Consider the following 57,671-nt stretch of genomic DNA (forward strand, 5'->3'; position numbering starts at 1 on the left):
AATGTAACTTCGTCCGTAAACACCGTTCCCATAGCACCCATCCCAGGTGCTTCATCCATAAGCCGTCCTCGAATTGACACAAGCTTTACAGCTTCTTCCAAGCTCATGATGCCTGCTATGACAGCAGCCGGATACTCTCCGATACTATGGCCCATTACTATATCCGGAACTACACCAAGGCTCTCCCACATTTTACAAAGGGCATATTCAATAGCAAAAATCAGTGGCTGGGCATACATCGTCTTCTCAACCATATCGCTATTGGCATTTTCTCTATAAAGCAAATCAATGATCGATTTTAAGATATAAGGCCTCCAAAGCTTATCACATAAGTACATCGATTCTCGAAATACTTCATTGGTAGCAAAGAGCGTTTTCCCCATATTAACATATTGAGATCCTTGTCCAGTGAACATAAATACCAGTTTTTTGCTTTTTTGTAAAAAAGTTTTTCGTCCAGCATTGCATTCAATACCTTCCGACTCTGTGCCTGCAAAAAATGATTTCAGACGGTAAAGCAACTCTTCTTTGGATTCTCCAATTGCAACCAATCGATAATTAAAATCCGTTCTGCCTCTGTTCGCACTATAGAGTATGTCCGCTAAATCATCCTCTTCATGTGCATCAATACACTGAATAAATTTAAGAACATAGTTACGTAATGCCTTCTCACTCTTTGCTGAGATTTTCAAGATATAGGGAAACCCTTCTCTTTTTCCCAGCCGAGATGTTTCCTGCATGCGCTGCTCTTTATATTCTTCTACAATAATGTGGGCATTAGAACCGCCAAATCCAAAACCACTGATCGCAGCTCTTCTGACGCCATCTTCCTTTTTCCATTCAATATGTTTGTCAACCACGCGAAGCGGAATATGATCCCAGTCTATCAGCGGATTTGGTGTCTGAAAATACAGATTGGCTGGCACCAAAGCATATTTCATGGAAAGCAAGACTTTAATTAAGGAAGCAATTCCAGAGGCCGGTTCTAAGTGGCCGATATTGGATTTTACTGAACCAATTCTCAACGGATTATCCATCGTCCTACCCTTACCATAGGTTTCCGCAACAGCACTAACTTCTATAGGATCTCCTAGTTTTGTCCCTGTCCCATGCATTTCCATATAATCCACATCGCTTGGCTGTAAATGGGCTCTCTTTAAGGTTCTTCGAATTAAATTAGCCTGGGAATTTCCGTTGGGAGCCGTCAAGCCATTACTATGCCCGTCCTGATTAATTCCAGTACCGCAAATTACCCCGTAAATGACATCCTTGTCCATAATGGCTTTGGAAAGCTTTTTCAAAAGTACGACGCCTCCGCCTTCTCCTCTTCCATAGCCATTAGCGCTCGCGTCAAATGCCTTGCTGTGTCCATCCGGCGATGTCGCGCGTAATTTTGTAAAACCTATACTATTAGCTGGGGACAACAATAAATTGACCCCAGCCACCACAGCCAATTCAGTTTCGTCCATCTGTATCGCATTACACGCAAGATGCAACGCCGTTAAAGCGGATGAACATGCCGTATCAACCGCAAAACTAGGCCCTTCAAAACCAAAAGTATATGATAACCTACCACATGCGACGCTAAAACTTGTCCCCGTAAGTGAGTAGGCATCGATTTGCGTCAGATCCCCAGAACTGAGGTGGGCTTGCGTATACTCATTGGAAGAAATACCAAGATATACGCCTGTATCACTACCATTGAATTTTGTAATATCCAAACACGCATTTTCAAACGCTTCCCAAGTAAGTTCCAGCAACAAACGCTGTTGTGGATCTGTAGCCGCCGCTTCTCTAGGTGATATATTAAAAAACTTCGCATCAAATTCATCAATCGGCAACTTCAAAAATCCCGACTTCCGACAATACATCTTACCAGGCACCGTTTCATCCCCAGCATAATATCGATCTACGTCCCATCGTGTTTCAGGAATTTCTATAACGCCGTCTACACCATTCACTAACATTTCCCAGAATTGATCGATATCGTTCGCCCCACCTGGGAAACGGCAACTCATCCCAATAATTGCAATTTTATTATCACCCTGAGCTTTTGAATTCTCTGAATTCTCTTTTTGCTTCTCTCTCTGTTCGGGCATTTTCGTTGAAAGTGAAGAAGCAATCAAACTGGCCAGTTGATCTGGTGTTGGATGATTAAAGATATCAGACACTTGAATATCCACAGAAAACACCTCACTCAGCGAACGAAGTAGAAGTGGTATATTAACGGAAATAATCCCATATTCTTGAAAGGTAAGGTTAAAATCACTTACCTGGATTCCAAACAGATTATACAATGTCTCTACAATAGTGTCCAGAATTCTATCTTTTTTCCACATCTCTGACTTTTGTTGTTTTTGCATCAAATAACTTGCGATCTGATTGGCCATAATAGTATACTCCCCTTTATTATACAAATACGTAAGTTCTATTCTCCTAATTTTTCCACTTCCCGTTTTTGGTAGCTCCAAAATCGGAATAACATCATCCAAAATTACGCCTACCCTCTCAAAGGCCAATTGCTTGGCCTTTTGTATCAAAGTAATAAACGCCTCAACATTGACTGCTTTGTGCATATCCAAATCAGTCGCCACAAAAGCGATGATTCCCTCCGCTTTCTTTCCTATTTGAAATCCATTTGTAACAACAACCTGCTTCCATAAATCTGTATCCATCGCCTGTCTTAGTATATTTTCAACCTGAATACAGGAATATTTTTTCCCATTGCTAATTACCAGTTCTTTTTCTCGTCCAACAACAACCAACTTTCCATGGATCATAAAACCAATGTCTCCAGTAAACCACCACCGATCTTTGATCAATACATTACGTGTTTCTTTCGAATCTTTATAATATTCTCTTGCAACGGATGGTCCTTGCAAAGCAATATAACCAAATGTCTTTTCTGGTAGCAGATTTCCCTCATCATCTAAAATAACGATTTCTACCGAACAAATCGGCGTGCCCATCTCTAAAAAAGTGACTTCATTTGAAAGTTTCGATACTTCGCAATCGACGACCGCCCCTATTTCAATCTCTGAGTTCGATATCCGATAACAATAAACAGACGACTGATATTCGCCAGAAGCTACCATAACGGTCGCTTCTGCCAAACCATAGGCTGGTAAAAAAGCCGACTTTGACAGATGCTGTTTCTGAAGCAACTCCAAAAATTGCTCAACAAGATCCGAACCAACTTGCTCTCCCCCTAATAACATGGATTTAACACAGGACAAATCCCACTGAATCGGTACATTGGCCTTTAAATAAAAATTGATAAAATGTTTGAGCGCAAATGGGATTGTACCAATGCGTGTAATCCTGTACTCTTGCACCATGTTCATCCACAACAAAGGGTTTTGCATATAAGCCGACGTAGGAATCAAGTATTGATCAATACCCACAACGATCGACATCAAATGGTATACCACCAAACCATAACAATGTGTTAATGGTTGCCACGATAATATTGTATCTCGCTGATCTAGTTCATAATGTTTAACCATGGCATGGATGTTAGCCATCAGATTGGAATTTGTAATGGCCGCTCCCCGTGGAATACCGGTTGAACCGGAGGAAAATTGTACATATACAAGATCGTCCCCTTTGGGAATAACGACATCTGTTATCGAAAAATCCGGTGCATTTACATAATCAATCTGAGAAAGATTCACTCCTCGGTCATTTTCTTCTATAGAAAAAAAATTTTCTATAGAAGCTCCGTACAATAGATACGGATGGTCCAATTTTTCAAGGATTTGTTCCACCATCTTATTTCTATATTCATTGTTTTCAGCACTAACAGGGATCGCTATAAATCCATGGATCGCACAAGCCCAAAACCCATACATATATCGCTCAGTATCAGAACAACAAAGTAGGACTTCGGAACCTCTCCGGGCACCTCGTGCTAATAATTGCTTTCCTGTCAACAATGCTCTATTCCAAAGCATTTTGTAAGAAATATATATTCTTGCATCGGATTTAAGAATCGTAACCCCTTTACTACTTTGACTCAAGTCCACCAACGATGATACTATGCTGTCTTTTATATTAAATTGTCGAACAGACAATTCTCTCCACCCCTTTCAGAAAATTTGTTCGCTTAAAAAACCCGCCTACTGTCCTCCACAGAATCGAACGTTAGACTACAATACTTCTCTCCCTTTTTACAAGCAAGAGTTGTTTTTCCATTTCCGCTATAACATCTTCCAGATCTTCGATAATTTGATAATCGGCATAATCAAATATAGTAGCTTTTTTATCTGTATTCACTGCAATAATCAAATCTGCATTTTTGATGCCAACAATATGCTGACTTGCGCCTGAAACGCCAAATCCTAAATATATTTTAGGAGCAATGCTGTTTCCAGACTGACCAATTTGGCGTTCTTTTTCTATCAAACCCATTTCAACAGCCGCCCGCGTTCCAATGATGCCAGCACCACAACGCATCGCAAGCTGAGAAATACGGTCACATGTCTCCTTTTTTTTAACTCCTCGGCCAACACAAAAAGCAATCGAAACTTTTTCCAAATCCATTCCTATCTTTTGCGGAATTTGAACACACTCCAAAATTTCCAAAAACGAATGATCCAAATCATCGTTACTTAGTAGGGTTGGAAAAGTCTCAATTTTCCCTGTTGTTCCATATTCCCACGTTTTTTTGACAAATACATCTTTTTTAATTGTTCCCATCCGAATATTACAGTTAATATATCGAATTTTTGCCAACATCGTTTGATTCATCGCGGTGCGATAAAAAGAGAAATCATCTTCCAATGTCACATCAATACAATCTGCCGTCAAACCAACGTCCAATCGTACGGAAAGCTTTGCCGCGACTGCTTTTCCCCAATCTGTTGCCGGAAATAAAACTACAGCCGGTTCATGTTGTCGAATAACCGATGCCAAAATATCACAAACCCCTCCCATGGAAGGTGACCGATTACACTCGAAGAGAAAAACATAATGCGCACCATAATACAGTAAAGTCTCAAGACGCTCCTGTCGATACGTCCCTACACACAGAGCCGCTACTTTGCTTCGGTAATGTTCCGCGAGGGATCTCGCTTTCGATAGAATCTGCAAAATATGTTCACTAACAAACTCATTGGTGTCGGCTACCACCAATATCTTTTTATCACTCATACACTTACTCCATACCTCTCTTTAGAAGGATTTCCTCCTCGCAACACGTGAAATAGAAATGTTGCCTTACTCTCCACTGAGCCTACTAATTCTACATTTTTCTTTTTAATTAATTCATTTTTTACCTCCAATACTTTCGTTTTGGACCCAGACAGACCACATTGTTGGACATCCACATACAAATCTGCGGCATTCCATATTGAAATTTCCTTTTTCCGCGCACGCTTCATAGCCAACAGGCTGATCTGCGGTTGAGTCAATCTGAAATCACAAAAGGCTACAGCAACTGGCAACTTCAACCGCATCTTGACTATTTCTCTCTTTGTATTTTGCTTGACTATTATTGTGTCATCATCTAAATCTACTATGTCTTCAATTTGTGTCACACACCTATAATTCATACGTTCACTTAAACCATATACGACTTGTCCGGTCTCTCCATCCAATGCCTTCTCACCAAATGCAATTATGTCAGTATATCCAATTTTTTTCAAGGCTCCCCACAAAACATAACTTGTGGCCACCGTATCTGACCCACTAAAAGCAATATCATTTAACAATATCGCCTGGTCCACACCTAAAGCTATTGTTTTGATCAAAATAGATTTTGACCCCTGTGAACCCATACATAAACTAATAACTTCACATTCACAATCGCGTTTCAGCTGGATACAACGCTCTAAAGTATACAAATCATATGGGTTCATCACGAATTGATCTTGGCGTTCCTCGTTTGGATAAACAAACTCGCTTCGAACTGGTTTAATACAAACAACAATTCGCATAATATTACATGTGATGAAAAACAGAACATCATTTACATCACATGATCTCCTTCCCTCATAAATTTGTCGAGACAGCAAAGAACTGCAAATTATTAAACGGAGTTACGATTTCTGCCGCTCAAAAGGAATGTAAAGCGCAAACCCACCAAAGATTGAATCTATGATTTTGTCCACAAAACTCACACTTTTTCTGTCTAAGTCTAATTATCCATATCGGATATCTACCATCTCAAAAATTGTATTCTTCTGCATCTCATTGGTGCCAGAATAGATACTACAAGCAATTGCATCCCTAAATTCTCTTTCGATATCATATTCCTGCGTATATCCATAAGCGCCAAAAATCTGCAACGCATCCCTACATGTTTGGATATATGCTTCACTTACAAATAATTTGAATATTGAAGTCTCTAAATATGCAGAGCGATTCTGATCTTTCAGCCATCCTATTTTATACAACATAAGTTTGACCAATTCAATACTGGTTTCCATTTGTGCAATTTTGTGTGATACAGCTTGGAATTCTTTAATTGATTTTCCGAATTGTTTCCTTTTCTTCACTTGTTCTAAACAAAGTTCCATAATGCGTTGCATCGCACCAACGTGCGGAACAAATTCATAATAGCGTTCCCATTCAATAGCTTGCGTTAAGATTTTGGAGCCACTATGGCACGTACCTATAATATTTGCCTCAGGAACTCTTACATTCTCAAAAAGAATTTCACTAGTCGGACAAGCATTCAAACCCATTTTTTTTATATCTTCTCCAACCTTAACACCTTCGAAGTCTTTTTCAATTACAAATGCCGTCATCTTTTTCACAGGTTCCCATTGTGTAACAGCAAAAACAACAAAGATGTCAGCAATTGGTCCATTTGAAATAAACATTTTTGTACCATTAACAATATAATCTTCGCCGTCTTTTTCCGCTCGCGTTACCATACTCAAAGCATCAGAACCAGATTCTGCCTCCGTTATGGCAATAGCTCCAATCTTTCTTCCACTCACCATCGAAGATAGGTATTTATCTCTTAATTGCTCCGAACCATATAAATAAATAATATTTTGCGAAACCCAAATATGATTATTCACAGCAAAAACAAATCCATTGTTCTTACATGCGTATCCCAACGCTTCCAAAGCAATCCCTGCTGTCAAATAACTTTCTTCCAAACCTCCATATTTTTCCGATACCGTAATTCCTAAAAAGCCAAAATTGGACAATTCCTCCCACATCTCTAAACTAAATTTCTCTAAGGATTCATTTTTATTAAGAGTCATACGCGCGAAATCAATAATTCCCTGTCGATATTCTTTCTGTTCTTTCGTCAAAGTAAAATCCATAAATATCCACCCTATTACTCGTTCTACAACGCAAGATACACTCACTTTGCACTCCTAAATATGACTACATAGGTATTTTATGAAAAAATTTCACTATACTTAATCACTGTACCTTATTCCGCCAAGAGACAATTCTGCAATGCCCTCACCTGTACATAGGTCGGTATCTGTCGTTCTTGTGACAAATCCGCTTCCATTGTAATAAAGGCTGCATTTCTCTCTTTTTCTTTAAACCCATTAAATTTGTAAGTAATATACATAACTCGATTTTGTTCGGTGGGTACAAACCGCGCATGTAAGGCAACCATTGATTTTCTAGCTCGATTAATGATGAGATTGAGAAGAACGTTCCCAACTCCTTTTGCCATCACTCTACAAGACATCAAAAGCAACTTCAGATCCCAAACCCTCTCAGTTCTTTCAATCAGCGCCAATCCAATTTTTCCATATTCACCGAATTTGTCATCCAATTGCGCCACCAAGAGTTCATGACTATCAGATGTCATAAAACTCTTTAGCTCATTATAAGAATACACATAACCCGTCGAATTCAGCTGATGCGTCCTAACAGTTAACTCTTCCATACGCTCTAAATCAGACTCCATTGCAAGGCCAATTATCAACACCATATTCAATGTAGCCAAAAAATCTTCTTTGGTTCCACAAAAATCTTTTTCGATCATATCACGCTGAATATCGTTTTGGTACATTTTACGTCTATTTTGGGAGTCACAAGTGATAAATTTCGGATTCATCCGATCCATATCTAAGATCTTTGAAGCCTGGTCGACATGTATACATAAAATCTGCGGATGGGTAAACGCAACCTCCTGCAATTCAAATTCCTGATCATCCACAAATGCTAATGTATCAATTCCAATGTTGATCTTCTGAGCAATTATTGTCATTGCCTCAGATTTAGCATCCCAATTGAGTTGCGGATAAATGAAATACTCCCATATTCCAAATTGCACTAATTTTTCTTTTGCTCGTTCATAAGTATTCTTACTGCTAATAGACTGAAGAATGCCTCGACTATCCAGAGTTTTAATAATATGGACTATATTCGCATCCACCACCTGCACATCTTCCTCGCTAAGGATTCCTTCCCATATTGTATTATCTAGATCCCATACCACACATTTAATTTTGTTTTCATTGTTCATAAATTAACCTCATTCTTATAATTTCGACTGTACTAATTGAATAATTGAATCTACACTCTTGAAGTTTTCAAGATCCAATTCATCATTCGCAATTCCAATCCCCCATGAATTTTCAACAAAACTAACTAACTGCATAGCAAACAGAGAACTCAAAAGCCCTTTTTCAAAAATATTATCACCATCCTGCAAGTCAGATATATCCATAAACTTGCTAAAAAAAACCCTTATCCTTTGCTTATCATCCATTTGCAATCCTCTTTTCAAAATAGCTATTTATAATCTATTTGATACACTATTCAATATTCATAAAATCCCACTCCACTTTTTTGCCCCAACTTCCCTGCATAAACCATCTTCTTCAGCAAAGGGCAAGCTCTAAATTTCGAGTCTTCATATTGATCATACAAGACTTTTAACGAATCCAATACCGTATCGATTCCGATTAGATCTGCTGTTTGCAACGGGCCCATCTTATGACCATAAGCCTGCTTAAAAATTGTATCAATTTGTACTGGTGTCGCAACACCTTCATAAACCAGAAAGGCAGCCTCATTCATAAAAAGATGAGATAAACGATTTGAAACAAAGCCTGGACTATCATTGACGACTTCAATAGAAATTCCCACATTTTGCAGAAATACATTGATTTTTTCTATTGTCTCTTCTGAAGTAAACTCGCTACGAATCACCTCAGAAAAATGAATCATCGGAACTGGATTCATGAAATGAACCCCAACAACTCTATCTGCTCGTTTCGTAAAGGACGCAATATAGGTAATAGGGATACAAGATGTATTCACCATATAAACGCACTCATCTATGCATACACTTTCCAGTTCTTGGTATACTTTTCGTTTTACTTCAACATCTTCTGATACATTTTCAATAACATAATCCACACTAACCAATACACCACAATCCGTAGAAGTTGTGAGTCTAGCCATCATCTCCTGAACGTTGCTTTTGGCCTTAAACATATTATGGATCAAAAGATTTCTCTGAATGCTTTTTATCGCGTCCTTTAAAATATCTTCTCGAATATCAACAAGAAATACAGAATAATCATGTTCCATCATCCGTTGGGCAACCCCTCTGCCCATGACCCCTGCACCCACAACCCCGATACACTTTCCCAAATTGGCTTCCTCCTTCTATGAGATATTTTACAGGAAATAAATTTCCTATTTCACTCATCTAAACCGTTGATATAAATCCTCTCGGCGATCCTGTTTAAAAGGGAACTTTAATCGATAATCTTCAACATTATCATAAAGATCAAATAACATTGCACCATCCTGATGCTGTTGTGCAGTCACCGTCTCTCCATTCGGATTAATCACAGCGCTGTCTCCTGAATAGCATACATGCCCTTGTTCTCCAATACAATTCACGCCCAATATATAACATTGATTTTCAATTGCTCGAGCTCTCAGCAAACAATTCCAATGGGCGATTCTTACCTTCGGCCAATTGGCAGCGACAATAATAAAAGAAGCTTTTTTTGACATTATCTGAAAAAGCTCTGGAAATCGCAGGTCATAACAAATTGCAGTAGAAAAAACGTAGTTTTGTAATTGGAAAAAACACAGCTTCTCTCCAGCAACAAAACTTTGATCCTCTTTTGCAAACGAAAACGGATGAATTTTAACATAATCGGATAAAATGACTCCGGACGCATGTAAAACTGTATAATGATTTTCAGCCAGATCTCTATTTCTTTTAACCCAACCAAAACCAATCGCAAGTTCTTTAGAGTCCATCCACGACAAGACACGTTCGTATAGATTATGTTCCGATGTTTTCTCCGTATTCATAGAAAAACCAGTAAAACTCATCTCTGGAAACAAAATAAGATCAGCAGCGTTATATATCGCTTTCTTTATCACTTCTTGCGCCTTTTGGTAGTTGCTCTGTTTATTTTCAAAAATAATATCTGTTTGACAAATTGCTATTCTCATTTCACCAAGCTCCAATAATAACAATGACAAATTATATTCCTTATTCCTCAAATTTCTGTTGCTTCTGAAGGCCTTGGCAAGCAAAGCATTTATCGGTTCAAATATTTGATCGGGAGCTTGATCCATAGAAACGATCGTAGTGCTTCTCAATAAAATTAGGTCTGAACCTTCTTTTTTGCCTGTGGGGACTGTGACCAGACATAACCGCATCCGAATGTCCGTGTTGGTCATCCCTGACACTTCCGCATATGTCAGACCCTGTCTAGCAGCAACGCTTCTGTATATCCCCTACTGTCGATTTGCCACAGTTCACACTGGTAGCAATCTCTCGTTGCGAGAGCCCTTGCTCCCACAATCTCATGAATTCCAGAATACTCACAATTTCTATGCATCTCATTTTCATCTCCCTCGTACAACAAGCTCAGCTATTATACAGTAGATTTGTTTTTCTTGATGCCGACCGCGCTACCCGGATGCTGTGCGATTACCCACTTTCAATTTCGCCGCAATATCGGTGACCAAAGCAGTTGTGGTATGAATTTACGCACCACGCTCCGTGTACAGGCACCTCAATTTCAACATATTGGGGGTGTGGTGCACAAATATACAAAAATCACAGCTCATTAAGAATTACGGCCACTTCTAAATGTCTCTTCCCTTGTTGCCATTGCCCATCCGCATGTACGCGTGTGGACCCCCCTTAAGTGGGCACTGCTTTTGGCTGTCCATAGGCAACTTGCTCCGGCTCTTGATGGACATTTAGCCTCGGCGCTCGGCACGGCAGGTGAGCGCCGAGCGCGACGAACGGTTACAATATATATCAGATCTTCCCATAAGTCAACAGTAATTATCTGTAGATTTTTTGAAATTTATCCCTACTTCTTCGCCATGTTTTTCCTATTTGTTTCCATTTTCGATCTGAATCTGTCAAAAATAAATCATTTCGACACTTTTTGTTCACTCAGTTGCATGCAAAAGCATGCAAAAAAATATTCAACTATTTAGTGAACCTATATCCGCAGTCACCTAAAAACCACGTTGACCACCCATTCAAGCTTATAGCTGTCACAAGGCAAAGCGCTCCCCGCGAATATGGGGAACGCTTTGCCTTGTGATGGGCGCGGCCCGGGGCGTCTTCACGCCGGAATTCGGCCAACACGGTCTCCCGCGCTACTCTCTGTACCGCAGGCCAAATCACTTAAAATACGTGGGGTATTTTTGCCGGATCAGCTCTTCGTCGATTTTATACCGCGACAGATGCTTCTCCACATGGAACTTCGCGGCCGCCTTGTCCTTCTCTTTGACGGCCACGAGAATGGATTGGTGGTCCGACACGATCTTGATGTCTTTGATCGTGTTGAGGCTCATCTTGCGCACGCGGTCAAAGTGCACGGCCATGGACTCCAGAAAATAATACGTCTGCGCCTTGTTGGCGATCAGGAAGATCCGCTTGTGGAACATATCGTCCAGTTCCAGCAATTTGTCGGCGCTGTTGTTGGCGAGACAAAAATTCTGCCTCGCCAGATTCTCTTCCAGCGCGAGGACGTCGTCCTCGCTGGCCGCGTCACAGGCGAGCTCCACCACGGCGACCTCCAAAACCAAGCGCATGAAACGGGCCTCTTCGACGAGATTGTAGTCGATTTTCGAGATCATACTTCCCTTCTGCGGATACACCTCGACAATCTTCGTCTTGCTGAGTTCGATCAGCGCCTCGCGCACCGGCGTCCGCGAGAAACCGATCTTGGCCGCGAGATCGGCTTCGCTGACCATCGTCCCCGGCTCCAGTTCCAGCATGATGATGGCTTTTTTCAAGATGCGGTAAGCGCGGTCCCGGGCCGACTCCCTCATCGGAAACTCCGTGTACATCTCCAGAGGAATCGACCTCCTTTCACACAAAATGGCTGTCCGCCTAATTATACCATATGTCGCGCCTGTCTGCCAGTATTTTAGTGTATTAGGGCACTACGATGAGAGGCGCCCATTTCTTGCTCGGCAAACGGGGCGCCGCTCTCCTTTCGGGGACGACAAATTTTCTAGAGATTCAGAGATCGGGCCGTTACCGCTGGACCCGAGCGCCGGCGCCCTTCATCAGGGCCTCCACCTCGCTCTTACGGGCCATAGAGGTGTCCCCGGGGGTGGTCATGGCGAGCGCGCCGTGGGCCGCGCCATAGCCCACGGCAGCGGCGGCAGAACCGGTGGTCATCAGGCCGTAGATAAGGCCCGAGGCAAAGCTGTCGCCCCCGCCCACCCGGTCCAGAATCTCCAGGGCGGGATAGTCGTCCGCCTTGTGCACCACGCCGTCTGACCAGGCGATGGCGGACCAGTCGTTGACCGTGGCGGTCTTGACCTCTCGCAGGGTGGTGGCGATGACCTTGAAGTTGGGGTAGGCCCTGGCAGCCTGGTCGATCATGGCCTTGTAGCCGTCGATAGAGAGTTTCTTCAGGTCGCCGCCCTCGATTTCAAAGCCGAGGCAGGCGGTAAAGTCCTCTTCGTTGCCAATCATCACATCGATGTACTGGGCGATTTCTTTGTTGACTTCCTGCGCCTTGGCCTTGCCGCCGATCTCCCGCCAGAGAGAGGGACGATAGTTGAGGTCATAGCTGACGGCGGTTCCGTACTTCTTGGCCGCCTTGACCGCCTCGACGACCACTTGGGCGGTGGTCTCGGACAGCGCGGCATAGATGCCGCCGGTGTGGAGCCAGCGGGCGCCCAGTGCGCCGAAGATGCGGTCCCAGTCGACGTCGCCGGGTTTCATCTGGCTGGCGGCGGTATAGGCGCGGTCCGAGATGCCCAGCGCGCCCCGCACGCCATAGCCGCGCTCGGTGAAGTTGATACCGTTGCGCGCCTTGCGGCCGATGCCGTCAAAGGGAACCCACCGGATAAACTCCGTGCCCACGCCGCCCTGCTGAATGAAGTCCTCGATGAGGTAGCCGACGTCATTCTCCGCCAGGGCTGTGACGACGGCGGTGTCCATGCCGAAACACTTCTTCAGGCCGCGGGCGACGTTATACTCGCCGCCGCCCTCCCAGGCGGTGAAACGGCGGGCGGTGCGGATACGCCCCTCACCGGGGTCCAGGCGCAGCATGACTTCGCCCAGAGAGATGAGGTCGTATTTGCAATCTTTCTTGTCTCTCAAATTCAAGTCCATAACTCTCTCCTTAACCGCGGGGCTGCCCGCTCTGTAACTCTCACAAACCGCCGCCCTCCGCCCAAGGGCGAAGGGCGGCAGCACAACACATGTGTAGGGTTTGCTTTAGCCGCCGTTTACGACGTTCTGGACCTCGGCGGAGTCCACATTGGCGTTGTCGACGACCATAACGCCGGTGTCGACGACCTTCTCTGTCACGGTGCCGCCGTTGGCGATCTCCAGGGCTTTCTTGATGCCGTCGTAGCCCATGTAATATTGGCGCTGCAAAACGGTGGCGACGTTGTAATCGGCGTTGCGGACAATGGCCTCCATCTCGGCGGAGAAGTCAAAGCCGACCATGGTGATGTCCGTGCGGCCCGACTCCTCAAGCGCCTTAACGAAGCCGACGGTGGAGCCGTTGTTGGGGGCAAAGAAACCGATCAGGTTGGGATACGAGGTGATGAAGTCCTGGCCGAAGGTGAGGGCCTTCTGGGCGTCGCCGTCGTTGACCTTGATCTCGTCCCACAGGACCTTCCAGGCGGCGGGGGCGTTGGCATCCCAGTACTCCTTGAAACCATCGTCGCGGTCGATGATGGCCTGAGAACCGGTGGAGCCGACGGTGACGGCGATGACGCCTTCTTTGTCCTCGGGCGTGCCAATGGCTCTCAGTTTCGTGAGCATTGCCTCGGCGGCCAGCCTGCCGGCGGCGATGTTGTCAGTGAGATAGGCGGCGCTGTAGTCCTCGGTGTCAACGGAGGAATCGATGAGGATGATGGGGATACCGGCCTTGAACTGCTCGGAGACGGGCGCGGCCATGGCCTTGCGGTCCAGAGGCGCGATGACGATGCCGTCAGCTTTGGCGGAGACGGCGTCCTGCAGCAGGGCGACCTGTTTCTCAACCTCGGACTCGGCGGCGGTGCCGATGATGACCACATTACAGCCCAGATCCTCGCCGGCCTTGCGGGCGCCGGCCTCAACTATGGACCAATACTGGTTACCCAGCACCTTCACCAGAATATAGATGGTCTTCTTCTCAGCGGCGGGCGGCGTGTTGGGCGCGGGCGGATCGTTTGCGGCGGACGAATCGCCTGTGGTGGAAGTGCCGGAACCGGCGGGAGACGTGCTGGGGACGTCGCCTGTGGCGCAAGCGACCAGAGCACACATCATGGCAAGGGCGAGGACAAGCGCGGTCAGTTTTTTCATTTTGATTTTCCCCCTATATAATTTTATAGTTTCCGGTGGGTACCGGTCAACTAACCAGCCTTGGCTTGGGACGTGAAGAAACGCGTATAGAGTACCCGCAGAGGGGAAGGCGTCACAGAGCCGCTCCTGCGGTGGCGGCGCATCTGCTGGGCGACGGCGATGACCAGAATCATGCCAATGATGACCTGCTGCCAGTAAGAGTTGACGCCTATCAGATTCAGGCCATTGCGGATCACGCCCATCATAAGGGCGCCGATGATGGTATTGAGGATGTTGCCCTCGCCGCCGGTGATGGCGATGCCGCCCAGAACGGCGGCCGCAATGGCTTCCATCTCGTAGCCGTTGCCGGCCATAGGCTGGGCGGAGGACATACGGGAGGCCACCAAGATGCCGCAGATGGCGGCGGAAAAACCGGACATGCAGTAAGCGAACATACGGGTGCCCACAGCGTTGATGCCGGAGAGCTTGGCCGCCTCGAGGTTGGAGCCGCAGGCGTAAATCTGACGGCCGATACGGGTCTTGGCCAGCACAACACCCAGAATCAGCGCGTAGACCAGCATGATGATGACGCTGTACGGAAGGCCGCCGGGGAAGCGTCCGCCGCCGAGCTGATAGAACCACCACTGCGTGCCGCCCACAGCACCGACAGCCTCGCCCGGGATATCCACGGTATAGACCGGGGCGCCGTCGACCAGACCGTTTGCAAGGCCGCGGTACACCCACTGGGTGCCGAGGGTGGCGACGAAGGGGATGACGCCTAAAATCTCGATAAAGTAGCCGTTCATGATGCCGGTGAGGACACCCATGATCAGGCACAGGACAATGCACAGCCACATGGGCCACCCGCGCACCAGCAGGGACACCACGATGATGCCGGACAGCGCCATGGACGCGCCGGCTGACAAGTCGTTGCCTCCGCAGACCAGACAGAAGGTCAGGCCGCAGCCGATGATGGCGTAGGTGACGATCTGCTGCAGCAGATTCTGAATGTTGTTGGTCGAAAGAAACACACCGGGCCTTAAGAAAGCGAACAGGACAAACAGGGCGATCAGCAGAAACATGGACGATATGGCACGTTTGGTCGCTACGCCAAGGTTCCCATAGAACCCGGAGAATGCATTGTTGCTTTCCTTCTTCTCTATTTTTCGCATCTAACTCACGCTCCTCGAAGAAATCACGGGGGCCTCCTTGGCCTCCAATTTATTGTAACCGGCGGCGAGGTACAAAAGCTCCTCCTGAGACGTCTTTTGGGTCTCCAGCTCGCCGTTGATGCTCCCCTCGTGGATCACAAGCACGCGGTCGCTCATGCCTAAAATCTCAGGCAACTCCGAAGAGATCATGACGATGGCGACGCCCTGATCGCTGAGCCGGTTAAAGAGCTGATAGATCTCGAACTTGGCGCCCACGTCGATGCCGCGGGTGGGTTCGTCGACGATCAAAATTTTAGCGTTGTTGCACAGCCATTTGGAGAGGACGATCTTTTGCTGGTTGCCGCCGGACAGGTTGTGGGTCAACTGGCGGATGGAAGGGGTCTTGGTGCGCAGCATCTCCCGATATTTCTCGGCGTTTCGCGCCCCCTCTTTGTCGTTGACGAAACCGAATTTGGTAAGCTGCCGCAGGTGGGCCATGTTTGTGTTGTATTCCACATCCAGGCCCAGCGCCAAACCGTCATACTTCCGGTCCTCGGTGACATAGGCGAGACCGTGGTCAATGGCCTGAATGACAGAGCCGATTTTTACTGGCTTGCCATCGATCTCGACCTCCATGGTCTGTACCTTGTCGGCGCCGAAGACACAGCGCATGATCTCGGTGCGACCCGCGCCGACCAACCCCGAGATGCCCAGGATCTCGCCCTTGCGCACATAGAAACGATCCACGTTCAGAGGCAGGCGATTGAAGGCCTTGAGATTTCTGACCTCCAGCGCCACATCGCCGAGCTTGCGCTTATACTTGGGGTACTTGTCCTCCAGAGAGCGTCCCACGATCATGTTCACAAGCTGCTCCATGGTAATCTCCGCAAGATTGCTGGTGCCGATGTACTGGCCGTCACGGATGACGCTGGCCCGCTCACAGATCTGATTGAGCTCCTCCATGCGGTGGGAGATGTAGACCATGCCGACTCCCTTCTTCTGGAGATTGCGGATGATGCCGAAGAGCTGCTGGATCTCCCGCTCGGTCAAAGTGGCGGAGGGCTCGTCGAGAACCAAAATGCGGGCATTGTAGGAGATAGCCTTGGCGATCTCCACCATCTGCTGCTGGGCCACCGAGAGCTTACTCACCATCGTGTAGGTGTTGATATGAATGCCCAGATCCTCCAGAATCTTCTTCGCATTTTTGTGCATCTGCCGGTCGTCGATCAGGGGACCCCTTTTGGCGGGGCGTCCGATGAAGATGTTATCGGCCACCGTCATGTGACGGCAGAGGGTCATTTCTTGGAAAATAATGCTAATCCCGAGCTCGTGGGCTTTCGCGACTGAGTCGATGTTGACCTTTTCTCCCTCGATGTATATCTCACCCGCGTCGGCACGGTAGACGCCGGTCATGATCTTCATCAGCGTGGACTTTCCGGCGCCATTTTCCCCCACCAGCCCGTGAACCTCCCCCTTATTTACGGAAAAGGACACATTGTCCAACGCCTTGACGCCGGGGAAGGACTTGCAGATGCCCTCCATGCGAAAGAGCTCCTCGGCCATTGCCCTCACCTCTCTCAAAACCACACCGTGTGTTTTCGTGTACGTTAACGGTACAATCACATTGATTATAAGGCCTCTTCATTCTTTAGTCAATATATTGTCCATAAAATTTTTGTCAGTTTTTATTTTTTATTAACTATTTATAAAAATAATCCTGAAATTCTGGCGTGCAAAAACGTTAATGCACACGAAACTTTTCTGTACATTCTCTGTACATTCGAAATACTTTCTGCTATAGTACAAGAGAGCCCCGCTCAGAATCGGTGTATCAAAACTGTCAGGAGTTTGATGTTATGGCGCGTGTTACCTTGAAAATGATAGCCGAAAAAGCAAATACCTCCATCGGCACCGTGGACCGGGCGCTGAACAACAGGGGCGGCGTAAGCGAGGAGAGCAAGGCTCGGGTGCTCCAAGTCGCCGAGACGCTGGGGTACCGTCCCAACAAGTTGGCCAGCGCCCTGGGCCGGAAAAAAACCATCCGCATCGGCGTGGCCTACCCCGAGGAACCGATGGACTTCTACAGGGACATTGACCGGGGCTTTGATAAGGCCCGGGAGGAACTGCAGGATTACGGCGTCGCCGTAGAAAAGATCCGATACAGAACCCAGGACCCGAAGATCGCCCGCGCCCGCCTTGCCCAGATCAACCCCGCCGATTACGACGGGCTGGCCATCAACGCAATCGGCAGCGTCAATGTGTCTGAGATTGACCGCCTCGCGGCGGCCGGCACCCCGGTCGTCACCTTTAATACCGACGCCCCCGACAGTCAGCGTCTGTTCTACGTGGGCAACAATTCCCACCGGTCCGGTTTGATGGGGGGTGAGTTGCTCAGCACGCTCCTCCATGGCAAAGGGAACGTCACGGTACTTGGCAATTTTAGCCAGGCCACCCCTTTTATTGAGCGATTCGGCGGCTTTTGCGAATATGCCCAGTTGGAGGCCCCGGGCATACACATTTACCCCTGCTCCGAGTGCCTCAGCGACCCAGACTTGGCCGCCAAGAGCCTGACAGATTTGATAGCCCGGGTGAGTGACATCAACGGCGTGTTTTGTACCGGCTACTCCTGCACCATCGGAGCGGTCCAGGCCATCAAGGCCCTGAACCGCCGCGATATTCAGGTGGTGGGGTATGACCTGACCGAACGGACCGCCGCCGCTCTCCGGAATGGCTGGTGCAGCGCGCTGCTCTATCAGGACCCTTACCGCCAAAGTCTTCAGGCCGCCCGGCTGCTGGTGCGGCACGTCCTGGAGGGGTGGACGCCCCTCCGACCCCGGCTCCACGTGGATACGCGCATCATCATCAAGACCAATCTTGACAGCTACATGGACCCTCAGCGCGAGTGGCTGCAGTCGAATTTGGAACAATAATGAAGGCAGGTAGAACTATGAAAGCGTTTATGAACGAGGATTTTCTTTTGACGACAGAGACGGCCCGCGTGCTTTACCACGACTACGCCGCTAAAATGCCCATCATCGACTATCACTGTCATGTCCCCCCTCAGGAGATCTACGAGGACCGGGTATACGACAACATCGCCCAGGTCTGGCTGGGTGGTAATTTTTATGGCGACCACTACAAGTGGCGCATTCTGCGCGCCTGCGGCGAGCCGGAGCGTTTCATCACCGGCGACGGCAGCGACTACGAGAAATTTCTGGCTTTTGCCCGCTGCATGCCGAAGATCCCCGGCAATCCGGTCTACCATTGGGCCCACCTGGAGCTAGGGCGGTACTTCGACTGCAACACGCCCCTAAACGAGGACAGTGCTCCTGAGATCTGGGCCCTCTGCAATGAAAAGCTGCGCGGCGGACTCTCGGTCCGTGAGATCCTCCGCCGCTCCCGCGTGGCGGGCCTCGCAACCACCGACGATCCCTTAGACACGCTGGAATGGCACAAGAAACTGGCCGCAGATCCCACTTTTCCCGTCGCCGTCAAGCCCGCTTGGCGGCCTGACAGACTGATAAACATCCACAAGGCGGGTTTTGCCGAGTACATCGCCAAACTGGACGGCGTGAGCGATATGGACTCCCTCCGCGCTGCCGTCCGCGCCCGGATGGATCACTTCGACGCCCATGGCTGCTCCGCCTCCGACCACGGCCTCGAGTTTTTGGCGTGCGAGCCTGCCACCGAGGCCGCGCTGAACACCATCCTCGCCAAGGGTTTAAAGGGCGAGGCAGTCACCCTTCGAGAGGCCGCCGCCTTCCAGTATGCCTGTATGCTCTTCTTGGGCGAGGAGTACGGCAAGCGCGGCTGGGTTATGGAGATCCACTATGGCGCCGCACGCAACATCAACACGGCCCAATTCGGAGTGATGGGCGCCGACACGGGGTACGACGCCATTGCCCCTGTCATTTCAGTGGCAGGTCTGCCCGTTCTGCTGGACGAGTTGAACAGCAGAGGCCGCCTGCCCAAGACCGTGCTCTTCTCCCTCTCCCCCAACGACGACGCTATGCTTTCCACCATCGCCGGCGGTTTCCAGTCCGAGGGGGTGCGGGGCAAGGTTCAGCAGGGCTCGGCCTGGTGGTTTAACGACACGAAACAGAGCATGGTAAACCAGATAACCACCATGGCCTCCCTGGCCCCTCTGGATAACTTCCTGGGTATGGTCACCGACTCCCGCAGTTTTCTAGCCTACCCCCGGCACGAATATTTTCGCCGCATCCTCTGCGAGCTGCTGGGCAAATGGGCGGAGGACGGCGAGTACCCAGGCGACCTGGAGCGGCTGGGCAAACTGGTGCAGAACGTCTCTTACAACAATACCAAAGAATACTTCGGTTATTAGCCCCGCGGCACTCAGAACTCAGCACTCAGCACTTAAAAAATCACGAAGCGTGCGCCGCACGGCCCCCGGGCCGGTCAGCATGCGCAGGAAATTCGTCTCCACCCTGTCGCCAAGCCCTACCTGAAAGAGGTCGACGCCAAACAGGACAGGGTTTGACAGGAGGGGACGCAGCTGTCCCCGGTAGGTCTCAGGCCGGCCCGCGACGACGTCCGCCAGGGCCGGCCGAAGCACGTCCAGCAGCGGATCGCCGCTGAGCGTCATCGGGCGCAGCCCATCGTCCACGCCGAGCAGATACCGACACCAACCCGCGAGCACCAGCGGAATGCCAATTAATGTGTCCGCACGCATATCCTCCCGCGCGGCATACGCCTTGAGGGTCTCCCCGAACCGGATGGGGATCTTTTGGCTGGTGTCTGTGGCAATCCGTTGCGGCGTGTCGGGGATAAAGGGGTTCGGCAGCCGCTCTCTGAGCGTCTCCTCTAAAAATGCGCGGGGCTGGATGATCTTTGGATCGGCCACCACGGGCAGCCCCTCGTCATATCCGATCCGCTCCACGAGCTTTCGCAGGTCCTCGTCCGCCATCTCGGCCGCGATGCTCTCATACCCCAGCAGGCACCCAAAAACGGCGAGCGCCGTGTGCAGTGGATTTAAGCAGGCCGTGACCTTCATACGTTCCGCGGCGCCGACGGTCTCTCGGTCCGTAAAATAGACGCCGGCCTTCTCGAGGCAGGGGCGACCGTTTGGAAAATCGTCCTCGACCACCAGGTACTGCGGAATTTCGGCGTTCACATAGGGGGCGATGAACGTGCCCCTGTCCGTGACCACCGGCGCTAAATCGATGCCGCGCGCCGCCAGCCTCTCACGCACCGCCTCCGACGGCCGCGGCGTGATCTTGTCGATCATCGTCCACGGGAAGGACACCCGGCACTTGTCCGACAGATAGTCCACAAACCCCGGCCCCACAAGGCCCCGCCCCCGCCAGATCTCGGCCACGGTCAGGACAGCGGCGCGCAGTTTGTCCCCATTGCCGCTGCAGTTGTCCAGGCTGACCAATGCCACGGGCTGTGCGCCGGCGCGGTAACGCGCGTAGAGCAGCGCGGCCGCGAGGCTCACTGTGTGCCGGGCCCGACCGGGCCCGTTTTGTAAATCGGCCGCGACGGCGGGCAGGTACGCCCCGCCCATGTCGGTGAGGGCATACCCCTTCTCGGTGATCGTGAAGCTGACAAGTTGCAGACCGGGGGCGGTGAATACCTTTGTCAGTGCTTCCCACTGGGCCGTGTCGTCCGCGTCGGCTCGGTAGGCGTCGGCGACGCTGGCCACGAGGCGCTCCTGCGTAGACCCGTCGGCCCGCATGCCGACGGACAGCGCCAGGTTGTCGTAGGGCCGATAGATCTTTTCGATGATGTCGTAGTCAAAGGCCTCCGCCACGACGAGGCCGCACCGGGCCAGCCCCTCGTCCAGCAGCCGCTGCTGCAGCGCGGCGATGAAGCCACGAAACAGATTGCCTGCGCCGATGTGGACCCACACCGGAGCCCGGCGCGTCTCCGCCCGCATCCGGGCGTAGGAAAATCTTGGCAACGCCACCCCGGCGGACACCCACGCACCCTTTTCCAGGTCCTCGATACACAAACGCGGCATACCGCACCCTCCTCCCCGCACCGACGCGATACGGCGGCCTCCCGCGCCGGTGCGTCTGGACTGTCTGTAATTTCCATTTTTGTCTGATTCCTTCATGGATCCGATTGAACCATGGGTGCGATGGAGTCAGCGGGCGGGTTCTCCGACAGTCGCCAACGAGATGGTCCGGCGCATCCGCCGGCGGCCGCTCATCTTGTCGATCGCCTCCCAGAGCCCCAGCAAGTAGTTGGCGCCCAGCGCCCTGTCGTACAGACCGTAGCCGGGCCGGGCCATCTCGCCCCAGATCATGCGCCCATGGTCAGGCCGGATGTACCCGTCGAACCCGCAGTCGTGCAGCGCCTCTACGATGGCGAACATATCGAGATCCCCGCAGGCGCTCAGATGGGCGCTCTCGTCGAAGTCCCGGTCGCTCAAGTGTTTGAGATTGCGCAGATGTGCGAAGTGGATGTGCGGGGCGAATTCGCGGACAATGGCGGGGATGTCGTTGTCCGCCCCGGCGCCCAGGCTGCCCGTACACAGCGTGAGGCCGCTGTACGGGCTCTCGTACAGCGAGAGAAAGGTGCGGATGTTGTCCGCCCCATTCACCAGCTTGGGCAGCCCAAACAGGGACCATGGCGGGTCGTCGGGGTGGATCGCCATCTTCACGTCGTATCGCTCGGCGGCGGGGATCACAGCTTCTAAAAAATACTTGATATGCGCCCAGTAGTCCGCCGCCGTGAGATGCCGGTAGAACTCGATGTCGGCGGCCATGGTCGCGAACCGTTCCGGCTCCCAGCCGGGCAGTGAAAATCCCCGGGATTTCCCCACCATGGCGTCGGCCATGTGCTTTGGGTCCATGGCCACTGCCTTTTCGTGGCGGTAGGCCATAACGCTGCTGCCGTCGGGAAGCTGGTGGGCGAGGTCGCTGCGTACCCAATCCATCACGGGCATAAAGTTGTAGCACAGGCACCGAACGCCCACAGCGGACAGATGCTTGATTGTTTCGATGTAATTTTGAATGTACCTATCCCGCGAGGGCAGTCCTTTTTTGATGTCCTCGTGGATGTTGACACTCTCAATCACTTCCATCTCAAGCCCGGCGTCATTGATCTCCCGCCGCAGCGTCCGCAGTTCATCCAGCCCCCACACCGCACCCACCGGGACGTGGGGCAGACAGGCGGCCACGCCGGATATGCCCGGCGTTTGCTTGATCTGCTCCAAGGTCACACTGTCGTCCCCGTGGGGAAACCACCGCAAGATCATCTTCAAGTCAGTTGTCCTCCAATGTGATATTTTCTATTTTTCTGCTGGGGCATCTCCTCCGTCCGTGCCTTATGGCGGACGTCCGCCGCCAGCCGCTCCCCCGGCCCCCGCAGACGGGGGCCGGGTACGGCTGAGAGGTTGAGATGAAGGAGATATCCCGGACAATGCCGGATCAGTCTGTTGTCTCTGTCATGCTTGTGATACTTTCTCCCAGTATTTGGATGTTATCGTTTAGAGCTAGCGTGGGTTGCACCTGCAACCCACAACCCAAATTCTTGTTTTTTGTTGCCGCTTCGCGGCAACAAGGTACTAATAAACGGCAGGGGCGCAAAGCGGAATATAGCTGTCATCTTCCCAAATGAACGCCCTCACCAAACCGTCGCCGAACGGCACCGCGATACGCGCCTGTTCCATACCGTCGACCTCTGCCGACACTTGATTCTTGAGAACTTCTTTCAGCACGCCATCGTTGTCATACACCGCGAGAATGCACAACGCGTCCAGTCTCTCCTCGGAGTGGTTGACGAGCGTGAAATCAGCGGAAATTGTATCTTCTTCCCGGTTTATTTCTACCGCCGTGGCAGGAATGATTTCGCCAACCGAACTCACCTTAAAGTAGTCATAGGAAACGTTCATCGGTCCGTATGCGGACACGTTAGCGCTCTGGTGCATCGCAACCACGCCGACTTTGACGGGCGCCGAGACAGTCGGGCTAAAGGTGATGGGATTCGCCGCGACCTGCGTGCTTGACGCAAGCCTAGACGGTTTCCAATCCTTCCCGTTGTTGGAGAAGTAGCCCAGATAGGTATTGCCCTTCTTTTCGATCCTCAGCCAGATCTGATCCCGATCGACGCCGGCCGCCCTCTCACTCACATCCTTGTAATAGTTTAGGTGGCTGGTTTGGGTGCCGCCTTGCTCTCTCAGGAACTCGACCGCGTGGGTTCCTTGCTGAAGGTTACCAGTCGTTGCGCGCATCTTCCAGGCCAGCATGAGATAGTTCTGGTCGTCCAGATAAACGATGATGCCGCCCTGCTCGTTGTTTACCATGGGCCTTCTGGAGAAGTTGACTTTGGATTCAATGACCCAGTCCCCAGCGGGCGCCTCCTGCAAAATGATGTTTTTGGCGGTGTTGGCGGTTCCGCGCAGATCGCCCGCCTCTGAGGTAATCGTCAGGGAGCCCGGGTTGGAAGTCAGATCCCATGCGGCGGCATTCTCACGCACCACGGACCATTTTTCGTTCAGAGAACTGCCATGGAAATCTTCCGTGCTGTTGCCGGAGGTCCCAAGAGCGACCGTGTAGGTGTTGACAGGGGCTCCATTGTTGGTTACGCTGATGGTCGCCGTGCTGGGAACCGTGTTGTTCTGCTCAATCGTGACCGTCGCCGCGGAATCGTTTGCCGCCGCCGCAAGCACCGGCGCGGCGCTGGCGGTGTAAACATAGTACTGATTTTTGCTTGCTTTAAAGGATTCCAGAGCCTTTCCGTCGATGGTAATGCCCGCCAAAGTGGTGTCGTACTGGAACTTGAAGGTATAGTTTTGAACGAGCTTGCCAAAGTAATCTGTTTTTGTCACTTTCACGACAGCGGTGTCGTTCATGTCAGCCGGCTGCTTGATGATCGTGTATTCGGCGTCCTCCGCATAGGGAATGACACGGTCGATGGCCGGCACTGTGGTACCGTAAGGGACATAAATGGTATACGGCCTTGTTCCCACGCCGGATTTCGGGAAGTTGAAGCCGCTAATGGCGGTGGCGGGCACTGGGTCGGTGCCATTGCCGGATGTTTTGGAGGTGGTGCCGTAATTCAGATCAAACCCGCCCTGTATATGGCCGGCGACTTCGACTTTGATGGAAAGCGGAGCGGTGTCGGTCGGCAAATCGCGTCCGTTTACGATACACCAGTATTCAGCCGCCTTGTCTCTCCATACAGCCATGTCATATTCCTGACCTACCAGCTTTTGCATGGTATGCGCCCAGCGGTAGTGGTCAATCTTGCTTTCCAGAGCCGCCCACGTTTCCCTGAGATTGGTCGCGTACTGCACGGCCATCTGGGGCTTGTATATCAGTTCTTCCCAGAGCGTCTTGCCGTTTTTCATGATATGATCCCAAGGCACATGGTGGAACGTAAGCAGGTACTCCTCCGGACAGGTTTCAATATTCGAAAATATCTCTGTCAGCGGAGAGTAGAACTGGTTTACCAGCGGGTAGAGCTTCTCCTCGTAGCTCCCCGGCTCCGGCACGGGCAGGAGATCCGCAATGCGCCCTTCCACCGTCCTGCGGAAACCGATGCCGTCTTTCATTGCCTTGTTGTAATAAGAAGGCGTCCAGTCGTCCTGGCTGGCGGAAAAATCCCAATGACCCGGCGAATAGTGCTCGACGCTGGAGGCGCCGTTTTGCCCCTGCTGGTGCATCAGACCGAGTGTGCTCTGGCTGGCGGCCACCGCTTCGCGGGAACCCATCATCATATCCACGACGGTTTCCACGATGTCGTTATCGTTGGACCATGTCATCCTTGTCCACTCTTCGGCGATGTCCTCGGAGTTGAGCGTCCAGTTCCAGGCCTGGCGTCCGAAGGTGTAGGTGTTGGCCTGCAGGAAGTTGTGGCCGGTGATGGTCTCATGGTCGCCCATGTTGTTGACGCCCACCATGGCGCTGTCGGAATGCCCCTGCGCGGAGCCGTCGAGGACGGCGCCAACCGGTGTGTACGAGTCCGGGCCGTTGGCGTATGTATTGGCTTTCAGCACTTCTTCGTACATCGGCCCCAAGAAGGTCATATACGTGGTGTGGCCAAGATATTCCATGGTGATCTGGAATTCGACAGCCTGGTTGGTATTGGGCATGCGACCGAACATCGGGTGGAAGATCTCACGCGCCTGGAAGTCCAGCGGCCCGTTCTTCGTCTGGACAAAGACATGATCCGGATACAGGTTTTTGTCGTCGGCTTCCGCGAACTCCATGTAAGCGCGGTTCAGACGGTCGTTGTCCACCTCGGCGTTGTACACGAAGGAGCGCCAGAACACCGTAATGCCCTTGCCTTCCAGCGCGCCGGTGTTCAAATATTTCGCCATATTGTTGGCGCCGAAATCGTGTGTGTCGCCATAGTCCTGCGGGCCGGCCTGGCCCTCCGAGTTGGCCTTTACCGTGTACCCCGCGAAGTCAGGGATACGCTTTAAGATCTGCAGGGTTTTTGTATACCACCACTGCGCGTAAGCGTCACTGTGAATCGTCGTCACGTTGGCGGCGCCGATGCTGATGGTGTCGTCGGCCCAGACTCTTTTGCCTGGGTTGCCGCCGTTGGCGGCGGTTACCTGGGTGCCGTTCTGATTGGGAAGGGCGAGCGTGGGCGCGCCGTAGTTGGTCGAAAGGCAGAGCTTGATGCCGTAGGGCCGCAACAGATCAGCCAACGCGGCCTCCTGGCGGATCACGTACTCCGAGATATACGCGGAATTGGAATTGACGTTGTTTAGGTTGAACTCGTTGATGCCGACCGAAGCCAGCGCACGGGCCGCCACAACATATCTGTCCAGGATCATGGGCAGAAGAACCGCCCCGCTGGCAGCGTTGCTGTGGGCGTTGTTGCCGGTGAGACTGGAGCCCGGAATCGAAAGATCCCAGTTGAAGAGGAATCCGCTCTCGCCGTTCAGGCCGTTTTTACCAGTACCGGTCTCGTTGCTGCCGGCATACAGGCGTTCCTTGTCCCAGCTGTTGATGCGGCGATGGTTGATCTTGGGGAAATCGGAGATGTTCAGGTTGACGATAGGCGCCTGGGTCTGCATCAGCCGCAGGAAAGCGTAGGTCCCGTAAAGCGCGCCTACCTCGGTGTTGCCGGCAATGATCGTGGCGGCCTTATCATCCACCGTGACGGAACGGACGATGTAACCCTCATCGCCAACCTCCGCGAGCGCGCTGCCAAGATCCAGACCGGCAATGATGCTGGACGTGGCCGGCGTGCCAACGACAAGAGCGCCGTCGGCCAGTTCGGCTGCTGCCGGAACCGCTCCGCCCAGCATGCCTTTGAACGCGAGATCCAACTCAATACGGGCCGCGCCAAGGGTGGTTTGGGGGATGAGTTGAACGGAACCTTCCGGCTGCCGGAGTCCTTTGAATCCGTATGATTCTTCAAACACATCGGTATCGGAGAAGTGGAACAGCTCTGCGGCGTTGTCCTCCGGCACGACAATGCTTTTGACGGTGTTCTTGTAGGACTGCAGCAGAGCGGGATCCTCTATCGGCACGTATCTCAGCCACATGTCGGAACCATTGTAGTCATCGGCTGAGCCGGTAAGCGTATCCGCCGACATCGGAATCGCCGCAAACGAGTTCACGGGAATGATAAGTATCAGCGCTACAACGAGTGATAGAAATCTCTTTCCGTTCATATTTATATGGTACCTCCCTTACGCAATACGATTCTCTTTCTCATACGGGTACCTCTCCCTTCGGCTATCCCCTCCCTTGAGATCCGCCAAAAAACAGTCTTGCCGTCCGGCTTGTCTGTTTCCCACCGAACCCTTGCCCGGATTTGTGCGCTGCGCGTTCTGAAACATCCTGCACGCCGCTGTCCCCGTCTTCACCGGTCCGCTTCCGGCACACCGGCAAAGGGTTGATGCCCTGCACAGACAAGAACCACTGGAACGACGACCTCGGCACCGACAAGCCGACAAATTGGGTAAATTACACAATTAAACCTGCCTCGTCCTCATAATAACACAAGAATACTAGTATGTCAATATCTTTTTATCTATGTGAATCCAAAAATATAGCAATATATTCGTTCAAAATATACAAAGCAACGGGCTTCCCGCAAGATATGGCTATACGAGAAGCCCGTCATATATTTACCGCCAAACGCGGCTACGGCGCACGGGTAACGACAATGTCGTCGATGCAAACGGTGGCGTTCTGGTTATTGGCTTTGCCCACGGCAATACCCCAAATCGCGCCGCCGGCCGTCGCAATCGGATAGCGGTAGGGTATATTGTCCGCGATATGCCTGCCGTCTATCCACAGCGAGTACGTCTGTGCCGAAACGTCCATTAGCGCCTTGACGCTTACCCATCTGCCCGCCGCCCAGTCGCTGACGACCTCATGATTCGTATTGGACGTGCCTCCGGTGCGGTAGTTGATAGTCGTACCTCTTTGCTTGATGACCGTAAAAGCCGCGTCAGAAGCCGCACCGCCCGCGCCGCTGCCGCCGACGATGGAGATGCTGGCGTCATTGGCGACGGGATCGGGCAGCCACTTAAATTCAATCTGAAGCGAGCCGCTTGCTACAGGATTGAACTGGAATACGGCCTTCGTGTCCGCGCTCGGGCTATACAGGGCGAAGCAGTTGTCGCCCGGCGCCCGCTCCACGATGTTCACCGTGGCGTTCGACGGATTAAGCAGCTTGGTCATTTCCGGCAGGGCCGGATATGGCAAGGACGTGCCCAAACTGCCCGCCGCCAAGCCATTAAAATCAACGTCCAACAGACTGACGGGGCCGGGCTGCGCCGCCGTGACCGTCACTTCGAAGGACTGCTCCCTCGTCCTGCTTTGATCGTCCGTGGCCGTGACGGTCAGCGTCGCGGAGCCGGGCGCTGTACCTGTGACGACCAGCTTTCTGGACGAGCCCGTTCCCACAATCCGTGCCGCCGCGGTGGCCGGGTCGGAGGACTGCACGTCCAGCGCTATGTCGGACGGGGCGTAAACAAGAGCAATTTCCGTCTCATAATCGGCGCCCGCCTCGACGTACTGGTTCGCTATCGGGCCCAAGCTGAACGAGTCGATAGGCGTTATGATAACGTCGTCATAATAGATGTCGTTGTCGGCCCCGGACTGGCGCGTTCCGATGATAACATGGTTGATCTTTTTACCCTGGCTTGACGTCGTAAAGGGTATGTCCGTGCCGTACTGCACGCCGTTGATGACGACATCGTACCTCCTCGTGTCAGCGTCCACAATAAGTTCGATCTCGTGCCACGCCCTGGCGGCGAGGACGGGGCCTATCTTTGTCTGGTTCGAACTGCTGCCGCCGACAGACCGGTACATGAACTGGCCTTCGTGAATGTAAGTTTCGATCATATAATAATCCGGTACGGTCGCGTCCGAAAGCGGCGGGCCGTCGTGCAGCACCATGCGCTGGTATTGCAGCCTCGTACCCGTCGTATTCTCATAAACCTTCCATTTTACGGAATATTTGCCCGTAAGCAGCGGCGAAAACTTGCGACTGGCCAACGCGTAGGCGCCGGTTTCTTTGTCCACCAGATGTACGGCCAGATTGTCCGCATGGCCGCCGCGCCCCATCGTTTCCACCGCTATCGTACGGTCGTCCGGCGCGGACAATATCCAGCCCTCCGGTTCCTCGTCGGGCTTCTGCTCTTCAAAGTCGTCGTAGAGGAACTCGCTTAGTATCCTGCGCTCCTTGGCGAATATGACGAACATGTTGCCCGGCTCGGAAGGATCCTCTTTGTTGCTGCTTATGTTGACGCTCTCTTCCCTGTCCATCTCGACGCGGTATATCGAATAGCTGTAGCCGCCGATCATGAGCTTGTCGCCTGTGGGTACGAAACCCTTGCGCTCGCTCACCAGATGGTCGGAAAGCAGCCAGCCCGGTTTTGTCACCAGCCTGTCGTCGTGCGCGACATACACGTTCATGTCGCGCCCCGCACTAAATCGCACCATGTCCTCGGCCTGGCCGTCCGCGTCGTCGTTCGGCGCGAATATATAGTCGCTGTTGATGAGGTACATGGGCAGCTTGCCGAATGTGAGAGCCTTGCGGGCTTCCTCGTCGCCGCCGCCCTTTTTATTCCAATCGTTGTACGCATATTCGTTTTGCGCGCCCGGGTTGACGACGGATGCCTCGAACTCCGCGTTGGGGCTGCCGTTTTTGCCCGTATACGCAAGCTCTTTGATAAGCGCGGACTTGATTTTGAGCGTATCGTTGACCGGAGGCGCGGGCGTACCGTCGAAATCGCCGTAGCCCGGGTAGCTCGCGTCGCTCAGGTCATAGCCGAATATTTCCGGCATATCCCCGCTCAAGCCGCCGCCGTTGCTCACAGGGACAGACGCAAGTGTCGCGGACGCAGGGGTTATGCCGGCGCCGCCCAAGGCGAGCGGCTTACCCGGCTGCGCGGCGCCTATGCCTATGACCGACGCGCCCAGGGTCAACTCGCCGGATTTTTCGGTCGTGCGTACGGCCACGCGGTTGATACCGGCCTCGATATACAGCTCGGTCTTCATGATCGTGTCTTCGATGCCGCTGTTATAGCCGCCTTGCCATATGCCTGTCCCGGCCTCCGCAAACTGGCTTATGTCAAACTGGATTTTCGCGTCCAGCGTCAGGCAGCGCCTGCCCTGCGCGTCAACGGCCTCAATGTCGAAGAGCGCCACATCGCCGCCGGCTTTCAGCCCGCCGGGGCCTTCGATGGCAGTTATCTTCAACGCGGCGGCCGGGCCATGCGTCTGTTTGGACTGCTCGCAAACCTTAACGCCGTTTTTGTCGTAGCCGACGGCCTTTATCTCCCCGGCTTCCCAGCCGACGTTTGGGAACGCGAAAAGGTATAAGTAGCTGGGCGACGCGTTGACGCCGACCAGCGTGTCGTTTACATACAGTTCCACCTTGGCGGCCGTGGACACGACGTTGATCGTCTTGGACACCCCGGCCTTATAGTTCCAGTGGCCGATGATGTGCAGCGAGGGCTCGCCGCCCCACATGACCCGAGACGCGTAATAAGACTCCTTTTCAAGTCTCACACCATCCACCTTGCCCGTCGTGCGGCTCATGTCGCTGACTGTACGCCCGTGGCTTGTGGAATCGGAGAAGATCCAGTCCGCACCGCCGGAGTGCCACGGCTGCATCATAGGCTGCCATTTCTGGACGGCATAAGCGGCCAGTCTTTCGGACGTCCAGTCCTTATAGTCGGCCAAGCCAACGCTGTGATAGTCCTCATACCCTGCGGTATACAGATCCCAGACTCTGCGCGGGGCCTCTGAGCGGTCATACTCGCTTTCGACTATGGGGTACCCGCTGCCGCGCCCGGATGTGTTGCCGTCCGTAGACTCGCACACCGTCATATACGGCAGCATAAACGACGCGCTCTCGCGGGCGGTGCGCTCCCGATTGCCGCTTGGGTCCCACTTCATGATGAGGTCATACATCGTCTGAATGTTGACGTTTGTCTGGCCCGTAATATAATCGGACGTGTTGGGCACCTGCTGGTTGGCGTATTCCCACAGCAGTATGCAGGGGTTGTTGCGATAATATATAAGCATATCTTGGAAGGCTTCGAGGCGCACCCTCATGCTCCGGTCGTAATACTGGTAGCCGGAGCCAAGCGTGCCCTCACTCTCCACACCCGGCTGAACGGTTATCATGCCGTATTGGTTGGAGACGTCTATCTGGGAGGGAGAACCGGCCACGTGACCCCAGCGGATATAGTTGCCGCCCGCGTCCTTCATCTGCTTGATGGTAAATTCCTGAAGCCAGTCCGGCAGGGCGGACGCGAGACCGGCCCACTCGTTTGTGGATTTCTGACCCCAACCGTGCAGCTTGACGTTATGGCCGTTGATCTGGAAACCATAGTCATAGCTGAATTCCCACGTGCGCACGCCGAGCGGCGTCGCCGTGGAGTCCACAACCTGGCCACCCATCTTGATATTTGTGACGACGCTATACAAATACGGATAATCCGGCGACCACAGTTTCGGATTCGTCAGCGTGAATGTAAGCACGGCCCTGCCACCCGCGATGTTGTCCGCGGATATGCCGGCGTCGGACGTTTTTTTGCCCGCCGGCAACGTCACACTCGTGGACTTCACCTCCACGACGTCGCCGTCCATGTCATAAATGACGGCCTCGTACTCAAATGTCTTGTCCTCGCCATACTCGTTGGCAATTTCCGCCTCGGCGGACACGCCGACAGACGAGAGATTCGGGGCCTCATTTTCCGTGTACACATACGTGCCTTGTGTCGCCAGGAAGCTGTAGAGCGGCAGCGTGATGTGCAGCGGGTCGGTCACGTACAGGTATAGGTTGCGGTATAGGCCGCCGTATGTGGGGTGCCAGTGCGAGTCGTGCCACGGCAGTACAAATTGGTCTTTGTCGGAAGAATTCCACTCGCCGAACGCTGTTGTGCGGTATGGGAACGTGTTGTCCACCAAAACGGCTATCACATTGTCGCCGCCGAAGTTGATATGCGGCGTAAGGTCGTAGCCGAAGGGGATAAAACCGTTCTCGCTTTTGCCCTCCAACTTCTCGCCGTTAAGCCACACCTCGGCGGACTGTCTGGCGGCCTCGAACTCAATGAACACTTTCTTTCCGGCCTCTATGGCGGGTATCGAGAAATGCTTGCGATACCACATTTTACCAGTATACATCCAGCGCTGGCCCTCGTGAGTGCCGTCCGGCAAGACGGCGCCGTCCGTGTCCAGTATCTTATCGCTGTAGCTGGGCAGTGTGGACCCCCGGGCGCGCGTGTATTTTGAGAACGCGTCCGCGTCGTTAGGGCTGTGGGGCAGGTTCACGCCACTCCACGCCGAGTCGTCAAAGCCGGGGGCCTCGGGGTTTTGCGCGGCGAAGAGGTATGTATGGTCGTTGGGGCCTTCCGGCTCCGCCTTCGCGAACTTCCAGCCCATGTTGAAATTGTGTTTTTGCCGACTCTCAGGCAATGCCGGCTCCGGCGGCTCTATGGCCGCGAAATCTGTGTCGGCCGCTGCCAGCGGCACACAATCCGCGTCCCAGGCAAAAGCTTTATATGTATAGCCTTTCTCCTCAGGGTAGCTCTCTGTTGCGGCCGCAAATTCGGCGGAGGCAAATCCGCCCGCCTTAGCCGCAAAATCTTTCGTTTCGGCGAAGGCAAGTGTGCCGTCGGCTGAGTAGGCGACCAAAACAAAGTTCCCCAAAAGGTCGCCTTCCGTATTGTTTTTCAGCGCCGCGCAAAATTTCCCCTCGCTTATCAGCGCGTCGAACACACAGCCCGGGGCGTCGGTTTCTGAAACGCCCGCCGCCAAAGCCGGCGCCAGCCCTGCAAACAAAGGGACAAGCATGGCGGCCATAAGCGCCACGGACAAGAATTTGCCGAAGAACTGTACTTTTTTCATATCCAAAAAATCCTCCTCACTATTTGCCGCCGGAACCACAAGCTCGACATCGAAAAATTGGGTAAAATACACAATTAAATCCAACTTATCCTCATAATAACATGAGAATACTAGTATGTCAATATCTTTTTATCTATGCGAATCCAATAACACAGAAATTTATTTATGCAATATATACACTTTTCGTTTTGAGGGGCACCGCACGCTTCTCACCGCATCCCTTTTTGTTCTCCACTCTCCGCCCGCACGGCGCCACAAAACAAGGCCCTCCGGCCACTACATCTTGTATATGCCTACAAGATACAGTGGCCGGAGGGTCTTCGAGCCAATCCGTCCGACGCCGCGCCGCGCCGCCCACAATTCCAAAAAGTCTTGCATTCTCTGGTTTTTCGCCGTATTCTTAGTAGTAACACACAGACAGGGAGGTCATGTGATGGAACATCAGAAAATTTTCGGTTACGCACGCGTTTCCAGCCGGGAACAAAACAGCGCCCGGCAGTTTGAGGCACTGAGGAACGCCGGCGTTATCCCCGGCCAGGTCTACTCGGACCAGGCCAGCGGCAAGGACTTTGAACGTACGGAGTACCAGGCGCTCAAGGCACGGCTCTGCGCGGGCGACATCCTTGTCGTTAAGAGCATCGACCGGCTTGGGCGCAACTACCACGAGATCATTGAGGAATGGAAGGCGCTCACAAAGGACTTGGGAGTGCACATTCGGGTGCTGGATCTGCCCTTGCTGGACACCACCAAGAGCGGCAAGGACCTGACCGGGACTTTCATCGCGGACATTGTGCTGCAGATTCTCTCCTATGTGGCGGAACAGGAGCGCGTCAACATTCGCCAGCGGCAGGCGGAGGGCATCGCGCTGGCCCGGGCGCAGGGCAAACACCTGGGCCGCCCTTACATCCCCAAACCCCCCAACTTCGACAAGGTCTACGAACACTGGCGGGCGGGGCATATCCCCGCGGCCAAGGCGCTCAAACAAACCGGGCTGAAGCGGAGTACCTTCGACCGCTTTGTCCGAGAGAAAAAAGCGGAAGCCGCCGCCCGGACCACATCCATAGTACCCGCCGCCGCACCGCCCGCGGCCCCTACGTGTCAAAACAGCCTGTGACGCATTACACTTGAAAATAGGCCAGTACTCCTTCGGCGAGGGCATGGGCCAGACGGCTTTGCGCCTTGTCATCGGCCATCCACTCGGCCTCGGCGGGGTTACAGAGGAAACCTGTTTCCACGATGAACGAGGGCGTCCAGGCGGGGCGCGCCACGTAGAGATTGGACTGGTGACTGCCCCGGCCGCCGCGCCCCAGGGCGGCCGGCACGAACTCGTAGAGCGTCTCGGCCGCGTCCCGCCCCACTCGGTTGCGGTACCAGGTGGAGAGTCCGGATATCTCCGACGCGTCCACGTTGCTGTCGAGGCTGTTGCCGTGGATAGACAGGAACAGATCGGGCCGGAGCGCGCGGCTCTGGGCGACGCGCGCGGCCAAGGACACCGTCGTATCCTCCGTGCGCGTCATAACGACGGTGGCGCCCAGCTGTTCGAGCTCCCAGCGCACCTTCGAGGCCGTATACAAATTGATTGTCTTCTCCGGAAGGCGATCCCCGAAGGGGCCCAGCGCACCGCTCTCTCCGCCGCCGTGGCCCGGATCGATCAGGACGACAAGACCGGCCAGCGGCTTCGCCCCGCCGCCGGCGCGCGGGTGACGCTTGATGTGGAGGATCAGCGTACCGTCTTTCGCGGCTGTCACATAGTAGCCGTCCAGTCGTTCACCCGCCCGGAGCGCACCTTTGTACACCGCATTGGCGCCGTTGCGCGCCGCCGTGAACGAGCCAAACGGCGTGTCCGCCGGGAGACTCACCGACGGCGGCGTCTCGGCGCCGTACACGGTGAATGTGAGCGTCTGGCCGTCGTATTCAACCTGGGTAGCGCTGCAGACGCTGCCGCTCAACGCGAGGGTGTCCCACCCCTGGCCCCGCGCGTAGACGGCGCCGGTCAACCGATTCACCAGCGCCTGCCGCTCCTCGGTGCGGGTGACGTCGTCGCCCGAGACCCAGCCGCCCATGGCCAGCCGCACCCAAGCGCCGCCGCCCGTGACGGCGGTGATATTGTCCCGCTGACCTTGACTGAGTTCTCCCTGCGGTCCGCCGGAGGTGGAGGCTTTGGCATAAACATAGGCGGTTTCCGACACAACCTGCGCGCAATAGGGCGCGCCCTCGGGCAAACACTTGACGACGCGCGCCGTCTGGGTACTCGTCCGCCCGTCGAGCATCATCTGATAGACGGGCGCACCCACCGTGACGACCTGCCCCGTGACATCGGTGTCCGGCAATGTGTAGTCGTATGCATAGGTAGTGGCGTAGTACCCGCCGCCCGCCGGCTGCTTTTTCACCGCCGGCTCCATCGGGAAGCTCTTGCCGCCCAGCGTCACCGTGACGCTCGCGCCGATGGGAGCCTTGCAGCGGAGTTTTATCGTCTCGCCCGGCCTGCCGTACTCCTCTCCGTCGGACGGGGCGCCGGATCCGGCCGCGATCTCGGCCTTGTCCATCCGCTCCGGCGAAGAGGAAGAGGACGGAGACGTCCGCGTGATCGTGACAGAGACGCTCCGGCTCCCCTGTTTAAACGTGAACTTGTTGGCCCCCTTCTCAAGCGGGAGCAGAACACCAAAAGCTCCGCCCGGGCCGCACCCGGCCACCGTTTGGCCGTTGACGGACAGTGCCTGCGCGGGGTCGGAGACGCCTAAGACGTAGTAACTATCGTCGGAGGTAGAGACGTTTTTCGAGGGACGACCCAGCGCCAGCGTCTTAAAATCCGCCGTCGGCATGACGAAAGGGGCGCCGGGCCCAGCCGAAACGGTGGCGGACGGCGCGACACTCTCTTGCCCTGCGCCTCGGTAGACGCCCTTCACCGCCCGGTAGAGCGCGCCTTTTTCGGCAAAAAAACCGTAACGAAAGTGCACGTCGCCCGCCACTTCGGGCGTGGCGGCGTTCATCGTGAGCTGTCTAACAATCTCATCCGCGCCGTACCACGGATCCGAGGGACTTTCCCCCGTGCCGGTGCGGTAATCGGCGTGGCCGACGTACAGGTCGACGCCGGTGTTCCGCACCACATCCCGCCACCAGTCAAGCAAGATCTGGTAGTCGGCCACGTCGTATCCTATGTGCCAATAGAGCTGCGGACAGATGTAATCAAGCCAACCGGACTTCACCCACCGCCGCGTATCGGCAAAGTGGGCCGAATAGGACTCCTGCCCCCGCGTATCGCTGCCGTCCTGCTGGGAGGCGCGGTTGGCCCAGATGCCGAACGGGCTGACACCGAACCGGCAGTTCGGCCGCAGGTCCTTGACCGTCCGCTGCGTGTCTTGGATCAGCCGATTTATGTTGTCGCGCCGCCAGTCGTCCTTTTGGGCAAAGCCCGCGCCGTGGGCGGCGTAGGCGGCGTCGTCCGGAAAGTCCGCGCCCGGATAAAAATAGTCATCGTAGTGGACGCCGTCGATCTCGTAGCGGCGGACGAGCTCCGCCACCCCGCTCACGATCAGCCGGCGTACATCGGGCAGGCCCGGGTTGTAATACAGTTTGCCGTCCCGGTAGGCCACCACCCAGTCCGGATGACGGCGGGCCGGGTTGTCCGCGGAGAGCGACGTCAGGTCGTGCCCGCCCGCGCCGCCCGCCGTGACGCGGAAGGGGTTAACCCACGCGTGCAGGGCCAGGCCGCGCCTGTGAGCCTCCTCCACCCAGAAGGCGAGCGGGTCAAAGTCCCCGGTCGGCGCCTGCCCCTGTGTCCCGGTCAAATTGGCCGACCATGGGAAGACCTCCGAGCGGTACAACGCGTCGCCGGTCGGGCGCACCTGCAAAATCACGGCATTGAAACCGACGTCCACGGCACCGTCCAAAATGCGGAGCGCCTCCTGTTTCAGCGCGTCCACCGCAAGGCCGGCCCGAGACGGGTAGTCCAAGTTCAGTACCGACGCCACCCAGACCGCGCGAAACGGGGCCGTCTCAGACGACGCCGGCGACGGCGGCGGTGGGGCCGACCCCACCGGCGGAGTCGTTTCGCTCTGCCCGCCAGCGGCGGGCAGACCGGGTTCGCCCGGCGTCTCGGCGGCGGGCTGGACCGAACCGGACGGGCTCTCGCCCTCCGGCCGTCCGGATGCCTCAGACCGCTCCGGCGGCTCTGGCGGCGCGGCGCTGCCCGACGGATGTAAATCCGCTCTTTCAGGCACGCTTTCCGGCGCGTAAGCAAAGAAGTAGACTCCGCCCGCCCCCAACACCAGCACGGCCAGCGCCGTAATCAGGCCCATCAAAATCTTCGCATTTCTCCGCATGGTAACCTCCTACAACCGGCACGGCTCCGCGCGGCCGGTTCAGTGCTGAGTGCTGAGTGGTGAGTGGTCATTTCCGCGCCCGCGCAGCTGGGCTTGACTGATATCTGCTATCTGATGCCGCCCCTACTATATCATGTCTTTCGGCGAATTTCAACCGAGAGCGGCAAGAAAATCGCCGCTTCGACGCCGCCCAGACGGCCTCCTGTGCAATTTGATACCACCCTCCTACCATACATATGCCGTCTATATACCGTGGACGTCTCCGGATATCGCTGTCCGACGGCAATCCGCTATTTCTTGCTATGTCTCCGCAGCCCCCATGACGCCCCTGCGCACAGCACAAGAAAAAACACGCCACTCACAACCGGGTTTGACATGGGAACGTCCATCATCACCATCACATCGGCCTCCGCAAACACCGTCAGGCCGGACAGGACAGAGGGAAACAAAAATCGCTGCGCCGCATCGGGTATGAGATGCAACGTCACACGATCCAGGTACGGGAAAAAGACGAGCAGAAAATAACACAATGTCACAAAAACCGTACTTTTCAGCGCCTCGACCAACCCATATATGATGAGAACAAGCGCCGTTGTGCCCAAAATTTGAAATGTCGGAGAAATCCATAGCATGGTTTGTAAATCCATCACGCCCGCATATAAAGAAAATACCGCGAGGCTTTGTATAGGCACCGCCCCATTGGGCAACCCAATTCGTGCGGCATATATCACACACTCCAACACGCGGAAAACCACAACCAACCCTATACACAAAAAAAGCGACAGAAAGGTCCGCAGAGATTTGACCAAAGCACCGTACTTGCTCGTATTGATCAAGGCAGCCATGCCGGTTTCATAGTCCTTTGCAAAATAGGACACAAGCAAGATGAGAATCAATGTGTATAAAAGAACATCAAAACGATTCCTCTGCACATACCGTTCCCATCCGACCTGATAAAACATCTCCGCCGGCCGCTCGTAACCCCTCAGTCGCAACGTAGTCAGTCTGGATGTTTTTTCATCGCGCGCCCACTCGGCCGCCTCCTTCTGAGAACGGAGTATTTGCGCTTCGGTCTCACGGTTTTTCAGATATTCCATATGGGACAGCACTTCGGGGAGAATTTCCAAGCGCATCTCGGCGTCCGCATATTCCTCAGTGTACGCCGCATATTCTTCACGGGAGATTCTGTCTTGCATGTACGCTTCATACATTTGCGCTCTCATATCAAATACCGTGCTCAAACGCATCTGCTCTGCTCGCAGTTTGGCCTCCTTTTCCGCCGTATACACCCCTGAAAACCGCGTCATATACTCCCTGTACAGCACATCATCCGACGGCGTCGCGCTCCACCAGGAGAGCGCAAATTTCGCACAAAAAAACAAGGCAATGATCACGAGATTTGCCTTGCCGCCCAAAAGCCGTTTGATTTCGCAGACCCAAAGAAGCCGGTATTTCATCGTGTCATCCTCTTTTTCACATGAGACGCGGGTATGCGCAGCCCGTTGAAGTCGTCTTTTCGCATGTAGAGCCATCTGCCGGCAAGCAAAAAAGCAAGCCCCAGCAGCACTGCAATGAAAATCGAAACCGTCAATTCTGGGATGGGATATCCGAAGACATTGGCATATCGAAACGAAGAAAAATAGCGGACGGGCTGGATACTGATTTGGGCTGGATTCAGCACATAGCTCCATGTTTCCACAAAATAGCGTGCATAACTTTTATCCACGGACAGGCCGTTTGCGCCTGTCATTTCCACAGTCGCCAAGAAAAAGAAAACCCCGTAAACAACGGCGGCGCTCATCAGCGCGGCGAACCGCTTGCGCGTCAGCAGCCCTACGACGGAGGCAAACAAAAACAAGAGCAGCACGGACAAAAATTTGAGCGCAAACAGCGTCAGCCAAAAGCGGAAAAAGTTCATGTTGTAGAGAGATTTTTCAAAGAGCGGCAGGCTGTGTATCGGCGCGGAGAAGTCCTCGAAACCAAATTTGATTCCCAACAGCACCAGGTACTGCGCCATAAAGAAAAGCAAGCTGCCCGCGATGAAGAGTCCGCCCGCGCAGAGTTTGGAGAAAAACAGCATATTGTGTCCACACTTTGTGCTAAGGACAATCGCGCGCGTACGCAACTCATGATCCCGCGTAAAAATGGCGCAAAGGCCCAGAAGACAAAACAGCGCAAATAAGATATCAAAGAGATTGAAAGTGGTGTGGCCGCCAAGAAGCAAGATTGCCTGCCCTTGCTGCCAACCGAACAGCAGCGCCGGCCATTTGCGGGCGAGAAGCACATCCCGAACCGCCGCGTTATAGCGCTTGGCATACAAATTGTGCGGGTCGCCCTCCAGCGCCTCCACATTGCTCTGCGCCCGCCCTATATACGTGGTTTTTCGCCCTTCACTGTTCTCAATATAATCCATTTGTACAATGATGCGGTAGATATCATCTGCCCGATAGGCGCGCCTCAGGTCCGGAACCTGCACCATGTCGTTCACCGCGCCGCGGTTGACCAGACTTTCCACCTCGGGACGCAGCGCCTGCAAGAGGTCATAGGTGCTCTGATCGAGGTGCGTGCCGAGCTCCTCGGAAAATACATTCTTGTCGTCTGCCCAGCCAAAAGAAGAAAAACATATCCACCCGACAATCAGAAAAAAAGAAACCAGCGCGGCGGGCTGCCGAGCAATCTTATAGAGTTCAAATCGAGTGAGATACGCCCATCCTCTCATTCATTCCGCCTCCCCGAAAAAGTGAATGTATACATCCGCAAGCGTCGGCGCCACGTTTTGCGCGTCCTCGCAGGGGGGAGCGTCCGCCACCAGACGAACGCGCAGCCGGTTGTTTTCGCTCACCACTTTGGAGACGGAAAAACACGCGGACAGCGCGTCATATTCCGCGTGGGTACAAACAAATTCCCATATTTTCCCTTCTAGCAAGGATAAACACTGCGGTATCGAGCCCTGTGAGATCAACTGTCCTTCTTTGAGAAATAGAATTTGTCCCGCAATTTGCTCGACGTCGGACACAATGTGCGTGGCCAAAAGAACGATTTTTGTGCTGGCAAATTCCGAGAGTATATTCATAAAGCGTATCCGTTCCTTGGGATCCAATCCGGCTGTCGGTTCGTCGAAGAGCAGAATTTGGGGGTCGCCGATCAGGGCCTGCGCAATCCCAAGGCGCTGTTTCATACCCCCCGAGTAGTGCCCAATCTTTCGATGGCCGTCGGCGGACAAGTTCACCTTTTCCAGCAGCGCATCCGCGACGGAGGCTGTTTCTCTTTTGTCTTCGATACCTTTGAGCGCCGCCATGTATTGGAGCATCTTTTTCCCTGAGAATTCCTGATAAAAGCCCACATCTTGGGGCAGGTAGCCGAGAAGCATTCTGTACTTTGTCCCCAGCGCACAGATTTCTTCGCCGTCGAAAGTGACCTGCCCTTCCGTCGGCCGGCGCAAGCCAACCAAGATGTTCATAAGCGTGCTTTTCCCCGCGCCGTTTGGCCCCAAGAGGCCATAGAGCCCCGGCACAAAGCACGAAGAAAATAACCGAAGCGCATTTTTGTTTCGATACGATTTCGAAACATCGGCTGCTTTCAATTCCATATCATCACTCGTTTCAAATCATTCCTCCACGACGGGCAAGGGAATCAATTTTACATTTGATCCATCCAAATCGGCCAGGAAGATACCGTCATGCTGCCCGTCTTGCACAACAATTTTGTCATAGTTTGAGAAGACATAAAAGTACGGGTACATGAGGTCTTCCAAGAACATCTTCTCATTGTTTCCTTCTTTGTCCGAAAGAAAACCCCGCCCGGCAGAATCGCCGTACCGTGTATAATAGATATGCTCCGTCCCCACACCAAAGGCGTCCACGCCTTCTATCAGGAGCAACGGAGCACCGCCGTTCAGGCCAAGGCGGAACAGGCCGCCCGGGTTCGTTCTTTTTCTATAGTACAGATTCTCCCCATCTATGGCTATCCGCTCCACTTTTGTATCCAACAAAACGGCTTCCCCGCCCGCTATGGGTCCTTTATATAGATCCATAGCCATATTGACATAGTAGAGGATTTCGTCATACACAAACCAATACAAAAGATTTGTTCCCTCGACAGTCAATGTGGTTTTCAGATCATATGTTTCCAGCTCATAAAAGGAAAACATCCCGCTATTTTCTTGCGGATTGGCGGCATAAATGACAAGACAATCCCTATAAATAGCGTAATATCCGTTTTTAGGAACGGTGATACCCAAAGGATAAAAATCACGCCGATACTGCCCATACATCTGAAGGATACCGGGCATCTTTTGCGAAATTACATAGATTGAATTTCCCTTGGGATAGTACGAACCCATAGGCAGCCATAGCGCGCCCGTGCAGGTATCTTGATCGAGCGCAAAATGACCGCATGTAGGTTCCATGCAGTTAAACGTAATGCGTTCCGTCTCTTTATCTAAGTAGTATAGATTGCCGCTATGATTGATTCCATTGAAGAACACATACGGGCCTGCATCAACCATGACAATTCCAAACAATATGTTGTTGCTAATAAAAAAAGGATCATCCTCTGGCTGCGCCCAATCGTCATATCCCGTGCAACCGAAAATCGAAAGTATAAAACATACAACTATGCAACCAGATACCGCCCGAATTTTCATTGGACCTGATCACCACCATGCCCTTTATCAGGAAGAAAATACTTCCACTGTACCTATCTTAAAACTCGTACGAACAGAATCCATAGAAATCATCGCAAAAGCCGAAGTCGATCTTTTCCAATGATGAAATCCGTATAGTCGCAGGTTTTGTCGAAACGTTCCTCTGCATAAACCTGACTAAACGGGGCCGACTCTCCAGATTAAAATAACAAAAAAAGCTTTTCTCATGTCGAGCACCATCCGCAAACAAGAATATAAGGCGATTTCGCCTTCATCATATTCCCTGTCTCATCAAAAGTAAATGGAAAAAATAAAACACTTTGATGGAAAATAATGAAATATGTGTCGAATAACCTGTGCCTCAGCGCGCGCCGGTGGGAGCTCCGTCATGCTGTGAAGCGGATCGCACGTGTGTTGTTTTCGGAAGCAAGAGGTTAAAGAGGCCGCGGGAGATAATTTTCAACACCCTGCGGATTCTTTGCCCCATTGTGTAGAAATAATTTATCAAAATATGCGAGTACTCCATCCACTGCCTTGACAAAACATTATACCATGTGTTATATTTGAACGTAAGTTTTGCTACGCTCAATCGCTGGGAAAATAACCGAACCAAACCGAGTCGGCTCGCGATGCTTCAGCTAAAGAAATACGTCGCTCAAAGCGAGGTGTCCGGTGAAATCGTTGTTGCTTTGGAGCGCATAAAAGTTTGATGGGCGGGGAACAGAGAATAGGAGGCAGAGCATGATAAACAAGCTTCAACAGCTTCTGCGTGACGGTGAAGGACTGACAGTCGAGTTCAAACGCTGTAAGAGCACGCTTCCCAAGAGCGTGTACGAGACGGTTTGCTCGTTCTCCAACCGTTACGGCGGCTATATCCTGCTTGGAGTTGACGATGACGGCACGGTCAGCGGCGTTGCACCGGAGGCCGTTCAGGGTATTAAGAAAGACTTCGTGACATCGCTGAACAACCCTCAGAAGATTTCGCCCACCTTGTTGCTCAATCTTGAGGAAGCTGCCATTGACGATAAACCGGTGCTGTATGTCTATATCCCGCAGAGTTCACAGGTGGTGCTATGCGCCAACCATGTATTTGATCGCACAGAGGATGCTGATGTTGACATAACAAAATCAACTGACCTGACCGCGAACCTGTATCGGCGCAAGTCTACGCAGTATACTGAACAGGAGATTATCAAATATGTGACGGAGAGAGAATTGCGGCTCGACCTGATGCCAAAAGTGCGGCAGATCGCTGTAAATCTCAACCCTGATCACAGGTGGAAAAATATGTCAAATATGGAGATTTTTTGCAGCGCAGGGTTATATGCCCACGACTGGCGCACCGATACAGAAGGCTTTAATCTCGCGGCTATTCTGCTGTTTGGGCGCGACGATGTGATTCGTTCGTGCTTGCCGGGCTATACTACCGATGCAATTATGCGCTGTGAGAACATAGACCGTTTTGACGACAGACTCACAGTCGAGACGAACCTCATTGAAAGCTATGACCTCCTGATTGACTTTATGATGAAGCATACACTCGACAGATTTTTCCTTATTGACAATCAGCGTGTGAGTGTAAATTCATGGATAGCGCGTGAGATCGTCAGCAACTCTCTCGTTCACCGAGAGTATACAAGCGCATTTCCGGCCAAAATTGTCATCGAGCGCAGCCGCATATATGCGGAGAACTGGAACAAGGCGCAATGGCAAGGGCGCATTGATCCAGACAACTTTACGCCGTACCCGAAGAACCCACTGTTGGCGCGATTCTTTGTCAACATCGGACGCGCCGACAAACTCGGTTCCGGTGTGCGGAATCTGTATAAGTATACGAAAATTTATTCCGGCGGTGAACCCGAACTCATCGAGGGCGATGTGTTTAGGACGATTGTCCCTCTAAGGTCACTGCATAAATAAAATCAAACCGTATGGCCTCTCCGTTTTTTCGTGGGCAGTCATCAAAACATGTCCTCAAACCGCACAAGCCGGACATTGCCCCGTTTCTTCGCTTCATGGGTGAGTCTGTCTGTAAAACCTGTTTTGGCAAACAGCCAGAGCCACATCTTTTTGTAGGGGAATAGGCCTGCTTTTTCTGTGAGAGCGGTCAGTACGTCTATGTCCATAGGGGTGTTTGTCCATTTGCACTCGCACAACAGGGCGCTGTCTTTTCGATAGGTTACAATATCAATTTCCTCTTGTCGCTTTTTATAAGGATTGCTGCCCCACCATCTGCCGATTTTCCCAGGCAGGAATGGGAGCGCGTTCTTTTTGGCCTGCTCCAGCAGATATTGCTTGCAGATTTCCTCGAAGACAAGCCCCATATACGCGGGGAGTTCCTCCGCAATCTCGACATCGAACAGGGCGCCGCAAATGTGTTTCTTACGCTCCGCGCCACTGTCTCGTGCCGCCAGGGCACAGGACTCCGTAGTTGTCTTGAATGTAGGAACAAATTCCCGCCATAGTTTCAGACGCAAAATCAGCGTCTTCCGCATCAGCTGCCACAAACTTCATGTCAAGAATGTAGCTGAGCGGCGGAGAATTCGCGACCTTCTGTTGGAATTCCCCGTCAAAAGTATTGAGGCAACGTGCCGCAACCAACAGTTCGCTATAAAAAGTTGATGCCGAAACCGCATCGTTGGTTGCGCTAAGCCGTCGTCCCGCAATCGTCTGCAAAAGCAAGACTTTCTCATCAACTGTCATCGCATCCAATATTTCATATTGCCGCAGCATAGCATAAAGACATTCGAGTCGCAACACCGCCCAGCGATCAACGCCATCCAATTCTTGAATATCCAAATTGCTATAGATTGACAAAATGGCACTTCCTCGATCTTCTCGCGTGAAAAGCTCAGAAAACCCATTGAAATGAGGTTGAACCATACTCACAAACGGGTCGCCGAAAGCACTGGACGCATACATATCCGAAAAATAAACGTAATTTAGACAACTTTTCACAAGTTGCACCGTTGGCATTGCGCTCAATTCATCTTCCGGAATTTGCACCAACGCAAGATTATCCAATGTAGAAAGCTCTGCCCATGCTTCCGGAGTATCATATGGATTGTGAGCAGGCACAAAGCCTTCTTCACCTGTCTCGGGCTGCGTAAACCATGGAGATTTTTCTCCAGCGTAGGGAGCAAGGCCTACCGATATCGTTAACACTGACACAGCCAACAGGGATACGCCAAACACAAAAAGCTTTCGTTTGTTGTGTTTCATCGTTAATTTCACCTTTTTTCATTCTCTATGCTCCAAGTTGCGCCAAAATCAGAACTGATCAACGTGGCAGTGTCGTCTGCGGAGAGGGGATTCGACAAAAGCAGCCTATATGTATCACCCTGGGGCTGAAGAGCGGAGAACTGGTAATATGAATCCTCCGGCATGTCGATTTCGGGCATCGCAACCGCGTCCCATGTCATCCCACCGTCCGCGGTTCTGTACATCGGGAGAGGATTTGTGTCAAGTTCAAACCTGAAACACATAAACCCGATGCGCTCGGTTGTGAACAGCCCGAAAAGCAAAACGCGCGCGTATTGGTCATTGATGTTGTTGACTTCTTCCCATGATTTTCCAAAATCGTGGGAAATATAGACAAAGTTTTCCTGGTTTCCCATCCCGTGGTATAGACTCCCAATTATCCAGCCGTCGGACGCAGAGGTGAATCCTATCGATACGGAAGAAAAAAGATTGCCCGCACTATTATTATCTAGCTGCTGTTCACGAACCTTTGGCAGGGCAGCTCCAGACCAGTTTTTCCCTTCGTCCACAGTACTGTACACGGTGGCGGCAGCAGCATTGTCGTCATTACCACCCGACACAAAAGCCGTCACGCGAGGGTGGACAAATACGTCGAACGGCTCAATTTCCTGATCGTCTGTCATCAAACACTGCCTGACAGGTTCCGGAACGGGAATTTGCATATCATTATTTTCGCCAAAATATTGCACATGGAAGCTGTTTCCCGAAAACGAAAAGCTTCCGCGCTGCTCCGAAAACGCAGGGGCAGTCTCGTTGGATGTACAGGCTTGCAGTAAAATGAACGATGCAACAAGTATAATGGCGATGGTAAGGCGCGCGCTTTTGGTCACGATTTTACACCTCTTCTTCCGCTACCTATCTAAGATCATTGTGCTGGTTTTGCCGGCACAGTCATATTTCTTATTTTTCCAGCCTTCTTTCCTGCACCTCACCGACCTTTGCTGCGGATTTCTCCGCTACAAGTGGATGACTCGCAAGCCACCTACTCGCTGCATTCGCAGCGAGCTCCATATCTTTACAATAACATAAAATGTATCAAAAAGCAAGCGAATCCAGAGCCTCTCATCTCCTATCGCAAATTTTCTCTATACCATTTTGCGTTCTGTGACTTCATTTTGACGGAGTTTCGACTCTACTTTCGCGCCCCTTTACGGCACTGAGCGGTAAAATCAACGACCACAGGTGGTTGAGCTCCATGATACTCAAACCACTCGTGGCCGTTCAAACGGACGAGTTTCCATCCATGTAAAGAATGTTATTCTATAATTGTCGCATAAATGTCTAAGTTCTCCATCATCTCGTTGTATTCTTCCAACGTAATAAATCCGTTTTCTAGATTCGATTCTTGATTGTTGATGAATTCGTTTCTGAAGTACTCCTCGTCTACAGGCTTTTCCATGGCGCGCGATACAAGAGTCTCTTGCTCAAGTATTGCTCCAGATTGTGAAACAAACTGCGAGGAGTCATTGGAGGAGAACACACCTTGCGAAAGTCCCAAGATATAGTAATAATCACCCTCCGTATTAAAAGCGCCGCCTCTCCCAGGTTTATATAGAAAAAGAAGGTATTCATCACCCGCTTCAAATATTACATTTGGCTCATATATTTCCGTGTATCCTCCCGCTGTGCCACCTTGTACACGTACCGTAATTATCTCTTCGTCAGTCGCTCCTCTTATCGCATCAGAAACAGAAATATAATAGTCGGTGAAATTTGCAGTTGAACCAGAAGGACTCCTCACTTGAAAACCCTCCGATATTCCAGTTACGACGCCAACAACCACAAGCGACGATTGTTCAAACAAATCGTCAGTATTCTTTTCTGCCAATAGCCCCTGGAAATGACGAACATCTCCAACAATATCCTTTTCATTGCCCCATAAAAAAGTCTGCACATCTGAGGCTATCAAATTGGGATCTGCATTAGCGGAATAAATCATCTCTCCTTCCGGTATATTTAAAAATCCTCCGTGACTATCTATGATACATGGAAGCACAGCGATCCATTGACTGTATACTTGATTATCCACCAAATCAACAAAGACAAAAAATCGCAATTCATACCCCTGCAAGTCTGAAAGTTTCTCATAAAACCTCGCATGGATATATCTGAGCCCATCCAATTTTGAAATGTCTTTGTCTGTCGGAAGAACAGGTCTCTCAATGCCAATATCCTCACATGCTCCACGAATCAAATCAAAGCTTGAACCATTAGCGACAGGAGAGATAGACATCTCTCCTGTCGCAGAGAAAAAATTGTAATCGTCCCACTGTGGTTGATTGAAAAGACGATTTAAAATATCAGCATCACTTGGTTGCTTTTCTCTAAAAGCCACCAGTTTCAACACCCCTAAAATTCCTGCAGATAATATGAACAAACTCAACAATACAATCACTTGCTTCTTATAAGTGGTTGTATTGTTTCTAAAGTGATTCATACTACAGAAATCTGTTTATAAGCGTATGACTGGGCAATCCAAACGAACCCGTGGGATGACCATCCACTATTTACATATAATTGATCGTTAGATGGTATCCCTGTATCGTAATACCCAACCGTGATGACATAATGATAGTCAAACACCTTTTTCATGATGTGACATCCTTTCTTTTAATCAAGCCGATACATCTTACGCTGTTGAACACATCGTGTTGAGACTGGGTTATGTGCCCACAAGGAACCAGGAGTTACTCTCATTTTCGACACACCCACACCATTACCTAATCCTTCGCCTTTACTGTGTCACGGATTCAGGTAAGTACTCACACATCAACTCTACCCGTTTCTCTTGAACCTGCTCACACTCTGTGGCACTTTGGGCTGGTGGAACCATGCAATCAACCGACCATCCCCACATCCGTAGCATACCACCGGTCGACACCATCTGTGCAAGTCCGAATCCGTGGTTGGATACATCCTGCTTTGATGTCCGGAAGTCCATGTTCATCGGTCCGGAGGCAAAATGTTCAACAAGTCTAATGGTTCCCTCTATTATTGGGAGACTCCCTGCCCAATGGGCAAAAAGTCTCCCAATAACAACGAAACACAGAACGCAGTGCTGTTACCTCAAAGTCAAGTCTGTGCTTGTCTATTTGGATACGCAACAAAAATATACTCAACAAGTGCAAATACAAATAGGAACAGGGAAACACAAATATAAAAATTAAAGTTTCTCACCATAGAAAGCATCATATCTCCGTACTTACCAAGTCTCCCGCTCGAAATCCTGTTCGATATGTCTACCATGTACCCGATTATCAAAACAAAAAGTACAGCAATCATACGAGAGACAATCCTGAGAATAGAACCCTTGCATGTCAGATTTTTAAACCTGAAGTGAAACGCATTGCGATGCACAATAAAACAACAAAGAATAGAAACAAGGACCGGCAAACCATCCCGAAAAATCAACAATATCCAGAGGTCTGACGGCCACGGAACAAAGACTATATCAAGAAGAAATACAGCGCCGAACAAAATAGCTTGGCATATTGTAGCTGTAAATACCGATAATATTTCGCCGCCTTTTCCTCGCTCATTAAACATCTATTAAACCACCTTAGGTTGTGATTCTGCTACCTACATTACAAATAACTGTGCCGAGATTTACCACATCGATCCTGGTTTCGCATCTCAGGACAAAACCAGTATAGGTGGACGAGTCTTCATAGTAAGCCCAATTGCTTGTAGGATACTTGACAGTTGGTCCATCCGTCCACAAAGCCCAAAATATATCTGTCGTCCCATATCTTAGCTGACGATTCGTTACGACCACGTTCTCTATCTCCCACTGCCCAGCCGCCGCATGTAATTCATTTTCAGTTCCAGAAATGTCAATCCAATAAACACAAGCCCATGCCATTATTCCATATTGCGTTTTATATTTCTCATCTTCTTTAACATTTGCCGCAACCGCAACCGCAACATACAGATTTGCAGTTTCTCCATTGTCACGGGTAAGTTCTCCCATTTTCTGAACCGTTGAACTTACTTCAAACTCAATTTCATCTTCTGCAACACCGATAACAGGAATGAACTCTGCACTTGCAATAACACTTTCTCTCACCGATATAGGAACGGAATAGTCAACAATTCCTGTCACAGCATCAGCCAACAAGGACTCTGTATCTGCCTCTGCAACAAGAGCATCTGCCTGGAGACGAATTGACGCAGTTTCACCCAGAGTGCTACTATTTACATATGTGGTAACGCTCAGAACGTCTCCTTCAACGGCAGGTTCTTTTGCCAAAGTAATTGATGTCATCATCAATGAGAGCACGAATACGAGTGCGAATGCACGTTTCATAGTTAATTTCATTAGTCGTTCTCCCTTGTTTTAATTTTGGTCAATATAAATAACCATAAATCAGCCATCCGCGCGTTCATTATGGAAGCGCACAGTAGTTTCTTAGTCCAAGTAGAACCACACAACCTTTCCGTCATAAAAACATCCCCAACAGAACCTACCCCACTATAACAATGGATCTGTACTCTACCTGCTCCTCTTGAACCTGCTCATACCCTGCGGCACTTTGGGCTGATGGAACCACAAAGTACAAACCGCCTGCGAAGACGCTACGCCCAGCACCAAAGCCAAGGATGCGAACAATCCACCCAGTCGCATTCCTACGGCACCCAGCTTTTTCATACTCCACCTCCTTCCTGCTCACGTTGCTTACCGTTTTCATACCTTATAAAATTCGCCATTAGAGATATTGCTGCGGTAAAAACTCCCATCGCTAAAGAAAAGACAAATTTTTTGTCAGGCACGAAACCAGTCAGCAAACCTATTGTTGCGGCATACCCAGCGATGAAACAGCGACTCTTTTTCTTGAATCGGACCTTCTCCTCGTACGAGAGCGGTTTGTTCGCGTCTTCCGCCGGCGCAAAGAGAAACACATAGACGACTGATAACAAAACACTTGTGACAATGACCGGGAACTGAACATCCACCGGGAGATACAACAAGAGCAATAGAAACACCGCATAAGAACACATTAAAATAAGGAAACACCTGAAATGATTTTTCGCATGATATCCGCCGGCGATCTGACGAAGCGGCGCAAATCCCAACAGATACAGAGCGCTTTCTGGTACGGTACGGGTGATGACAGACAGAAACGTCAGCGCAAGGAAATTCGCAAATGTCGACAGCAGGATTTCAAAACTGTACGTATAAACTTCCTCATCATCCGCCGCGATGAGCCCGTGGGCCATGAAAAACGATGATATGCCTCTGGACATCCGAGCAATCATATCGATCACCCCTACGGTCGGAGCATACTATCACGGGCAAATTTTGTCAATGGCATCTGCATAAGTGTCGAAAAAAAAGACATAACTGTTAAACAGACCGATTCTGTAGGAGCACTTTGAGTGAAAATTTTCCATCTTTTGGGTCCCAATGCGGGGTCACATCCCCATCGTACTTGTGTGCGATCGCCTTTATCTGCGCAAGTCCGAATCCGTGATTTCCTTTGTCCGGCTTTGATGTCCGGAAGCTCACGTCCACCGGTCCGGAGACGAAGTTTTCGACAAGAACCGAGACGTTGCCGGACGTATTTGTGATGCGAAGCAGAATCTCCCTTTTCACATCGGCCGAGCGCAAAATCCCCTCGATGGCGTTGTCCAGCGCGCTGGCCACAACAACAGCCAAATCAAACTGGTCGACAGCCAGACTGCCGACCAGCAACACTGTGTGGACAACGTGTATGTCAGATTCGCTGGCTCTGTTGATTTTTGCCTGTAAAATCGCATCGATGGCCGGGAATCCCGTGTCTACGACATCTGCCGTTCTCTTGATATCCGTTTGAATCCTCTTTATGTGCCTCAGAGCGTCCCCTATCTGGCCCTCTGCCAACATGCCGGATATGGCGATCAGCGCGTTGTTCATGTCATGACGGATCGACCTTACCTCACGCTGTGTTTGATAGAGTTTTTGATAGTGCTCGATCTGGATTTCCAATCTGAGCTGCGCCAACTCATATTCCTTTTTATAGGACAAAGCCCTGCGCTGTCTGTCAAGGATAATTATTGTGATAAATACCAGACACAACGAGATGATTACAGCTAGCAAACCCAACGTGGAGATACGAGGATTGTCGATGTTTGAGGTAAATTCATTTATAATAAAACAGAGGATGATGGATTGTACCGGCATAAACATCATCAGTAGATTGAATTGTCTATCCACCTGTTCTTTTCCTTTGTTTATGAAAAACCTGATCAAGTACACCAAAAGCAGCGAAACAAATTTTGATACAAGTACGCCCAGAATATATGTTGAAAAATTGCTTTGCATTTCTGCAATCTGGATTTCTAAAACTTGCACAAGCAAAATGCCAACGAGTATTTCTGTCGTCAACATGATCACTGTAATCACCAGAACGAGTAGGAACTTCGACGTGACATTGGACACAAAATAAAAACTCAGACAACAGTTGATGACAACAGCCACAGCAGGAAGTATGATTGCACCTTGAAAATATGCTGTGACCACAACATTAACGATAGTAGCACAGACAAGCCCCCCTATAAGGATAGGCCAATTGCGTTTTTTCATCTCCCAAAATGTTCCATAAAATAGCATGATAGCAAGAATTTCGACGCCTGTCCCCAGCAAATCAATCAACAATTTATCCATATCTCACACTCCATACTTGGCAAGAAAGGCATTGAAAGCTTTCAAACAGTCCCGTTTTTTCCGGACGCTCATGTCCACATGCTGACCATAGATTGTGAATATACGTGTATCTTTGATCCTCTTGATATAGTGCATGTTGATCAATGTCCCATGGTTACATCTGAAAAAACCGTACGGAGATAGGCGCTCCTCATATTCGCCGATTTTGCCAGCGCACTCATATTTTTTACTTTTTGTCACAAATACAACATGTCGGAGGCTCGCCTCTAGATAGACAATTTCACTGACGTCAAGCGCGCAAGTAATATCCTCCCACTTGCATTCGATCATATGATGTCGGCCTCTGTGTTTTTCCAATGCCCTGCTCAACACTTCACTGACCTTTTGGGCGTCGGCAGGCTTCACAATATAGTCGAATGCCTCCACTTGAAAGGACTGAAACACATATTGGCCATGACTCGTCAAAAATATGATGATGGCATCTCTGTCAATCTTCCGAATTTCCTGCCCCGTTTCCAGGCCGGACAGGCCCTCCATCTGAATGTCTAAAAAAATGATGTCAAACGGACGTTCCCTGTGGCTGTTCAAAAGCGCGCTTCCGCTTGAAAACTCAGCAATCACGGCATCACCGGGCAAAACACCGCTCGCATCGATCACCTCGCGCAATTGCGCCCTGAGAACACCCTCGTCGTCACAAACAGCCACACGCACAAAACCCTCCCCCTTCTCCAATTCTCCATTGGCGGTCGAAAACCGCACTTAGAGGTACAGATCCAGCAGCAGACCGCGGAGTTCGTCGATGGAGTGCATGACGGCCAGGGCGTCCGCCTGGTCCTGCAGCACCTGCGCGGCCAGTTCCTCCAGTTTTTTGTTGATCCGCTTGATGAGGGCGTAGATCCGATGCCGCCCGCGTGCGTCCATCATCGACTGCTTTTTGAATGAAAACGCGAAACGCACCGCCTCGTACATGAACTCGGCGATCATCTCCCGGTACTTCTTCAGCTCCACGATGTCGCACCGGCGGGCCAGCGCCTGCCCCTGCCGGTCGATGTCCTGCTGCAGCTCTGTCAGTTTGCGCTCGGCCTCCGCGCGGCTGAGCTGCGCGAGTTCCTGCCGGAAACTGAGCGTCTGGCCGGCCGCTTCCCGGCGCTCCACCCCCGTTCCGGCGCGGATAAGATTGTGAAAACCGCTGACGTCCTGGATCTTCATGCCGTCCTCCCCGGCCTGCGCGGCCGCCGTCCGCCCTGTGGGCGCCCGTATATTTTATGTATTGCCATTATATCACCGCGTGGGCCGGCCTGGCAAATAACAGCCGACCGTTCACGCATCTTTTACAGCTTTCCTCTTGACAATACCCGACACATGACATAGAATAGCTGCCAATCGCGTTTGCGCGCTTGGACAAAATTGGAACGCACGCAGGAGGTGAAGACCCATCATCAGGTTGCTCAAACGGCACCTTCGGCCCTATGCGGGGTCAATCGGCGCCGTGTTGTTGTTGCTGCTCACGCAGGCGCTGCTCGACTTGTATCTGCCGACCCTCAACCGGGAGATCATCAACAACGGCATCATGCCAAACCCCGTGACGGGGCAGTCGAATGTACCCTATATCTGGCGCACCGGCGGCTTTATGCTGCTCACAGCCACTGTTTCGATGGCCTGCGCCATCGCCGCCTCCTGGTTTGCCTCGCGCACCGCCATGGCCGCCGGACGCGACATCCGGACCCGGTTGTTTGCACATGTGCAGTCCTTCTCTCGGCAGGAAATGGACCGCTTCGGCACGCCCTCGCTCATTACACGGACGACAAACGACGTACAGCAGGTGCAGATCGCCGTCATGATGATGCTGCGTATGATGGTCACGGCACCCCTCATGGCCGTCGGCGGCGTTGTCATGGCCCTGCGGCAGGACGTGACGCTCTCCTCCATCATCGCCGTTATCGTACCGGTCATGGCTCTCTTTGTGGCGCTGCTGGCGTCGCGCTTTCTGCCGATGATGGGCCTTCAGCAAAAGAAACTCGACCGGCTGACGCAGGTCATGCGAGAAAAACTCTCCGGCGTGCGCGTCATCCGCGCCTTCGTCCGGGAGGATTACGAGGAGGCGCGTTTCGACACAGCCAACCGCGAACACGCCGACGTCAATTTGAAGATTGGCCGGCTGATGGCCTATATGATGCCCGCCATGACCATCTTGTTCAACACCTCGATGGCGGCTGTGCTGTGGTTCGGCGCCCACCGCATCGACGCGGGCCTCATGGACATGGGCCGGCTAATGGCCTTTCTCACTTATTTGATGCAAATTCTTATGTCCGTCATGATCGCCGTCATGATGTTCATTCTGTTGCCGCGCGCGGCGGCCTCAGCCGGCCGTATCAACGAAGTGCTGGGCCTCGCGCCCTCGATCCGGGAACCGGAACCCGGCGCGGCGCGGGACCTGGGCAACTTCGGGCAAGCGCCGGCGCTCATCCGGTTCGACCATGTGTCGTTCCGCTACCCAGGCGCCGAGGCCGACGTGCTCACGGACATCTGTTTTGACGCCGCGCCGGGTCAGGTCGTCGCCGTCGTCGGCTCGACAGGGTCGGGCAAATCTACGCTGGTAAACCTCATCCCCCGTTTCTTCGACGTGACGGAGGGCGCCGTCCTGCTGGGCGGCACGGACATCCGCAGCCTGCCGCTGCACACGCTGCGCGCCCAGATCGGATTTATCCCCCAAAAGGCGTTTCTCTTCACCGGCACGGTGGCCTCAAACCTCCGCTGCGGCCGGGAGGAGGCCGACGACGAAGCCCTGTGGGAGGCGCTTGCGATCGCGCAGGCGCGGGACTTCGTCGCCGCGATGCCAAACGGGCTGGTGGCGCCGATCGAACAGGGCGGCGCCAACGTCTCCGGCGGGCAGCGGCAGCGGCTGGCCATCGCCCGCGCGCTGGTGAAACAGCCGGCGCTCTATGTGTTTGACGACAGCTTCTCCGCACTCGATCTCAAGACTGACGCCGCGCTGCGCGCCGCGCTCCGGCGTTCTCTCTCGAACGCCGTGATCTTCATTGTGGCGCAGCGTATCTCCACGATCCAAAGGGCCGACCTCATCCTGGTGCTGGACGAGGGCCGCATGGCGGGCCGCGGGACGCACGAGGAACTCCTGCGCACCTGCGAGGTGTACCGGGAGATTGCGCGCTCCCAGCTTCCGAAAGGGGGGAGACCCGCGTGAGCGATAAGAAACCGTCCGCGCCGCCGCGCCCGACCCGGCCCCCGTTTGGAGGACCCGGCCCGGCGGGCCGCATGCCGGCGGAGAAGGCGAAAAACTTCGGCGGCGCCATGCGGCGTCTGGCCGGCTACCTGCGGCCGCAGTGGCCCGCCGTCGCCGCCGTGTTTGTGATGACCATTTTGAGCGTCGGGTCCAACATCGCCGGACCCAGAATCATGGAGACCGGGATCAACGAGCTTGTAAGCGCCGTCTCACAGAAGATCTCCGCGGGCGCCGCCGCGCGGATGGACTTCACCCCCTTCGGCCGCGCGCTGACGCTCATGCTGGGCGCCTATCTCGCGGCGGCGCTGTTTCTGTTTGTGCAGTCGCGTCTCATGACGCGTGTGTCGCGCAACGTCATCTACCACATGCGCCGCGAGGTCGACAGAAAGCTCTCCCGCCTGCCGCTCTCCTACTACGACGGCACCGGCCGCGGCGAGATCCTCTCCCGCGTGACGAACGACATCGACAACATCAGCGCCACGCTCCAGCAAAATCTGACCCAGATCGTCACGGCAGTGTTCACGCTGTTTGGCGTCCTCATCATGATGTTTACAATCCACGCCACGCTGACCCTCCTTTGTCTGCTGACGCTGCCGCTTATGTTTTTGGCGACGGCGCTCATCATGCGGCGTTCACAGAAATACTTTGGCACTCAGTGGGCGTCCACCGGAGCGCTGGGCGCGCTGACGGAGGAGGCCTACACGGGGCACGAGATTATAACCGCTTTCGGCCGGGAGGAGGCCATGCGCACCCGCTTTGGGGAGGAGAACACACGGCTGTACCGCGCGGGGTTTCGCGCACAGTTTTTATCCGGTATCATCATGCCGATGATGTGGATGCTGAACAACTTGAACTTCGTCGTCGTCTGCGTGTACGGCGGCGTGCAGGTAGCCGGCGGGGCCATGTCGTTCGGCGCCGTGCAGGCGATGATCCAATACGCCCGGCAGTTCACCCAGCCCATCCAGCAGACCTCCGCGATTCTCAACATGCTGCAGTCCACCGCAGCCTCGGCCGAACGGGTTTTCGAACTGCTGGACGTAGCGGAAGAGACGCCGGACACCGGCGACACCCGGCTGTCGGACCCGCGCGGCGCGGTGTGTTTCGAGAACGTATCGTTTGCTTACCGTCCGGACGCGCCGCTGATCGCGCACATGAATTTGTCGCTGCGCCCCGGTCAGCGGGTGGCCATTGTCGGGCCGACCGGCGCGGGCAAGACGACGATCGTCAACCTGCTCATGCGCTTCTACGAGCTGGATGAAGGCCGCATCACGGTGGACGGCACGGACATCCGTTCGATGCGGCGGCGGGATCTGCGCGCGCTGTTTGGCATGGTGCTGCAGGACACTTGGCTCTTTCACGGCACCATCCGCGAAAACATCGCCTACGGTCGTCAGGACGCCGACGCGGCGGCGGTGCGGCGGGCGGCGTCCGTCGCGTCCGTCGACCACTTTGTGCGCACGTTGGAACACGGCTACGACACGGAGATCAACGACGACGCCACGAACATCTCACAGGGTCAGAAGCAGCTTCTGACCATCGCTCGGGCGTTTCTGTCCGACCCGCAGATTTTGATCCTGGACGAGGCCACCTCCTCGGTGGACACCCGCACGGAGATTTTGATCCAGCGGGCGATGGAAAAACTCATGCAAAACCGCACCAGCTTCATTATCGCTCACCGACTTTCCACCATCCGGGACGCGGACCTCATCTTGGTCATGCGCGACGGCGCCATCGTCGAACAGGGCCGCCACGAGGAGCTCCTCGCCCAGGGCGGCTTCTACGCCGAGATGTACAACAGCCAGTTCGCCGAAGAGGCCACCTCATAAGGGGACAGGCTCGGCGGCGCCTCAGGACATCGCAAAGACAGCGCCCGTCCCCTCCCCGGGGACGGGCGCTGTCTTTGCCGTCTATAATTTCCAATATTTTACATTTTTCTCAAGCACACAACGGCGCGTGATTCAGCCGAAGGCCTTCTGACAGCGCAGGAATTTTTTGACGATGCCGCCAAACTCCGGCTGGCTGAAGAAGAGGACGATCGGGCGGCCGGTCTCATCCCGGTACTGCAGTTTCAGATACGCCGGCTGCTGGTTGCCGATGTACAGCGCGCCGAGCCCGGAAAACATGGGGTTGTCGCTGTTTTCCCACGGCCGCAGCGAAGGCGCGAGCGCGGCCGTAGGCGGGCGTCTCTCCGCCTGCCAGGTGGAACGCACGTCCGCCAACCGGTGTTTCGTCAGTTCGATCACCCGGACCGTCGGTATGCGATGGAGCATCTCCTCCGTGTCGAGCGACACCACGCGGACTTCGCGCGGCCACAGTTCAATCCGGCACAGGCGCTCCACTCCGTTTCTCTCGGCGCCGAGCCGGCCCTGGGCGACCGCCAAGGGTCTTTCCGCCT

38 protein-coding genes (1 of these 38 running past the window's edge) are annotated in these 57,671 nt (G+C 52.5%); 6 read left to right on the forward strand and 32 right to left on the reverse strand.

Annotated features, from left to right (window positions below):
• From LBK75_00415 to LBK75_00475, 13 genes are all read right to left on the reverse strand, one after another.
• A partial coding sequence (locus tag LBK75_00415) for an AMP-binding protein (protein MDR1156760.1) occupies positions 1 to 4,073 on the reverse strand: 4,073 nt, incomplete at its 3' end.
• A 70-nt stretch (positions 4,074 to 4,143) separates the two neighbouring features.
• Positions 4,144 to 5,151, reverse strand: coding sequence for an electron transfer flavoprotein subunit alpha/FixB family protein (locus LBK75_00420; GenBank protein MDR1156761.1), 1,008 nt, complete (start codon positions 5,149 to 5,151; stop codon positions 4,144 to 4,146).
• Positions 5,148 to 5,936, reverse strand: coding sequence for an electron transfer flavoprotein subunit beta/FixA family protein (locus LBK75_00425; protein MDR1156762.1), 789 nt, complete (start codon positions 5,934 to 5,936; stop codon positions 5,148 to 5,150). The genes LBK75_00420 and LBK75_00425 overlap by 4 nt, the downstream gene beginning before the upstream one ends.
• Before the next feature lie 204 nt (positions 5,937 to 6,140).
• The gene (locus LBK75_00430; GenBank protein MDR1156763.1) at positions 6,141 to 7,280 is read right to left on the reverse strand and encodes an acyl-CoA dehydrogenase family protein; all 1,140 of its coding nucleotides are present in this window, start codon (positions 7,278 to 7,280) and stop codon (positions 6,141 to 6,143) included.
• A 113-nt stretch (positions 7,281 to 7,393) separates the two neighbouring features.
• Positions 7,394 to 8,446, reverse strand: coding sequence for an HAD-IIIC family phosphatase (locus tag LBK75_00435; GenBank protein MDR1156764.1), 1,053 nt, complete (start codon positions 8,444 to 8,446; stop codon positions 7,394 to 7,396).
• 15 nt (positions 8,447 to 8,461) lie between these two features.
• The gene (locus tag LBK75_00440) at positions 8,462 to 8,692 is read right to left on the reverse strand and encodes an acyl carrier protein (protein MDR1156765.1); all 231 of its coding nucleotides are present in this window, start codon (positions 8,690 to 8,692) and stop codon (positions 8,462 to 8,464) included.
• 50 nt (positions 8,693 to 8,742) lie between these two features.
• Positions 8,743 to 9,582 (reverse strand): 3-hydroxyacyl-CoA dehydrogenase family protein, encoded by an 840-nt coding sequence (locus LBK75_00445; protein MDR1156766.1) that lies wholly within the window; start codon positions 9,580 to 9,582, stop codon positions 8,743 to 8,745.
• 54 nt (positions 9,583 to 9,636) lie between these two features.
• Entirely contained in the window at positions 9,637 to 10,635 is a 999-nt protein-coding gene (locus tag LBK75_00450) for a carbon-nitrogen family hydrolase (protein MDR1156767.1), read from the reverse strand.
• A 963-nt stretch (positions 10,636 to 11,598) separates the two neighbouring features.
• A complete protein-coding gene (locus LBK75_00455; protein MDR1156768.1) occupies positions 11,599 to 12,300 on the reverse strand; it encodes a GntR family transcriptional regulator in 702 nt (233 codons plus the stop codon).
• A 160-nt stretch (positions 12,301 to 12,460) separates the two neighbouring features.
• Complete coding sequence (locus LBK75_00460) at positions 12,461 to 13,552, reverse strand: sugar kinase (protein MDR1156769.1); 1,092 nt, start codon at positions 13,550 to 13,552, stop codon at positions 12,461 to 12,463.
• A 105-nt stretch (positions 13,553 to 13,657) separates the two neighbouring features.
• Positions 13,658 to 14,734, reverse strand: a complete 1,077-nt coding sequence (locus LBK75_00465) for an ABC transporter substrate-binding protein (GenBank protein ID MDR1156770.1) — start codon at positions 14,732 to 14,734, stop codon at positions 13,658 to 13,660.
• A gap of 50 nt (positions 14,735 to 14,784) precedes the next feature.
• Positions 14,785 to 15,885, reverse strand: a complete 1,101-nt coding sequence (locus tag LBK75_00470) for an ABC transporter permease (GenBank protein MDR1156771.1) — start codon at positions 15,883 to 15,885, stop codon at positions 14,785 to 14,787.
• The gene (locus LBK75_00475) at positions 15,886 to 17,427 is read right to left on the reverse strand and encodes a sugar ABC transporter ATP-binding protein (protein MDR1156772.1); all 1,542 of its coding nucleotides are present in this window, start codon (positions 17,425 to 17,427) and stop codon (positions 15,886 to 15,888) included.
• A gap of 293 nt (positions 17,428 to 17,720) precedes the next feature.
• On the opposite strand from LBK75_00475, the gene LBK75_00480 reads away from it, so the two are divergent.
• A complete protein-coding gene (locus LBK75_00480; protein ID MDR1156773.1) occupies positions 17,721 to 18,794 on the forward strand; it encodes a LacI family DNA-binding transcriptional regulator in 1,074 nt (357 codons plus the stop codon).
• A gap of 17 nt (positions 18,795 to 18,811) precedes the next feature.
• On the forward strand, positions 18,812 to 20,206 hold the full coding sequence (uxaC, locus tag LBK75_00485) for a glucuronate isomerase (protein MDR1156774.1): 1,395 nt from the start codon (positions 18,812 to 18,814) through the stop codon (positions 20,204 to 20,206).
• An 18-nt stretch (positions 20,207 to 20,224) separates the two neighbouring features.
• Here the strand turns inward: uxaC and LBK75_00490 are convergent, their stop codons facing one another.
• From LBK75_00490 to LBK75_00505, 4 genes are all read right to left on the reverse strand, one after another.
• Positions 20,225 to 21,844: a mannitol dehydrogenase family protein gene (locus LBK75_00490; protein MDR1156775.1), complete on the reverse strand. Its 1,620-nt coding sequence runs from the start codon at positions 21,842 to 21,844 to the stop codon at positions 20,225 to 20,227.
• Positions 21,845 to 21,970: 126 nt separating this feature from the next.
• Positions 21,971 to 23,092, reverse strand: coding sequence for a mannonate dehydratase (locus LBK75_00495; protein MDR1156776.1), 1,122 nt, complete (start codon positions 23,090 to 23,092; stop codon positions 21,971 to 21,973).
• Between the two features lie 303 nt (positions 23,093 to 23,395).
• Complete coding sequence (locus tag LBK75_00500; GenBank protein ID MDR1156777.1) at positions 23,396 to 27,463, reverse strand: hypothetical protein; 4,068 nt, start codon at positions 27,461 to 27,463, stop codon at positions 23,396 to 23,398.
• Positions 27,464 to 27,938: 475 nt separating this feature from the next.
• Positions 27,939 to 33,164: a DUF4982 domain-containing protein gene (locus tag LBK75_00505; protein ID MDR1156778.1), complete on the reverse strand. Its 5,226-nt coding sequence runs from the start codon at positions 33,162 to 33,164 to the stop codon at positions 27,939 to 27,941.
• Between the two features lie 433 nt (positions 33,165 to 33,597).
• Here LBK75_00505 and LBK75_00510 point away from each other — a divergent pair, with 433 nt between their 5' ends.
• Positions 33,598 to 34,278 (forward strand): recombinase family protein, encoded by a 681-nt coding sequence (locus LBK75_00510; GenBank protein ID MDR1156779.1) that lies wholly within the window; start codon positions 33,598 to 33,600, stop codon positions 34,276 to 34,278.
• A gap of 4 nt (positions 34,279 to 34,282) precedes the next feature.
• Here LBK75_00510 and LBK75_00515 read toward each other — a convergent pair whose 3' ends face one another.
• The 4 genes from LBK75_00515 to LBK75_00530 form a co-directional block, all read right to left on the reverse strand.
• Complete coding sequence (locus LBK75_00515) at positions 34,283 to 37,486, reverse strand: family 10 glycosylhydrolase (GenBank protein ID MDR1156780.1); 3,204 nt, start codon at positions 37,484 to 37,486, stop codon at positions 34,283 to 34,285.
• 290 nt (positions 37,487 to 37,776) lie between these two features.
• A complete protein-coding gene (locus LBK75_00520) occupies positions 37,777 to 39,177 on the reverse strand; it encodes a hypothetical protein (protein ID MDR1156781.1) in 1,401 nt (466 codons plus the stop codon).
• Between the two features lie 1,028 nt (positions 39,178 to 40,205).
• Positions 40,206 to 41,075 (reverse strand): ABC transporter ATP-binding protein, encoded by an 870-nt coding sequence (locus LBK75_00525; protein ID MDR1156782.1) that lies wholly within the window; start codon positions 41,073 to 41,075, stop codon positions 40,206 to 40,208.
• A gap of 18 nt (positions 41,076 to 41,093) precedes the next feature.
• Positions 41,094 to 42,131: a DUF5050 domain-containing protein gene (locus tag LBK75_00530; GenBank protein MDR1156783.1), complete on the reverse strand. Its 1,038-nt coding sequence runs from the start codon at positions 42,129 to 42,131 to the stop codon at positions 41,094 to 41,096.
• Positions 42,132 to 42,872: 741 nt separating this feature from the next.
• On the opposite strand from LBK75_00530, the gene LBK75_00535 reads away from it, so the two are divergent.
• Positions 42,873 to 44,051: a putative DNA binding domain-containing protein gene (locus LBK75_00535; protein ID MDR1156784.1), complete on the forward strand. Its 1,179-nt coding sequence runs from the start codon at positions 42,873 to 42,875 to the stop codon at positions 44,049 to 44,051.
• Positions 44,052 to 44,092: 41 nt separating this feature from the next.
• Here LBK75_00535 and LBK75_00540 read toward each other — a convergent pair whose 3' ends face one another.
• The 10 genes from LBK75_00540 to LBK75_00585 form a co-directional block, all read right to left on the reverse strand.
• On the reverse strand, positions 44,093 to 44,626 hold the full coding sequence (locus tag LBK75_00540; GenBank protein ID MDR1156785.1) for a DUF234 domain-containing protein: 534 nt from the start codon (positions 44,624 to 44,626) through the stop codon (positions 44,093 to 44,095).
• Entirely contained in the window at positions 44,514 to 45,353 is an 840-nt protein-coding gene (locus LBK75_00545) for a hypothetical protein (protein ID MDR1156786.1), read from the reverse strand. Before LBK75_00545 ends, LBK75_00540 begins: the two co-directional genes overlap by 113 nt.
• Before the next feature lie 8 nt (positions 45,354 to 45,361).
• Positions 45,362 to 46,222 (reverse strand): glycoside hydrolase, encoded by an 861-nt coding sequence (locus LBK75_00550; GenBank protein MDR1156787.1) that lies wholly within the window; start codon positions 46,220 to 46,222, stop codon positions 45,362 to 45,364.
• A 425-nt stretch (positions 46,223 to 46,647) separates the two neighbouring features.
• A complete protein-coding gene (locus LBK75_00555) occupies positions 46,648 to 47,739 on the reverse strand; it encodes a hypothetical protein (protein ID MDR1156788.1) in 1,092 nt (363 codons plus the stop codon).
• 1,212 nt (positions 47,740 to 48,951) lie between these two features.
• A complete protein-coding gene (locus tag LBK75_00560; GenBank protein ID MDR1156789.1) occupies positions 48,952 to 49,710 on the reverse strand; it encodes a hypothetical protein in 759 nt (252 codons plus the stop codon).
• Positions 49,711 to 49,884: 174 nt separating this feature from the next.
• Positions 49,885 to 50,016, reverse strand: coding sequence for a cyclic lactone autoinducer peptide (locus LBK75_00565; GenBank protein ID MDR1156790.1), 132 nt, complete (start codon positions 50,014 to 50,016; stop codon positions 49,885 to 49,887).
• A gap of 20 nt (positions 50,017 to 50,036) precedes the next feature.
• Positions 50,037 to 50,648 carry an accessory gene regulator B family protein gene (locus LBK75_00570; protein MDR1156791.1) on the reverse strand — a complete coding sequence of 204 codons (612 nt, stop codon included), beginning with the start codon at positions 50,646 to 50,648 and terminating at the stop codon, positions 50,037 to 50,039.
• A gap of 88 nt (positions 50,649 to 50,736) precedes the next feature.
• On the reverse strand, positions 50,737 to 52,035 hold the full coding sequence (locus tag LBK75_00575) for a GHKL domain-containing protein (GenBank protein MDR1156792.1): 1,299 nt from the start codon (positions 52,033 to 52,035) through the stop codon (positions 50,737 to 50,739).
• A gap of 3 nt (positions 52,036 to 52,038) precedes the next feature.
• Positions 52,039 to 52,746 carry a LytTR family DNA-binding domain-containing protein gene (locus LBK75_00580; GenBank protein MDR1156793.1) on the reverse strand — a complete coding sequence of 236 codons (708 nt, stop codon included), beginning with the start codon at positions 52,744 to 52,746 and terminating at the stop codon, positions 52,039 to 52,041.
• A gap of 48 nt (positions 52,747 to 52,794) precedes the next feature.
• A complete protein-coding gene (locus tag LBK75_00585; GenBank protein MDR1156794.1) occupies positions 52,795 to 53,244 on the reverse strand; it encodes a YaaR family protein in 450 nt (149 codons plus the stop codon).
• 226 nt (positions 53,245 to 53,470) lie between these two features.
• On the opposite strand from LBK75_00585, the gene LBK75_00590 reads away from it, so the two are divergent.
• Complete coding sequence (locus LBK75_00590; protein MDR1156795.1) at positions 53,471 to 55,237, forward strand: ABC transporter ATP-binding protein/permease; 1,767 nt, start codon at positions 53,471 to 53,473, stop codon at positions 55,235 to 55,237.
• Positions 55,238 to 55,308: 71 nt separating this feature from the next.
• The gene (locus tag LBK75_00595) at positions 55,309 to 57,102 is read left to right on the forward strand and encodes an ABC transporter ATP-binding protein/permease (GenBank protein MDR1156796.1); all 1,794 of its coding nucleotides are present in this window, start codon (positions 55,309 to 55,311) and stop codon (positions 57,100 to 57,102) included.
• 132 nt (positions 57,103 to 57,234) lie between these two features.
• On the opposite strand, the gene LBK75_00600 is transcribed toward LBK75_00595, so the two are convergent.
• Positions 57,235 to 57,671: the 3' portion of a hypothetical protein gene (locus LBK75_00600; protein ID MDR1156797.1), read on the reverse strand. 13 nt of this gene lie beyond the right edge of the window; 437 of the gene's 450 nt are visible here — the last part of the coding sequence; its start codon lies beyond the right edge, outside the window; the stop codon is at positions 57,235 to 57,237.

The organism is Oscillospiraceae bacterium, from assembly GCA_031265355.1.
Taxonomy (GTDB): domain Bacteria; phylum Bacillota; class Clostridia; order Oscillospirales; family UBA929; genus JAIRTA01.

Excerpts from the sequence above, each read along its gene's own strand:
- LBK75_00420 (MDR1156761.1), bottom strand. The coding sequence starts at position 5,151 with ATGAGTGATAAAAAGATATTGGTGGTAGCCGACACCAATGAGTTTGTT.
- LBK75_00425 (MDR1156762.1), bottom strand. The coding sequence starts at position 5,936 with ATGCGAATTGTTGTTTGTATTAAACCAGTTCGAAGCGAGTTTGTTTAT.
- LBK75_00430 (MDR1156763.1), bottom strand. The coding sequence starts at position 7,280 with ATGGATTTTACTTTGACGAAAGAACAGAAAGAATATCGACAGGGAATT.
- LBK75_00435 (MDR1156764.1), bottom strand. The coding sequence starts at position 8,446 with ATGAACAATGAAAACAAAATTAAATGTGTGGTATGGGATCTAGATAAT.
- LBK75_00440 (MDR1156765.1), bottom strand. The coding sequence starts at position 8,692 with ATGGATGATAAGCAAAGGATAAGGGTTTTTTTTAGCAAGTTTATGGAT.
- LBK75_00450 (MDR1156767.1), bottom strand. The coding sequence starts at position 10,635 with ATGACCAACACGGACATTCGGATGCGGTTATGTCTGGTCACAGTCCCC.
- LBK75_00460 (MDR1156769.1), bottom strand. The coding sequence starts at position 13,552 with ATGGACTTGAATTTGAGAGACAAGAAAGATTGCAAATACGACCTCATC.
- LBK75_00465 (MDR1156770.1), bottom strand. The coding sequence starts at position 14,734 with ATGAAAAAACTGACCGCGCTTGTCCTCGCCCTTGCCATGATGTGTGCT.
- LBK75_00470 (MDR1156771.1), bottom strand. The coding sequence starts at position 15,885 with ATGCGAAAAATAGAGAAGAAGGAAAGCAACAATGCATTCTCCGGGTTC.
- LBK75_00475 (MDR1156772.1), bottom strand. The coding sequence starts at position 17,427 with ATGGCCGAGGAGCTCTTTCGCATGGAGGGCATCTGCAAGTCCTTCCCC.
- LBK75_00480 (MDR1156773.1), top strand. The coding sequence starts at position 17,721 with ATGGCGCGTGTTACCTTGAAAATGATAGCCGAAAAAGCAAATACCTCC.
- uxaC (MDR1156774.1), top strand. The coding sequence starts at position 18,812 with ATGAAAGCGTTTATGAACGAGGATTTTCTTTTGACGACAGAGACGGCC.
- LBK75_00490 (MDR1156775.1), bottom strand. The coding sequence starts at position 21,844 with ATGCCGCGTTTGTGTATCGAGGACCTGGAAAAGGGTGCGTGGGTGTCC.
- LBK75_00500 (MDR1156777.1), bottom strand. The coding sequence starts at position 27,463 with ATGAACGGAAAGAGATTTCTATCACTCGTTGTAGCGCTGATACTTATC.
- LBK75_00505 (MDR1156778.1), bottom strand. The coding sequence starts at position 33,164 with ATGAAAAAAGTACAGTTCTTCGGCAAATTCTTGTCCGTGGCGCTTATG.
- LBK75_00510 (MDR1156779.1), top strand. The coding sequence starts at position 33,598 with ATGGAACATCAGAAAATTTTCGGTTACGCACGCGTTTCCAGCCGGGAA.
- LBK75_00515 (MDR1156780.1), bottom strand. The coding sequence starts at position 37,486 with ATGCGGAGAAATGCGAAGATTTTGATGGGCCTGATTACGGCGCTGGCC.
- LBK75_00520 (MDR1156781.1), bottom strand. The coding sequence starts at position 39,177 with ATGGAGCTATGTGCTGAATCCAGCCCAAATCAGTATCCAGCCCGTCCG.
- LBK75_00525 (MDR1156782.1), bottom strand. The coding sequence starts at position 41,075 with ATGGAATTGAAAGCAGCCGATGTTTCGAAATCGTATCGAAACAAAAAT.
- LBK75_00530 (MDR1156783.1), bottom strand. The coding sequence starts at position 42,131 with ATGAAAATTCGGGCGGTATCTGGTTGCATAGTTGTATGTTTTATACTT.
- LBK75_00535 (MDR1156784.1), top strand. The coding sequence starts at position 42,873 with ATGATAAACAAGCTTCAACAGCTTCTGCGTGACGGTGAAGGACTGACA.
- LBK75_00540 (MDR1156785.1), bottom strand. The coding sequence starts at position 44,626 with ATGCGGAAGACGCTGATTTTGCGTCTGAAACTATGGCGGGAATTTGTT.
- LBK75_00545 (MDR1156786.1), bottom strand. The coding sequence starts at position 45,353 with ATGAAACACAACAAACGAAAGCTTTTTGTGTTTGGCGTATCCCTGTTG.
- LBK75_00560 (MDR1156789.1), bottom strand. The coding sequence starts at position 49,710 with ATGAAATTAACTATGAAACGTGCATTCGCACTCGTATTCGTGCTCTCA.
- LBK75_00565 (MDR1156790.1), bottom strand. The coding sequence starts at position 50,016 with ATGCGACTGGGTGGATTGTTCGCATCCTTGGCTTTGGTGCTGGGCGTA.
- LBK75_00570 (MDR1156791.1), bottom strand. The coding sequence starts at position 50,648 with ATGATTGCTCGGATGTCCAGAGGCATATCATCGTTTTTCATGGCCCAC.
- LBK75_00575 (MDR1156792.1), bottom strand. The coding sequence starts at position 52,035 with ATGGATAAATTGTTGATTGATTTGCTGGGGACAGGCGTCGAAATTCTT.
- LBK75_00585 (MDR1156794.1), bottom strand. The coding sequence starts at position 53,244 with ATGAAGATCCAGGACGTCAGCGGTTTTCACAATCTTATCCGCGCCGGA.
- LBK75_00595 (MDR1156796.1), top strand. The coding sequence starts at position 55,309 with ATGCCGGCGGAGAAGGCGAAAAACTTCGGCGGCGCCATGCGGCGTCTG.